This window comes from Agromyces mediolanus, from assembly GCF_014648575.1.
In the GTDB taxonomy this organism is placed as follows: Bacteria; Actinomycetota; Actinomycetes; order Actinomycetales; family Microbacteriaceae; genus Agromyces; species Agromyces mediolanus.
Genome location: NZ_BMRJ01000009.1, coordinates 12869 through 55497, shown reverse-complemented (window position 1 = coordinate 55497; position 42629 = coordinate 12869). Strand labels below are relative to the sequence as shown.

The 42629-nt window shown below is 72.7% G+C and carries 40 protein-coding genes and 1 tRNA gene; 24 read left to right on the top strand and 17 right to left on the bottom strand.

Features of this window, described 5'->3' with window-relative positions:
* The coding region (locus IEY71_RS18220; RefSeq protein ID WP_189086810.1) for an HNH endonuclease signature motif containing protein at nucleotides 1-622 on the top strand (622 nt) is incomplete at its 5' end.
* Nucleotides 623-1021: 399 nt separating this feature from the next.
* On the opposite strand, the gene serB is transcribed toward IEY71_RS18220, so the two are convergent.
* Together serB and glgC are read right to left on the bottom strand one after the other, a co-directional pair.
* Nucleotides 1022-1690: a phosphoserine phosphatase SerB gene (gene serB, locus IEY71_RS18215; RefSeq protein WP_189086809.1), complete on the bottom strand. Its 669-nt coding sequence runs from the start codon at nucleotides 1688-1690 to the stop codon at nucleotides 1022-1024.
* Nucleotides 1687-2934, bottom strand: a complete 1248-nt coding sequence (gene glgC, locus IEY71_RS18210) for a glucose-1-phosphate adenylyltransferase (protein ID WP_189086808.1) — start codon at nucleotides 2932-2934, stop codon at nucleotides 1687-1689. The genes serB and glgC overlap by 4 nt, the downstream gene beginning before the upstream one ends.
* A gap of 92 nt (nucleotides 2935-3026) precedes the next feature.
* Between glgC and glgA the strand changes: the two genes are divergently transcribed.
* The 3 genes from glgA to IEY71_RS18195 all read left to right on the top strand — a co-directional run bounded on the left by glgA (nucleotide 3027) and on the right by IEY71_RS18195 (nucleotide 5466).
* Nucleotides 3027-4214, top strand: coding sequence for a glycogen synthase (gene glgA / locus IEY71_RS18205; RefSeq protein ID WP_189086807.1), 1188 nt, complete (start codon nucleotides 3027-3029; stop codon nucleotides 4212-4214).
* A 65-nt stretch (nucleotides 4215-4279) separates the two neighbouring features.
* On the top strand, nucleotides 4280-5068 hold the full coding sequence (locus IEY71_RS18200) for an ABC transporter ATP-binding protein (protein WP_189086806.1): 789 nt from the start codon (nucleotides 4280-4282) through the stop codon (nucleotides 5066-5068).
* 143 nt (nucleotides 5069-5211) lie between these two features.
* The gene (locus tag IEY71_RS18195; RefSeq protein ID WP_189086805.1) at nucleotides 5212-5466 is read left to right on the top strand and encodes a type B 50S ribosomal protein L31; all 255 of its coding nucleotides are present in this window, start codon (nucleotides 5212-5214) and stop codon (nucleotides 5464-5466) included.
* Between the two features lie 127 nt (nucleotides 5467-5593).
* Here IEY71_RS18195 and IEY71_RS18190 read toward each other — a convergent pair whose 3' ends face one another.
* Complete coding sequence (locus tag IEY71_RS18190; protein WP_189086804.1) at nucleotides 5594-6292, bottom strand: exonuclease domain-containing protein; 699 nt, start codon at nucleotides 6290-6292, stop codon at nucleotides 5594-5596.
* 60 nt (nucleotides 6293-6352) lie between these two features.
* Between IEY71_RS18190 and IEY71_RS18185 the strand changes: the two genes are divergently transcribed.
* Both IEY71_RS18185 and IEY71_RS18180 read left to right on the top strand, forming a co-directional pair.
* The gene (locus tag IEY71_RS18185) at nucleotides 6353-7243 is read left to right on the top strand and encodes an alpha/beta fold hydrolase (RefSeq protein WP_189086803.1); all 891 of its coding nucleotides are present in this window, start codon (nucleotides 6353-6355) and stop codon (nucleotides 7241-7243) included.
* Nucleotides 7240-8340 carry a glycosyltransferase family 4 protein gene (locus IEY71_RS18180; RefSeq protein ID WP_189086802.1) on the top strand — a complete coding sequence of 367 codons (1101 nt, stop codon included), beginning with the start codon at nucleotides 7240-7242 and terminating at the stop codon, nucleotides 8338-8340. The genes IEY71_RS18185 and IEY71_RS18180 overlap by 4 nt, the downstream gene beginning before the upstream one ends.
* Before the next feature lie 7 nt (nucleotides 8341-8347).
* Here the strand turns inward: IEY71_RS18180 and IEY71_RS18175 are convergent, their stop codons facing one another.
* Both IEY71_RS18175 and IEY71_RS18170 read right to left on the bottom strand, forming a co-directional pair.
* Complete coding sequence (locus tag IEY71_RS18175; RefSeq protein ID WP_189086801.1) at nucleotides 8348-8956, bottom strand: histidine phosphatase family protein; 609 nt, start codon at nucleotides 8954-8956, stop codon at nucleotides 8348-8350.
* A 30-nt stretch (nucleotides 8957-8986) separates the two neighbouring features.
* Nucleotides 8987-9832, bottom strand: coding sequence for a Sir2 family NAD-dependent protein deacetylase (locus IEY71_RS18170; protein ID WP_189086800.1), 846 nt, complete (start codon nucleotides 9830-9832; stop codon nucleotides 8987-8989).
* A 103-nt stretch (nucleotides 9833-9935) separates the two neighbouring features.
* Here IEY71_RS18170 and IEY71_RS18165 point away from each other — a divergent pair, with 103 nt between their 5' ends.
* Entirely contained in the window at nucleotides 9936-10763 is an 828-nt protein-coding gene (locus IEY71_RS18165; protein WP_189086799.1) for a TrmH family RNA methyltransferase, read from the top strand.
* A gap of 11 nt (nucleotides 10764-10774) precedes the next feature.
* Entirely contained in the window at nucleotides 10775-12136 is a 1362-nt protein-coding gene (locus IEY71_RS18160; RefSeq protein WP_189086798.1) for a D-alanyl-D-alanine carboxypeptidase family protein, read from the top strand.
* A gap of 24 nt (nucleotides 12137-12160) precedes the next feature.
* Here the strand turns inward: IEY71_RS18160 and IEY71_RS18155 are convergent, their stop codons facing one another.
* The gene (locus IEY71_RS18155; protein WP_189086797.1) at nucleotides 12161-13003 is read right to left on the bottom strand and encodes an SGNH/GDSL hydrolase family protein; all 843 of its coding nucleotides are present in this window, start codon (nucleotides 13001-13003) and stop codon (nucleotides 12161-12163) included.
* Between the two features lie 113 nt (nucleotides 13004-13116).
* On the opposite strand from IEY71_RS18155, the gene IEY71_RS18150 reads away from it, so the two are divergent.
* Nucleotides 13117-14922, top strand: coding sequence for a DEAD/DEAH box helicase (locus IEY71_RS18150; RefSeq protein WP_189086796.1), 1806 nt, complete (start codon nucleotides 13117-13119; stop codon nucleotides 14920-14922).
* A gap of 12 nt (nucleotides 14923-14934) precedes the next feature.
* Here the strand turns inward: IEY71_RS18150 and IEY71_RS18145 are convergent, their stop codons facing one another.
* Nucleotides 14935-16170 (bottom strand): trans-sulfuration enzyme family protein, encoded by a 1236-nt coding sequence (locus IEY71_RS18145; RefSeq protein ID WP_189086795.1) that lies wholly within the window; start codon nucleotides 16168-16170, stop codon nucleotides 14935-14937.
* Nucleotides 16171-16279: 109 nt separating this feature from the next.
* Here IEY71_RS18145 and IEY71_RS18140 point away from each other — a divergent pair, with 109 nt between their 5' ends.
* The 3 genes from IEY71_RS18140 (at nucleotide 16280) to IEY71_RS18130 (ending at nucleotide 18874) form a co-directional block, all read left to right on the top strand.
* Nucleotides 16280-16756, top strand: coding sequence for an Lrp/AsnC family transcriptional regulator (locus IEY71_RS18140; RefSeq protein ID WP_189086794.1), 477 nt, complete (start codon nucleotides 16280-16282; stop codon nucleotides 16754-16756).
* Nucleotides 16757-16963: 207 nt separating this feature from the next.
* On the top strand, nucleotides 16964-18052 hold the full coding sequence (locus IEY71_RS18135; RefSeq protein WP_189086793.1) for a VIT1/CCC1 transporter family protein: 1089 nt from the start codon (nucleotides 16964-16966) through the stop codon (nucleotides 18050-18052).
* A gap of 75 nt (nucleotides 18053-18127) precedes the next feature.
* Nucleotides 18128-18874, top strand: a complete 747-nt coding sequence (locus IEY71_RS18130) for an SDR family oxidoreductase (protein WP_189086792.1) — start codon at nucleotides 18128-18130, stop codon at nucleotides 18872-18874.
* A gap of 30 nt (nucleotides 18875-18904) precedes the next feature.
* On the opposite strand, the gene IEY71_RS18125 is transcribed toward IEY71_RS18130, so the two are convergent.
* The 5 genes from IEY71_RS18125 to IEY71_RS18105 form a co-directional block, all read right to left on the bottom strand.
* Nucleotides 18905-19771: a DUF3097 domain-containing protein gene (locus IEY71_RS18125; protein WP_189086791.1), complete on the bottom strand. Its 867-nt coding sequence runs from the start codon at nucleotides 19769-19771 to the stop codon at nucleotides 18905-18907.
* Nucleotides 19772-19848: 77 nt separating this feature from the next.
* Nucleotides 19849-23280 carry an error-prone DNA polymerase gene (locus IEY71_RS18120; RefSeq protein WP_189086790.1) on the bottom strand — a complete coding sequence of 1144 codons (3432 nt, stop codon included), beginning with the start codon at nucleotides 23278-23280 and terminating at the stop codon, nucleotides 19849-19851.
* 13 nt (nucleotides 23281-23293) lie between these two features.
* On the bottom strand, nucleotides 23294-24832 hold the full coding sequence (locus tag IEY71_RS18115; protein WP_189086789.1) for a Y-family DNA polymerase: 1539 nt from the start codon (nucleotides 24830-24832) through the stop codon (nucleotides 23294-23296).
* On the bottom strand, nucleotides 24829-25530 hold the full coding sequence (imuA', locus tag IEY71_RS18110; RefSeq protein ID WP_189086788.1) for a DnaE2-dependent mutagenesis accessory factor ImuA': 702 nt from the start codon (nucleotides 25528-25530) through the stop codon (nucleotides 24829-24831). Before imuA' ends, IEY71_RS18115 begins: the two co-directional genes overlap by 4 nt.
* Before the next feature lie 130 nt (nucleotides 25531-25660).
* Nucleotides 25661-25745, bottom strand: a tRNA-Leu gene (locus tag IEY71_RS18105).
* A gap of 200 nt (nucleotides 25746-25945) precedes the next feature.
* Between IEY71_RS18105 and IEY71_RS18100 the strand changes: the two genes are divergently transcribed.
* Together IEY71_RS18100 and IEY71_RS18095 are read left to right on the top strand one after the other, a co-directional pair.
* Nucleotides 25946-27271 carry a M20/M25/M40 family metallo-hydrolase gene (locus IEY71_RS18100; RefSeq protein ID WP_189086787.1) on the top strand — a complete coding sequence of 442 codons (1326 nt, stop codon included), beginning with the start codon at nucleotides 25946-25948 and terminating at the stop codon, nucleotides 27269-27271.
* 70 nt (nucleotides 27272-27341) lie between these two features.
* Nucleotides 27342-28160, top strand: a complete 819-nt coding sequence (locus IEY71_RS18095) for an undecaprenyl-diphosphate phosphatase (protein ID WP_229781860.1) — start codon at nucleotides 27342-27344, stop codon at nucleotides 28158-28160.
* An 11-nt stretch (nucleotides 28161-28171) separates the two neighbouring features.
* Here the strand turns inward: IEY71_RS18095 and IEY71_RS18090 are convergent, their stop codons facing one another.
* The gene (locus tag IEY71_RS18090; RefSeq protein WP_189086786.1) at nucleotides 28172-29083 is read right to left on the bottom strand and encodes a PAC2 family protein; all 912 of its coding nucleotides are present in this window, start codon (nucleotides 29081-29083) and stop codon (nucleotides 28172-28174) included.
* A 77-nt stretch (nucleotides 29084-29160) separates the two neighbouring features.
* Between IEY71_RS18090 and IEY71_RS18085 the strand changes: the two genes are divergently transcribed.
* From IEY71_RS18085 to lnt, 9 genes are all read left to right on the top strand, one after another.
* A complete protein-coding gene (locus IEY71_RS18085) occupies nucleotides 29161-29868 on the top strand; it encodes an HAD family hydrolase (RefSeq protein WP_229781859.1) in 708 nt (235 codons plus the stop codon).
* Nucleotides 29865-30875, top strand: coding sequence for a tRNA (adenine-N1)-methyltransferase (locus IEY71_RS18080; RefSeq protein ID WP_189086785.1), 1011 nt, complete (start codon nucleotides 29865-29867; stop codon nucleotides 30873-30875). Before IEY71_RS18085 ends, IEY71_RS18080 begins: the two co-directional genes overlap by 4 nt.
* A gap of 61 nt (nucleotides 30876-30936) precedes the next feature.
* The gene (locus IEY71_RS18075; RefSeq protein WP_189086784.1) at nucleotides 30937-31911 is read left to right on the top strand and encodes an FKBP-type peptidyl-prolyl cis-trans isomerase; all 975 of its coding nucleotides are present in this window, start codon (nucleotides 30937-30939) and stop codon (nucleotides 31909-31911) included.
* Nucleotides 31912-31960: 49 nt separating this feature from the next.
* A complete protein-coding gene (locus IEY71_RS18070) occupies nucleotides 31961-32977 on the top strand; it encodes a helix-turn-helix transcriptional regulator (protein WP_229781858.1) in 1017 nt (338 codons plus the stop codon).
* On the top strand, nucleotides 32977-33987 hold the full coding sequence (locus IEY71_RS18065; RefSeq protein ID WP_189086782.1) for a helix-turn-helix transcriptional regulator: 1011 nt from the start codon (nucleotides 32977-32979) through the stop codon (nucleotides 33985-33987). Before IEY71_RS18070 ends, IEY71_RS18065 begins: the two co-directional genes overlap by 1 nt.
* 39 nt (nucleotides 33988-34026) lie before the next feature.
* On the top strand, nucleotides 34027-34257 hold the full coding sequence (tatA, locus tag IEY71_RS18060) for a twin-arginine translocase TatA/TatE family subunit (protein WP_189086781.1): 231 nt from the start codon (nucleotides 34027-34029) through the stop codon (nucleotides 34255-34257).
* Between the two features lie 51 nt (nucleotides 34258-34308).
* Nucleotides 34309-35061, top strand: coding sequence for a twin-arginine translocase subunit TatC (gene tatC / locus IEY71_RS18055; protein ID WP_189086813.1), 753 nt, complete (start codon nucleotides 34309-34311; stop codon nucleotides 35059-35061).
* A gap of 9 nt (nucleotides 35062-35070) precedes the next feature.
* Nucleotides 35071-37503: a DEAD/DEAH box helicase gene (locus IEY71_RS18050; protein ID WP_189086780.1), complete on the top strand. Its 2433-nt coding sequence runs from the start codon at nucleotides 35071-35073 to the stop codon at nucleotides 37501-37503.
* Nucleotides 37504-37562: 59 nt separating this feature from the next.
* Nucleotides 37563-39086 carry an apolipoprotein N-acyltransferase gene (lnt, locus tag IEY71_RS18045; RefSeq protein ID WP_229781857.1) on the top strand — a complete coding sequence of 508 codons (1524 nt, stop codon included), beginning with the start codon at nucleotides 37563-37565 and terminating at the stop codon, nucleotides 39084-39086.
* A gap of 69 nt (nucleotides 39087-39155) precedes the next feature.
* On the opposite strand, the gene IEY71_RS18040 is transcribed toward lnt, so the two are convergent.
* From IEY71_RS18040 to IEY71_RS18025, 4 genes are all read right to left on the bottom strand, one after another.
* A complete protein-coding gene (locus tag IEY71_RS18040) occupies nucleotides 39156-39521 on the bottom strand; it encodes an RNA polymerase-binding protein RbpA (RefSeq protein ID WP_189086779.1) in 366 nt (121 codons plus the stop codon).
* A gap of 85 nt (nucleotides 39522-39606) precedes the next feature.
* The gene (locus IEY71_RS18035; RefSeq protein WP_189086778.1) at nucleotides 39607-40371 is read right to left on the bottom strand and encodes a glycerophosphodiester phosphodiesterase family protein; all 765 of its coding nucleotides are present in this window, start codon (nucleotides 40369-40371) and stop codon (nucleotides 39607-39609) included.
* Nucleotides 40368-41291, bottom strand: a complete 924-nt coding sequence (locus IEY71_RS18030) for an SPFH domain-containing protein (protein WP_189086777.1) — start codon at nucleotides 41289-41291, stop codon at nucleotides 40368-40370. Before IEY71_RS18030 ends, IEY71_RS18035 begins: the two co-directional genes overlap by 4 nt.
* On the bottom strand, nucleotides 41288-41761 hold the full coding sequence (locus IEY71_RS18025) for an NfeD family protein (RefSeq protein WP_229781856.1): 474 nt from the start codon (nucleotides 41759-41761) through the stop codon (nucleotides 41288-41290). Before IEY71_RS18025 ends, IEY71_RS18030 begins: the two co-directional genes overlap by 4 nt.
* A 120-nt stretch (nucleotides 41762-41881) precedes the next feature.
* Here IEY71_RS18025 and IEY71_RS18020 point away from each other — a divergent pair.
* Nucleotides 41882-42629: SDR family oxidoreductase (locus IEY71_RS18020; protein ID WP_189086776.1), on the top strand; the 748-nt coding region annotated here is incomplete at its 3' end.

Genomic DNA, 42629 nt, shown 5'->3' with positions numbered 1-42629 from the left:
CGGAACCCCCACCGCCGTACGCACCGAGATCCTCATCACCATCCCCGCCCTCACCCTCACCCGCACCACCACCAGCGGCACCGGCACCACGGGTACCGACGCTGCGGGTGGGGTGGCGGTCGGGTACACCCCGGCCGAACTCGACGGCCACGGCCCCATCGACGACGACACCGCCCGCCACCTCTTCGCCCACGCCCCCACCTTCCTCCGCCTGATCACCGACCCCATCACCGCCGCCCCACTCACCCTGGACCGCACCCGATACCGCACCACCACCGCCCAACGCCGCTGGCTCACCCACCACTACGGCACCTGCACCAGACCCGGCTGCACCCGCCCCGCCCACCAAAGCGACCTCGACCACCTCACCCCCTGGACCGCAGGCGGCCCAACCAACACCACCAACCTCGCCCCCACCTGCCGCACCGACCACACCCTCAAACACCACACCCGCTTCCAGGTCACCAAAGCACCCAACGGCACCATCACCTGGCACACCCCCACCGGCCACACCGCCACCACCACACCCCAACACCTGCACCCACCCCAGCGCCCACCAAGCACGCCCGAAGCCCCGCCCCACCGCGAGTCAGCGCACTACCCAGAACCCGCACCATTCTGAGCACGGGCCACGCAGCGCTGCCGCTGCGAGCTGCATCACCGCGCGCACTGGACCGCCGTGAGCACTGCACCGCCGTGCGCGCGCTGCGGTACGGCAAGGTCAGACACAGCCACGCCCGGTCCTCGACCACCGCCTCGCGGCCACGCCAAAGTGTGGCGTCAGGCAGGCCTACCGGAGCACAGCGCCGCATCGGGGGAGCGCAGCGACGATCGGTCGGGAATCCGCGCCGCGAAGCTAGGCAGGAACTCGCTGCGAGCACGCAGTACCGGTCGGAGCAGCCCGCACCCGAGAACTGAGCCTCCCGGTCGCCGAGCCAGCTCGGCGCCCCTGCTCTGCCTGCCGGCGGAACCGCCGCAGAGGGCGTCCGTCCGAGCTCCGCGGCGCGGCGACGTCCGACCGCTACCCGGCGTCGGCGAGCCCGGCGAGGGGGAGGAGCTGCGAGAGGTCCGGGCGATCGATGACGACATCGGCGCGACTGCGCACGACCGGCTTCGCGCAGAACGCGACGCCGAGCGCTGCGGTCTCGAGCATGCGCAGGTCGTTCGCGCCATCGCCGGCCGCGATCGTCCGGGCGATCGGGATGCCGCCGGCCGCCGCCCATTCGGCGAGCGCGACCGCCTTCGCCTCCGCATCGATGATCGGACCGAGCACGCGCCCGGTGAACCGCCCGCCGTCGATCTCCAGCCGATTCGCCCGGCAGTGGTCGAGGCCGAGCTGTTCGGCGAGCGGATCGAGGAGCTCATGGAAGCCCCCGGAGACGACGCCGATTCGCCCGCCCGCCGCATGCACGCCCGCGATGAGGCGGTCGAGACCCGGCGTCGGGGTCATCCGCTCCCGCACGCGGGGGAGGATCGAGGCATCCAGTCCGGCGAGCGTCGCCACCCGCTCGCGCAGGCTCTCCGCGAAGTCGAGCTCGCCGCGCATCGCGCGCTCGGTGACGGCCGCGACGTGCGCGAGTGTTCCGGCCTCCTCGGCGAGCAGCTCGATCGCCTCCTCACGGATGAGGGTCGAGTCCGCGTCGAGCACGACGAGCGGGCCGCGCGAGGCGGCCGGGGCTGCGGCGCTCACGCGCGAGCCCGGATGCGCGAGCCCTTGCCCACGACGGTGATGCCGCTCTCGGTCACGATGAAGCCGCGCGCGAGATCCTGCTGCCGGTCGATGCCCACCTGGGCGCCCTCCTCGACGACGACCTCCTTGTCGAGGATGGCCCGGCGCACCGTGGCACCGCCCTCGATGCGGGCGCGGTCGAAGAGGATCGAGTCGGCCACGTGGGCGCCGGAGCCCACCATCGCCCACGGCCCGATGACACTGCGTTCGAGGTGCGCGCCGGAGATGACCGAACCGAGCGAGACGATCGAGTCGATGACGGTGCCGAGGGCGCCGCGGGCGTCCCTCGTGAACTTCGCCGGAGGCGAGTTGAGCTGCTGGCTGAAGATCGGCCACTCCCGGTTGTAGAGGTTGAACACGGGCAGCACCGAGATGAGGTCCTGGTGCGCCTCGAAGTACGAGTCGATGGTTCCGACGTCGCGCCAGTAGTAGCGGTCGCGGTCGGTGGCGCCGGGCACGTCGTTGCGCTGCAGGTCGTAGACGCCGGCGCGCCCTTCCTCGACGAACGCCGGGATGATGTCGCCGCCCATGTCGTGCCCGGAGTCGGCGCGGTCCCCGTCCCGCTTCACCGCGTCGATGAGCGCGTCGGCGTCGAACACGTAGTTGCCCATCGAGGCGAGCACCGATCCGGGCGCGTCGGGGAGGCCGACCGGGTGGGTCGGCTTCTCGAGGAAGCGCGAGATGCGGTCGGGCTGATCGGCGTCGACCTCGATGACGCCGAACTGGTCGGCGAGCGAGATCGGCTGGCGGATGGCGGCGACCGTGGCGGCGGCGCCGGACTCGACGTGGGCGTCGACCATCTGCGCGAAGTCCATGCGGTACACGTGATCGGCACCCACCACGACGATGAGATCGGGCCGCTCGTCGTGGATCAAGTTCAGGCTCTGCAGGATGGCGTCCGCGGATCCGGAGAACCAGCGCTTGCCGAGCCGCTGCTGCGCGGGCACCGAGGCGACGTACGAGTTCAGCAGCCCGCTCAGACGCCAGGTCTGCGAGACGTGGCGGTCGAGGCTGTGCGACTTGTACTGCGTGAGCACGACGATCTGGCGCAGCCCAGAGTTCAGCAGGTTGGAGAGCGCGAAGTCGATGAGCCGGTACTGCCCGCCGAAGGGCACGGCCGGCTTCGCACGGTCCTCGGTCAGGGGCATCAATCGCTTGCCCTCGCCGCCGGCGAGGACGATCGCGAAGACCTTGCGCGCAACCATGGTCCCCAGCGTAACGAGCGGCGGCCGGATTCGTCCCCTCCGAGTCGATCCGAGTCCAGCGAGGCCGCACCGCGCTGCGCTAGCGTGGCGGCATGCTGGTCGATCTGCTCACCAGGGAGTACCCGCCGGAGGTCTACGGAGGCGCCGGCGTGCACGTCGCCGAACTCGTCCGGGCGCTCCGTCGCGACCTCGAGGTCCGCGTCCGCTGCTTCGGCGCTCCGAGAGCGGAACCCGGCACCTTCGCGTACGCGCCGCCGGCCGAGTTCGACGGCCGCAACGCCGCGCTCGGCACGATGGGCGTCGACCTGCTCATGGCCGGCGACGTCTCCGGCGCCGAGCTCGTGCACTCGCACACCTGGTACGCGAACTTCGCCGGCTTCACCGCGAAGCGGCTGCACGGCATCCCGCACGTCGTCACCGCGCACAGCCTCGAGCCGCTGCGGCCGTGGAAGGCCGAGCAGCTCGGCGGGGGATACGCCCTGTCGTCGTGGGCGGAGCGCACCGCCTTCGAGGACGCCGACGCCGTGATCGCGGTGAGCGAGGGGATGCGTCGAGACATCCTCCGCGCGTACCCGGCGATCGACCCGGCCCGCGTCGAGGTCGTCTACAACGGCATCGACCTCGTGGACTGGGCGCCGAACGACGACGACGCGCTCGTGCGTGCGCTGGGCGTCGATCCCGACCGCCCCTCGGTCGTGTTCGTCGGGCGGATCACCAGGCAGAAGGGGCTGCCGTACCTGCTCCGCGCCGCGCGCCGGCTGCCCGCCGACGCCCAGCTCGTGCTCTGCGCGGGCGCGCCGGACACCCCGGAGATCATGGCCGAGGTCACGGCGCTCGTCGAGGAGCTCCGTCGCGAGCGCGACGGCGTGGTCTGGATCGACCGGCACCTGCCGCGGAGCGAACTGACGGCGCTGCTCACCGCGGCCACCGCGTTCGTCTGCCCCTCGATCTACGAGCCGCTCGGCATCGTCAACCTCGAGGCCATGGCGTGCGGGGCGGCTGTCGTCGGCACGGCCACCGGCGGCATCCCGGAGGTCGTCGAGGACGGGGTCACCGGTGTGCTCGTGCCGATCGAACAGGCCGATGACGGCACTGGCACGCCCCTCGATCCCGAGCGCTACGTCGCCGATCTCGCCGCCGCGCTGGAGCGGGTGCTCGCCGATCCTGACGGCGCCCGTCGGTTCGGCGCGGCCGGCCGTGTGCGGGCCGAGGCGCACTTCGGCTGGGCCGCCATCGCCGAGCGCACCCGCGAGGTGTACCGTGCGGCGCTCGCGCGCTGACGGGCCCGGCTCACGGGTTCGGGCGTGGGCCATCGAGGCCCCCGGCTGCCGATAGCATGGATCGCATGGCGAGCACGGTTCTGAAGTTCAGCGATGTGTCGGTGGTCCGCGATGGGAACACCATCCTCGACGGGATCGACTGGACGGTCAGGGCCGACGAGCGCTGGGTGGTGCTCGGCCCGAACGGCGCCGGCAAGACCACGCTGCTGCAGATCGCCGCGGCCGCGATGCACCCGACTTCGGGCGAAGCCGAGGTGCTGCTGGAGTCGCTCGGCAAGGTCGACGTCTTCGAGCTCCGCCCGATGATCGGCTTCGCCTCGTCCGCGATGGCCCGCAAGCTGCCGAAGTCCGAGACCGTGCTCGACGTCGTCCTCACCGCCGCCTATTCGGTCGCGGGCCGCTGGAACGAGGAGTACGAGGAGATCGACCTCCGTCGCGCGCAGCGCGTGCTCTCCGAGTGGGGCCTCGAGCGCTTCGCCGATCGCCGCTTCGGCAGCCTCTCCGACGGCGAGCAGAAGCGCGTGCAGATCGCCCGCGCCGTGATGACCGACCCCGAGCTGCTGCTGCTCGACGAGCCGGCCGCGAGCCTCGACCTCGGCGCCCGCGAGGAGCTCGTCGGACTCCTCGGCGGCTACGCGTCGTCGACGGCCTCGCCCGCCATCGTCATGGTCACCCACCACGTCGAGGAGATCCCGCAGGGCTTCACGCACGCCCTCCTGCTCAAGCAGGGCGAGGTCGTCGCGTCGGGCCCGTTCGCCGAGGCGCTCACCGCCGACACGCTGAGCGAGACCTTCGGCCTGCCGATCGAGCTGAGCGAGAACGACGGCCGCTTCGCCGCGCGGGCGACCGCCTGAGGGCGGCATCGCGCTGCGTCTGCTAAACTCGTGAGCTGGCCCGAGGGCCACCGAGCTTCCCTGCCGCCGTACTGCGCCAACCGAGCAGTCGGCCACGGCGGCGGAATCCCCATCCATCTCGATTACTGATCAAGGAAGTCTTCATGAAGACCGACATCCACCCCGAGTACAACGCCATCGTCTTCCGCGACCTGGCGTCGGGCGCCACGTTCCTCACGCGTTCGACCGCGACGAGCGACAAGACGATCGAGCTCGACGGTGCCACCTACCCGGTCATCGACGTCGAGATCTCGAGCGAGTCGCACCCGTTCTACACGGGCAAGCAGCGCATCATGGACTCGGCCGGCCGCGTCGAGAAGTTCAACCAGCGCTTCAAGGGCTTCGGCGGCTCCAACTAAGACCACCGCGACACGGGCGGGCGACCTTCGGGTCGCCCGCCCGTTCGTCGTTCTCGGACGGATGGCCGGGCGCGACGCCGCGCAGCGGCCGGGTTCCCGCGGCGGCCGGGCTACCGCAGCGGACGGGCTACCGCAGCGGCCAGGCGCCCACGGCGACGAACTCGGGCTCGCCGTTGCGCCGCCGCCAGTCCTGATAGCTCTCGGCCTGCAGGCGCGCCCAGTCGACCTGCCGTTCGTGCAGCTCGGCCGCGGCCAGCACCGCCACCTCGGGGTACCTGCGGGCGATCGCCTGCGCCACCCGGCCCGCCGCCGCGGCGTCGGCACCGGCGTCATGGGCATCGACGAGTTCGACCCCGTAGTGCGCCGCCGCAGCCGTCAGCGTGCGCTTGCCGCGCCGGTAGCGGTCGACCGCCTTGTCGATGACGAGCGGATCGACGACGGGCCCGGGGCCCGGCAGGGGAGCGACCCCGTAGCGCTCGGCCTCGCGCGACAGCACGGAGAGGTCGTACGCGGCGTTGTACGCGACGATCGGCAGCCCGCGCGCCGCGGCGTCGGCGAGGGCCGCGACGATCTCGGCGACGACGCGCGCCGCCGGCAGCCCCTCGGCCCGGGCGCGCTCCGTCGAGACACCGTGGATGAGGCTCGCGGCGGTGGGGATCTCCACCCCGGGGTCGGCCAGCCAGCTGCGCTGCTCGACGACCCGCCCGTCGCGGTCGAGCACGCCGACGTAGGCGGTGACGATACGACAGGTGTCGATGTCGATGCCCGTGGTCTCGAGGTCGAAGACGGCGAGGGTGTCGGCCCAGTCGGCGGTGGCATCGATCATGCCGTCACCCTACGTGCGGCCTCCGACAGCTCCGGGCTGCCGCGCCGTAGACTGGAATGGATGACCGCCTCGCCCTACGCCGCCCAGCTCGAGCGCATCCCCGTGCGCGAACACCGCACCACCGTGCTCGGCTCGACGACCGCCTGGTGGGAGTACGGCGAGCCGGGCGCGCCCGTGATCGTGCTCGTGCACGGCTTCCGCGGCGACCACCACGGGCTCGAGCCGATCGTGGCGAACCTCCCGGGCTTCCGCATCGTCTCGCCCGACCTTCCGGGCTTCGGCGAGTCCGCCCCGCTCGACGGCCCCCACGACATCGCCGGCTACGCCGCGTGGCTCGACGCCTTCGTCGCCTCGCTGGAGCTCGGCGGCGCCTACACACTGCTCGGGCATTCGTTCGGCTCGATCGTGGCGTCGGCAGCGGTCGCCGGCGGGCTCCGTCCCGAGCGCCTCGTGCTGGTGAACCCGATCGGGGCGCCCGCGCTCGAGGGCCCCCGGGGCATCATGACGCGGCTCGCCGTCGCCTACTACCGCGCCGCCGCGGCACTCCCGGAGCGGGCGGGCTTCGCGGTGCTGAAGAGCCGGGCGATCGTGCGCGTGATGAGCGTGACGATGGCGAAGACCCGGTCGCGGGAGCTGCGCCGCTTCATCCACGACCAGCACGACCGCTACTTCTCGGCGTTCAGCGATCGTGACAGCCTGCTCGAGGCGTTCCGGGCCTCGGTGAGCCACGACGTGCGCGAGTTCGCCCCGCGGATCGACGTGCCCGTGCTGCTCGTCGCCGCCGAGCGCGACGACATCACGCCGCTCTCGGCGCAGCACGTGCTCGTCGGACGCTTCCCGGACGCGCGCCTCGAGGTCATCCCCGAGGTCGGACACCTCATCCACTACGAGGCGCCGGGCGACGCCGCGCGCCGCATCCTCGGGTTCGTGCCGCACGGAGCGGCCGCGTGAGGATCGTCTTCGACTGCAGGTACACCCGCATCGGGCAGCACGACGGCATCAGCCGGTTCACCGCCGGCCTCGTCGGCGAGCTCGGCAAGCGCCATCCCGTCACGATGCTGATCAACGACCACCGCCAGCTCGAGCTGCTGCCCGAGCTGCCCTGGCAGCTCGTGAGCGGGCCCACGAGCCCGCTCGAGCCGTTCGTCGCCCTGCAGGTGAAGCGGCTGAAGCCCGATATCGTCTTCTCGCCGATGCAGACGATGGGCTCGCTCGGCCGCGACTACCGGCTGCTGCTCACCCTGCACGACCTGATCTACTACGAGAACCGGACCCCGCCGCGCAACCTGCCGTGGCCGGTGCGGCTGCTCTGGCGGCTCTACCACCTGGCGTGGTGGCCGCAGCGGGTGCTCCTGAACCGCGCCGACCGCGTCGTCACGGTCTCCGAGACCACGGCGGGGCTCATCGCCGAGCACCGGCTCACGAAGCGCGAGGTCACCGTCGTGCCGAACGCCTCGGACGAGCTCGGCCGGCCCGAGCTGCCGCGGCAGCGCCCGACTCGCGGCCGGCTCGTCTACATGGGCTCGTTCATGCCGTACAAGGGCGTCGACACGCTCGTGCGGGCGGCGGCGAAGCTGCCGGACCACGAGCTGCACCTGATGAGTCGGATCGGCGACGAGGAGCGCCGCCGGCTCACCCGGCTCGCCCCGGACGCGCGGATCGTGTTCCACGACGGCGCGAGCGACGAGGAGTACGCCGAGCTGCTCTCGAACGCGACCGCGCTCGTGCACGCCTCGCGCGCGGAGGGCTTCGGCATCCCGCTCGTCGAGGCGATGCGCCTCGGCACGCCGATCGTCGTCAGCGACATCCCGATCTTCCGGGAGATCGGCGGCGACGCCGCCCTCTACTTCGACCCGAACGATCCCGACGACCTCGTCCGCGCGGTGCGCGACCTCGAAGCCGGGGACCAGTGGACGCGGCGATCCGAGCTGGCCGTGGAGCGCGCGGCGGGCTACACCTGGGCGGCGTCCGCGGAACGGCTGCTCAAGCTCATGCAGCGCACGGTCGCCGAACAGGGCGGCCGGCGCACGCGACGACGACGCGCCTGAGCGCGCGTCAGTCGCCGGTGCCGGTCAGCCGCTCCGGTTCGACGAGCTCGAGCGTCCCGTCGACGACGCGCACGAGATGCACTGAACCGTTGTCGATGCGGTAGCCGGGGGCGGGCAGCGTCCAATCGCTGAGGTGCAGGATCAGCGAGTGGATGACCCCGCCGTGCGCGACTGCGAGCACGCGTCCGCCCGGGTGCCGCTCGGCGAGCGCGAGGAGCGCCGCCGAGCTGCGTTCGATGACGGCGGATCGGGGCTCCAGCCCCTCGATCGTCGCTGCGGATGCCTCGAGCGCGGCCCGGCCCTCTGGGTCGAGGCCCTCGAGCGCGCCGTGCCGCCGTTCGACGAGCTCGGGAACGTGCACGGGCTCCGCGAGGCCGAGCCCGGCCGCCATGATCGACGCCGTCTCGGCCGCACGCGAGAGCGGGCTCGCGTAGATCGCGTCCCACGACTCGTCGCGGAGCGCCTCGGCCGTCGCGGCCGCCTGCTGCCGGCCGGTGTCGTTCAGCGGGATGTCGGTGAGCCCCTGGATGCGCCGCTCACGGTTCCAGTCGGTCTCGCCGTGCCGGACGAGCGCGATCGTGACGGGCTGGAGCGGCATCCTGCTGAGCCCGGTCATCCGACCATGCTCGCAGACGCACCTGCGTGTTCACGACGCGAGGGCATCGGCGATCGCGGTCAGGGTCTCGGTGGTGCCGGCGTCGATCTTCACCGCGGCCCGGCCGTCGCCCTTCGTCTCGCCGCGGTTCACGACGACGATCGGCAGGCGCCGCCGCCGGGCGAGCTCGATGAGGCGGATGCCGGAGTTCACGACGAGCGAGCTGCCGGCGACGAGGAGCGAGTCGGCCGCCTCGACCACGCCGGCCGCGGATCGGAAGGTCTCGACCGGCACGAACTCGCCGAAGAAGACCACGTCGGGCTTCAGCATGCCCCCGCAGACGGAGCACTCGGGGATGCGCATGCCCGCGACGTCGTCGACCTCGACGTCGCCGTCCGGGTTCGTGCGCATGGCCCGTTCGAGCTCGGGCTCGAGCCCCGGGTTCAGCGCGGTGAGCCGCTCGGCGATCGCCTCGCGCGCGAAGAGCTGACCGCAGGCGAGGCAGATGACGCGGTCCATGCCGCCGTGCAGCTCCACGACGCGGCGGCTGCCCGCGCGGCGGTGCAGCCCGTCGACGTTCTGCGTGACGACGCCGCTCGCCACCCCGGACGCCTCGAGCCGCGCGAGCGCGCGGTGGCCGTCGTTCGGCTGCGCGGAGCCGAAGGAGCGCCAGCCGAGGTGGCTGCCCGCCCAGTAGCGCTTGCGCGCCGGCTCGGAGCCGACGAAGGTCTGGAACGTCATCGGGGAGCGCCGCGGGGCCCCCTCGCCGCGGTAGTCGGGGATGCCCGAGTCCGTGCTCACGCCGGCCCCGGTGAGGACGGCGACGGTGCCGGCGCCGAGCACGTCGATCGCGCGGTCCAGGCCCGCCACGGCGGGCTCTGCAGTGCTGGTGCTCACACGGCTCCAATCGACGGCGTTCACGGGACGAGTACCACGATGGTAAACACCGCGCTTTTCGAGTTTGTTTCCTGGGATGGCAGGCTTGGGGCCGGGAGGACCATTGCACGTCGAACGAGTGCGCGACGCGGCATCCGACGCCGTCGCCGATTATGCCGATCTCACGGACGTCGCGCTGCGCAGCGCGACCGAGCCGGAGCGCGGCATCTACCTGGCCGAGTCCGCCAAGGTCATCGCCCGCGCGCTCGCGGCCGGGCACCGGCCGCGCTCCGTGCTGATGGAGGAGAAGTGGCTCGCGGGGCTCGAGCCGCTGCTCGCCGCCTACGACGTGCCGGTGCACCTCGCCGACGCGGCCCAGCTCGAGCAGATCACGGGCTACCGCGTGCACCGCGGCGCCCTCGCCGCGTTCGAGCGGCCCGAGCTCCCCGCCCCGGCCGAACTGCTCCGCGACGCCCGGCGCGTCGTGGTGCTCGAGGACATCGTCGATCACACCAACGTCGGGGCGATCTTCCGCTCCGTCGCCGGCCTCGGTGCGGACGCGGTGCTCGTGAGCCCCCGCTGCGCCGACCCGCTCTACCGCCGGAGCGTCCGGGTCAGCATGGGCACCGTGTTCCAGGTGCCGTGGACGCGGCTGCCGGACTGGGACGAGGCCGCCCCGCTCCTCCACGAGCACGGCTTCGAGGTCGCCGCGCTCGCCCTCGCCGACGACGCCGTCTCGCTGCGCACGCTCGCGAAGGACCCGCCGGAACGGCTCGCGCTCGTCTTCGGGGCGGAGGGCGACGGCCTCAGCCGACGGGCGCTGTCCGCCGCCGACCGCATCGTGACGATCCCGATGCTGCACGAGGTCGACTCGCTGAACGTCGCCGCGGCCGCCGCGGTGGTCCTGTACGCGCTGACCGACCTCCAGCCCGAGCACGGGTCAGGCGGCTAGGCTCGCAGTCGATGACGACCGAAGCCCCCGGCCGCGAGGCCGAGCACGACGCCGCGCGCCCGCGCCGCGCCGGCACCGAGCCAGCCGAGTCCGCCAGCGATCCCGCCGCGGCCGCGCGGCAGGCCAGGGCGCAGGTGTACCGTCGCCGCCGGATCGTCGTGTTCGGCGCGCTCGCGATCGTCCTCGCCCTGCTCGTCTCGGGCGGCGTCTACGTCGGGCGGGCGCTCGGCGCGCCGATCCCCGCGGCCGCGGCGGTCGTCACCGCGCCGCAACCGGTCGCCCAGGCGGCGCAGCCGCTCGCATTGCCCGGCTTCGGCGGGTACGCGGTCGGCGCGGTCGGCTTCGACGGGCTCCTCGTCGGCGGCTCGGCGGATGCGCCGCTGCCGACGGCGAGCATCACCAAGATCATCACCGCGCTCGTCGTGCTCGACGCCAACCCCGTCGCCGCGGGGGAGAGTGGACCGGAGCTCGCCTACACGGAGGCCGACGTCGAGCTGTACTGGGACATGATCGCCCAGAACGGCTCCGTCGCCCCCGTGGAGCCCGGCATCTCGCTGAGCCTCGTGCAGAGCCTCGAGGCGATGCTGCTGCCGTCCGGCAACAACTACGCCATCTCCATCTCGAACTGGGCGTTCGGCTCGCAGGAGGCCTTCCTCGAGCGCGCCAGGACCTGGCTCGCCGACCACGGCTTCCAGCACACCGTGATCGCCGACTCCAGCGGCCTCTCCCTCGACAACACGAGCACGCCGGCCGAGCTCGTCCGGCTCGGCGAGCTCGCGCTCGAGAACCCCGTCGTCGCCTCGATCGTCGCGACCCAGCAGGTGGAGCTGCCGGAGCTCGGCGCGATCGAGAACTCGAACAAGCTGCTGGGCACGCACGGCGTCGACGGCATCAAGACCGGCACCACCGACGACGCGGCGAACCTGCTGTTCTCCGCCGACGTCCCGGTCGGCGACGAGTCGGTCACGATCGTCGGCGTCCTGCTCGACGCCCCCGACCACGCGAGCCTGCGCGAGGCGGTCGCGGCGCTCCTGGACAGCGTCGCGCCCGGCTTCCGCGAGGTCACCGTCTTCGACGAGGGCGCGGACCTCGCGAGCTACGCCACCCCGTGGGGCCAGACCGCGCACGCCGAGGCGAGCGAAGCCGCCCGGCTCGTCGTCTGGAGCGACACCCCGGTCGAGGTCGCCGTCGACGCGGCCTCGGTCACGACCGCCGCCGACGGCAGCGACGTCGGCACCGCGACCGTGACCGCCGGATCCCGCTCGATCGTGGTGCCGCTGCGGCTGGACGCCCCGCTCGAGGACCCGGGCGCCTGGTGGCGGCTCGGCAACCCCGGCGCCCTCGACGCCCCGGCGAGCGCCGGGCGCGGCTGAGCGCCCGCGCGGTCGTCCGCCCGGTCAGCCGCGCTCGGTTCCGCCCGGCACGGCGTACGGACCGGCATCCGGCCGCTTGGCGGTGACGAAGTCGCCCGAGGACTGGTGGCGGATGCGCCGTACCACCCAGGGCACGAGGTACTCCCGTGCCCAGGCGAGGTCGCCCACCCGCGCCTCGCGCCAGCTGCGGGCCGGGAGCGGCTCGGGCGTCGAGGGCTCGAGGTCGTTGTCGACGTTGAGCGTCGCGAGCACCATGCGGGCGACCGTGTGGTGTCCGAGCGGGTTCAGGTGCAGCCGGTCGGGCGCCCACATGCGCTGGTCCTGGATCTCGGTGAGCGCCCACTGATCGGCGACGAGCAGGTCGTGCTTCGCCGCGATCGCGCGGAGGTTCTCGTTGTAGATCGCGACCTTGCCGCGGATGCCGCGGAACACGGGGGAGAAGCCGACGTCGACGCCGGTGAACAGCACGATCGTGGCCCGGTCGCGGGAGAGCCGCTCGACGGCGTACTCGAAGCGGGCGGAGATCTCGTCCGGATCGGTGCCCGGACGGATGACGTCGTTGCCGCCGGCCGAGATCGTGATCAGGTCGGGGCGGAGCGCGAGCGCGGGCTCGATCTGCTCGTCGATGATCTGCTGGATGAGCCGGCCGCGGATGGCGAGGTTCGCGTAGGCGAAGTCGTCGTCGCCCTGCGCGAGCACTTCCGCGACACGGTCCGCCCAGCCGCGGTGCCCGCCCGGCACGGTCGGCTCCGGGTCGCCGATGCCCTCGGTGAAGGAGTCGCCCAGGGCGACGTAGCGCGACCACGGGTGGCGCGGCTCGAGGGGCGCCGCCTCGGCGGATTCATTGGACGTTGCTCCGACTGGCATTCCTCCATTCTGCACACGTCGCCGGAGCGCGCGGCTCGCTTCGACGGCGCGCCACGCCCGGTCGGCGATCCGGCTTCGCCAGGGTCGGATGGCTCGGGTAACCTCGTATCCTCATGAGCTCAGTGATTCCGAACGGCGCCCACCCGGGCACCTCGGCCGCCGAGCACCTCTCGCCGTCCTATCCCGAGCGCGCCGCCTGGGGCACCGCGTCCAAGCTCCGCGCCTGGCAGGCCGAAGCCCTCGAGCACTACCTCGGGGAGCTGCCCCGCGACTTCCTCGCGGCGGCCACGCCCGGCGCCGGCAAGACGACCTTCGCGCTCCGGCTCGCGGCCGAGCTGCGCGCGCGGCGCATCATCGATCGCATCACCGTCGTGGCGCCCACCGACCACCTGAAGCGGCAGTGGGCCGACGCCGCCGACCGCGTCGGCATCCGCCTCGACCCCGGCTTCCGCAACGCCCACGGCCGCTCCGCGCGGCACTTCCACGGCGTCGCCGTGACGTACGCGCAGGTCGCGATGCGGCCCGCCCTGCACCGCGAGCTCACGCTCTCGGGTCGCAGTCTCATCATCCTCGACGAGGTGCACCACGGCGGCGACACCCTGTCCTGGGGCGACGCCATCCGCGAGGCCTTCGAGCCCGCCACGAAGCGGCTCTCGCTCACCGGCACGCCCTTCCGCAGCGACACCGCGCCCATCCCGTTCGTCGAGTACGCCCCGGACGCGAAGGGCGTGCGCGTCTCCCGCACCGACTACGCCTACGGCTACGACCGGGCCCTCGCCGACGGCGTCGTCCGCCCCGTCATCTTCATGGTCTACGCCGGCCACATGCGCTGGCGCACGAAGGCCGGCGACGAGATGGAGGCCCGGCTCGGCGAGGACAACACGAAGGACATCACCTCCGCCGCCTGGCGCACCGCCCTCGAGCCGAGCGGGGAGTGGATCCCCGCCGTGCTGAACGCCGCCGACCGGCGCTTGAGCGAGGTGCGCCAATCGATCCCCGACGCCGGCGGACTCGTGCTCGCGACCGATCAGACCGTCGCCCGCGCGTACGCGCAGCAGCTCGAGCAGATCTGCGGCGAACGGGTCACCGTCGTGCTCTCCGACGACAAAGAGGCCTCGGCCAACATCGAGGCGTTCTCGGCGTCGACGAGCCGATGGATGGTCGCGGTGCGCATGGTGTCGGAGGGGGTCGACGTGCCGCGGCTCGCCGTCGGCGTGTACGCGACGAGCTCCTCGACGCCGCTGTTCTTCGCGCAGGCCATCGGCCGCTTCGTGCGCGCCCGGCGCCGCGGCGAGACGGCGTCCGTCTTCCTGCCGAATGTGCCGGTGCTGATGGCGCTCGCGAGCGAGCTGGAGCGGCAGCGCGACCATGCGCTCGACCGGCGCGACGGCGACGGGGGAGACGACCCCGGCCTGGAGGACGGCCTGCTCGAGGCGGCGAACCGCGAGGAGAAGGCGTCCGACGAGCTCTCCGCCGAGTTCACCTGGCAGGCGATCGCGTCCGACGCCACCTTCGACCGCGTCGTGTACGACGGCACCGAGTTCGGCACGCTCGCCGAGCCCGGCAGCGACGAGGAGTTCGACTTCATCGGCATCCCGGGCCTCCTCGAGCCCGAGCAGGTGTCCGAGCTGCTCCGCCATCGCCAGGCCCGGCAGGCGCGCCGCGCCGGCGAGCGCCGCAAGCACACCGTCGCCGACGCGGAACATGCCGAGCCCGTCGCCCTCTACCGCACCCTCAAGGAGCAGCGTGCGCTGCTGAACAGCCTCGTCGGACTCTGGGCACGGCAGACCGGCGAGCCGCACTCGCAGGTGCACTCCGAACTGCGGCGCATCTGCGGCGGCCCCGCGGTCGCGCAGGCGACGGTGACCCAGCTCCAGGCGCGCATCGAGTTCGTGCGCAAGCGGCTCGGCGCCCGCTGACGCAGCCGGCGCTCAGTCCGCGGCGGCCGCCGCGAACGTGCGCCGGTCCGAGGCCATCGGGGCCGCCGTGAGCGCGGCGACGTCGAGCGCCCGCAGCAGATCGTCGGCGAGGTCGTCGACGTGCTCGAGCCCGATCGAGAGCCGGACGACGCCCGCCGCGGGCTTCGCCTCGCCCGCGACCGGCCGATGGGTGAGCGACGCCGGATGCTGCACGAGCGAGTCCACCCCGCCGAGCGAGACGGCGTGCGTGACGAGCTCGCACGCCTCCACGAAGCGCTGCGCCGCCTCGAAGCCGCCGTCGAGATCGAGCGCGATGATCGAACCGGGTCCCGCCTGCTGGCGGCCGACGAGCCCCAGCGGGTCCTGGCCGGGCAGACCCGCATAGTGCACGCTCGAGACGGCGGGGTGCGCGGCGAGGCGCTGCGCGAGCTCGCCCGCGGTCGCCTGCTGCGCGCGCACCCGCACCGGCAGGGTGCGGAGTCCGCGGTGCAGGAGGTACGCCGCGAACGGATGCAGCAGACCGCCGGTGAGCGCGCGAACCTGCCGCAGACGTTCGACCCACTCGCGATCGCCCGCGACGACGCCGCCCATGACGTCGCCGTGCCCGCCCAGGTACTTCGTGGCGCTGTGCAGCACGAGCGCGGCGCCGTGCTCGATGGGGCGCTGCAGCACGGGCGTCGCGAAGGTGTTGTCGACGAGGAGCGGGACGGTGCCCGCCGCGCGCGCGAGCGCGGCGAGGTCGACGAGCTCGAGCGTCGGATTGGCCGGCGACTCGACGACGACGAGCCCGGTGTCGGCTCGGACCGCGTCGGCCACTTCATCGACGGTCGCCCAACTCACCTCGGTGCCGAGCAGCCCGGTGTCGAGCACGTGGTCGGTGCCGCCGTAGAGGGGGCGCACCGCCACGATGTGCGGACGCCCGGCGCTCGCCGTCGCGATGAGCAGGGCCGAGAGCGCCGCCATCCCGCTCGCGAAGGCGACCGCGCCGTCGGCCCCCTCGAGCTCCGCGAGGGCCGACTCGAAGCGGGCGACGCCCGGTTGCCAGAGCCGCTGATAGACCGCCGAGCGGTCGTCGCCGAGATCCTGGCCTCCGGCGAGCTCCTCGTAGGAGCGCCCGCCGAGCTCGACCGAGGGCAGCGGATTCGTCGTGGAGAGGTCGATGGGAGGAACATGGGAACCGAGTTCGCGAACGCCGTCCATCCCGGCGTGCACGGCGCGCGTCTCGAAGCGCGAGGTCGAAGTCTGCATTCCGCCAATGAAGCAGGATCTGCAGAGATCATCAAGATCTGTCGCAGCTTCCCGCGTACTGGTAGCATTTGTCGCAGATTCATCGAGGTACTTCCTGAAGGAGCGTGCGATGGCGCAGAAAGCCGAACTCGATCGCGTCGACCGGGCGTTGATCGCCGCCCTCTCGTCGAACGCCCGCGCCTCCGGCGCAGCCCTGGCCGCCGAGGTCGGGGTCGCGGAGTCCACGGTCTCGCTCCGCCTCCGCCGCCTGCAGAGCCTCGGCATCATCCGCAGCTTCCGCGTCGACGTCGACCTCGCCGCCCTCGGGGTCTCCCTGCAGGCGCTCATCGCCGTGCGCCTCGTGAAGCACGACCGCAGCGAGATCGATGCCTTCCGGCAGGCCGTGCCGCACCTGCCCGGCGTGCTCGCCGTCTTCCACATGGCGGGTGCCGAGGACTACCTGCTGCACGTCGCCGCGCGCGACGCCGAGGAGCTGCGGGAGTTCGTGCTCGCCCACCTCACCGGGCACCCCGCCGTCGCCCACACCGAGACGAACCTCATCTTCGAGTACGCCGCCGGCGACGGCTGGCAGCACCTCGTCGGCTGAGTCGCGCCGGTGGCGGCCGCCCGCCGCCACCGCCGCCCCAGGATGCTTCGGCGGACCGAAGGACGTTCGGGAATCCGAAATGCTGCGAATCCCGCCGTTTCAGGCCGTTTCGACCGGCCGCGCCGGTAGCTTGGCTGAGGCCGCGAGCGCGGCCCACGCGATGGCGCGGGCCGACGTCGTCGACGCGCGCCCGTGAGAAGGAGCAGCATGAGCACGCCGCAGGGCACCGCCGCAGATCGAGCCAGGTGGCGCCGCTACCTCGCCGACGAGCGCGCCGAAGCCGCCGTCTATCGCGAGCTGGCCGCCCGTCGTGAGGGGGAGGAGCGCGAGATCCTGCTCGCCCTCGCCGCGGCCGAGGGCCGTCACGAGGCGCACTGGCTGGGGCTGCTCGGCGGAGACGAGCGCGGTGTCCCGCGTGCGGACATCCGCACTCGCCTGCTCGGCGGGCTCGCCCGCCGCTTCGGCTCGATCTTCGTCCTCGCGCTCGCCCAGCGGGCGGAGGCCCGCTCGCCCTATGCGAGCGATCCCGACGCGACCGCGGCGATGGCCGCCGACGAGCGGATCCACGGGGAAGTCGTCCGAGGTCTGGCCGCGCGCGGTCGGCGGCGTCTCGCCGGGACCTTCCGCGCCGCCGTGTTCGGTGCCAACGACGGACTGGTCTCCAACCTCGCCCTCGTGCTCGGCATCGGCGCGACGGGCGTCCCGGCCCCCGTCGTGCTGTTCACCGGCATCGCCGGGCTCCTCGCCGGCGCGCTCTCGATGGGCGCGGGCGAGTACGTGTCCGTGCGATCGCAGCGCGAGCTGCTCGAGGCGTCCGCGCCCGACCCGACCGCCCGCGAGGCGCTGCCCGACCTCGACATCGACGCCAACGAGCTGGCGCTCGTCTACCGCGCCCGCGGGATGGATCCGGCGGAGGCCGCCGAGCACGCCGCCCTCGTCGTCGCGAGAGTGCACGCCGTCGAGCAGCAGCCGACCCCGACCGATGCCCTGGGCGTCGCCGAGCACGACGACGAGGCGGTGGGCACCGGGCTCGCCGCGGCGCTCTCGAGCTTCTGCTTCTTCGCCTCCGGCGCGCTCATCCCGGTGCTGCCGTACCTCTTCGGCATGACCGGGCTGCCCGCGGTGCTCCTCGCGACCGTGCTCGTCGGCATCGCGCTGCTCGCGACGGGCGCGACCGTCGGCCTGCTGTCCGGGGCCTCGCCGCTGAAGCGGGCACTGCGTCAGCTCGCGATCGGCCTCGGCGCCGCCGCCGTGACCTACGTGCTCGGCCTCGCCTTCGGCACCACGATCGGCTAGCGTGGCGACTCGTGCCGCCGGACGGGCGGCATGAGTCAGTCGAGCCGTGCGCCGCAGGCGCCGGGGAGGAGCCGCATGCCCGTCGCACTCGTCACCGGAGCCGGCCGCCGAAACGGGATCGCGCACGCGATCGCCGTCGCCCTCGCCGCCGACGGCTGGGACGTGGCCGTCACGAGCTCGGCCGAACGCGACCGGGAGCTGCCCTACGGCGGCGACCCCGATCGCGACCCGGCGTTGCTCGAGGCCGAGCTCGCCGCGCACGGTGTCCGCAGCCTGCGGCTCGACGCCGATCTCGCCGACCCCGCCGCGCCGGCACGGCTCCTCGCCGAGGTGGGCGCGGAGCTCGGCCCCGTCTCCGCGCTCGTGCTGTCGCACGCGTACAGCGTCGACTCCGGCCTGCTCGACACCACCCCCGAGAGCTTCGATCGGCACTTCGCGGTGAACACCCGGGCCGCCTGGCTGCTGATCCGCGCCTTCGCGGAGCAGGTCCCGGCCGGCGGCGGCAGCGTCGTCGCGCTCACGAGCGACCACACCGTCGGCAACCTGCCCTACGGGGCGAGCAAGGGCGCGCTCGACCGCATCGTCGTCGCCGCGGCCCGCGAGCTCGGCGGCCTCGGCATCCGATCGAACCTCGTGAACCCGGGCCCGGTCGACACCGGCTGGATGGACGAGGCGACCCGCACCGCCCTCGTCGCGGAGCAGCCGAGCGGGCGGCTCGGCACCCCGGAGGACGCCGCGCGCCTCGTCCGCTTCCTCGTCGCCGAGGAGGGGCGCTGGGTGACCGGTCAGCTGATCCACAGCGACGGCGGCTTCTCGGTCTGAGCCGGTACCGGGCGCCCGGGCGGGGACCGACTACGGCGCGGTCACGAAGTCGATCAGCTCCTCGACGCGCCCGAGCAGAGCGGGCTCGAGATCGCCGTAACCGCGCACCCGGCCGAGGATGTGCTGCCAGGCCCGGGCGATGTCGGCCTGCTCGGCGTGCGGCCAGCCGAAGGCCGCGCAGATGCCGTGCTTCCACTCGGTGCCGCGGGGGATGACCGGCCACGCCTCGACCCCGAGCCGCTGCGGCTTCACCGCCTGCCAGATGTCGATGTACGGGTGCCCGACGACGAGCACGTGCGCGCCGTGCGGCCCGCGGGCCACGGAATCCGCGATGCGCTGCTCCTTGGACCCCGGCACGAGGTGATCGACGAGCACGCCGACCTTGCGCTTCGGGCCGGGCCGGAAGTCGGCGAGCGTGTCGGCGAGCACGTCGACGCCCTCGAGATACTCCACGACGACGCCCTCGACGCGGAGGTCCGCGCCCCAGATCTTCTCCACGAGCTCGGCGTCGTGCCGTCCCTCGACGAAGATGCGGCTCGGCAGCGCCACCTTCGCGGGCGCCGCCTCGGCGACGAAGGAGCCCGAAGCGGTGCGCAGCCGACCGGCCGGCGCCTTCGGCTTGGGTGCGACGAGCCGCACGGCGCGCCCGTCGAGGAGGAAGCCGTGGCCGAGCGGGAACAGCCGGCGCCCGCCGAAGCGGTCCTCGAGCACGACATTGCCTTGCTCGATGCCGAGGATCGCACCGCAGAAGCCCGAGTCCGCGAGCTCCACGACGAGGTCCCGCTCGGCCGCGACCTCGGGGATCGTCGGGCGCCCCCTGGCCTTCCAGTCTCCGGCGAGCACATCGCTGCCGTAGCGGTCGTGGGGGTCGTGATCGAAGGGCGGGGTGGCGGGCACCGGTCGAGGCTAACCGACCCGCTCGGCCCTCGGGCGGAGACACGGCGATCGCGCGGGGAGTGGAGGGCCGGCCGGGCTCAGCGGAAGTCCCGCGAGCGATGCGGCGCCTGCACGGTGAGCCGCTCGAAGCGGTCGACCACGAGGTTCGTCACGCCCTCCGGCGAGCGCTCCAGGATGCCTCGGACGACCATCGCCGGCGCCTCCCGCGCGATCCGCCGGTACCGGTTCCAGACGCCGACCCCGGCGATCACGTTGAGGGTGCCCGACTCGTCCTCCAGGTTCAGGAAGGTGATGCCCGAAGCGGTCGCCGGGCGCTGCCGATGAGTGACGACCCCGCCGACCTCGACGCGCCGCCCCGATTCCACCGCCTGCAGGCGGTCGATCCGCACCGCGCCGCGCGCGTCGAGCTCCTCCCGCGCGTGCCGGATCGGATGGTCGTCGGGGGAGATGCCCGTCGCCCAGAGGTCGTACACCACCTGCTCGGCCTCGCTGAGGATGGGCAGCAGCGGCGGCTGCACCACCACGACCGAGCCCGGCAGGAACTCCGCCCGGTCCTGCGCGGCCTCGCCCGCGAGCCACAGCGCCTCGCGCGGGGCCAGCCCGAACGTCTCGAAGGCGCCGGCGGCGGCGAGCGCCTCGAGCTGCTCGGTGTCGAGTCCGGCCCGGCGCGCCGTGTCGGCCATGTCGCGGTAGGGGCCGCCCGACTCGCGCTCGGCCACGATGCGCTCGGCCACCGCCGTGCCGATCGAGGCGACGTCGGCGAGCCCGAGGCGCACGGCGAAGGCGCCGTCGCGGCGGTGCTCGGCCGAACGGTCGGGCGCCGTCCGGTCGAAGGCGCCGACCTCTGGCTGCTCCGCGTCGAGGCATCCGTCCGAGCCGCTCGGCGGCCGCCCGGGATCGCCGAGCGGACCGCGGACGTCGACCCGGTCGAGCGGCTCGAGCCCCGCGTGCACCGCGGAGCGGAGGATGTCGGGCCGGAGCATGCGCACCCCGTGCCGCCGGGCGTCGGCGGTCAGGGTGTGCGGCGAGTAGAAGCCCATCGGCTGCGCCCGCAGCAGCGCGGCGAGGAACGCCGCCGGATAGTGCAGCTTCAGCCACGAGCTCACGTAGACGAGCAGCGCGAACGCCAGGGCGTGGCTCTCGGCGAAGCCGAAGTTCGCGAAGGCCTCGATCTTGCCGTAGATCGCGTCGGCGTCCGCCTGGGAGAGCCCGTTGCGGGCCATCCCCGCGTAGAGCTTCTCCTGCAGCTCCGAGATCTTCTGCACCCCCCGCTTCGAGCCCATCGCCCGGCGCAGGAGGTCGGCGTCGGCCGCGGTGCAGTCGCCCACGGCGACGGCCATCTGCATGAGCTGCTCCTGGAACAGCGGCACCCCGAGGGTGCGCTTCAGCACCGGCTCGAGCTTCGGGTGCAGGTAGCTGACCGGTTCCTCGCCCGTGCGCCGTCGGATGTACGGGTGCACCGCGCCGCCCTGCACGGGGCCCGGCCGGATCAGCGCGATCTCGACCACGAGGTCGTAGAAGCAGCGCGGCTTCAGCCGGGGGAGCGTGCCCATCTGCGCCCGGCTCTCGACCTGGAACACGCCGATGGAGTCCGCGCGGCAGAGCATGTCGTACACGGCCGGCTCCTCCTTCGGGATGGAGTGCAGCTCCCAGTGCTCGCCGGTGCGGGCCTCGATCAGGTCGAAGGCGTACTGCAGCGCGGCGAGCATGCCGAGGCCGAGCAGGTCGAACTTCACGAGACCCATCCAGGCGCAGTCGTCCTTGTCCCATTGCAGCACCGTGCGCCCCGGCATGCGGGCGTGCTCGATCGGGCAAACCTCGCCGACCGGGCGGTCGGTGAGCACCATGCCGCCGGAGTGGATGCCGAGATGCCTCGGGAAGGTGAGCAGCTGCTCGGCGAGCTCGACCACGGGACCCGGGATGTCGTGGTCGTCGGTCTCGACGACGGCGCCCCAGCGCTCCACCTGCCGCGACCAGGCGTCCTGCTGACCGGTGCCGTAACCGAGCGCCTTCGCCATGTCGCGCACGGCCGCCTTCGGCCGGTAGCTGATCACGTTCGCGACCTGGGCCGCGTTCTGCCGGCCGTACTTCGCGTACACGTACTGGATGATCTCCTCGCGCCGGTCGGAGTCGAAGTCGACGTCGATGTCGGGCTCCTCGTCGCGCAGGGCGGAGAGGAAGCGCTCGAAGGGCAGGTCGAACTTGATCGAGTCCACCGCGGTGATCCGCAGCGCGTAGCAGACGGCCGAGTTCGCGGCGGAGCCGCGACCCTGGCAGAGGATGCCTCGCCGGCGCGCCTCGGCGACGAGATCGTGCACGATCAGGAAGTAGCCGGGGAAGTCCTTCTGCTCGATGACCGCGAGCTCGTGGTCGAGACGCCGCTGCACATGCTCGGGCACGCCGGGGTAGAGCTCCTCGGCGCCCTGCCGGACGAGCTCGCGCAGCCAGCTCATCGGGGTGTGCCCCGCCGGCACCTCCTGCCTCGGCAGCCGGGGCCGGGCGCTGCGGAGCGTGAAGCCGAGCTCCTCGGCGAGCACGACGGAGCGCTCGACCGCCCCCGGATACCGGGCGAAGCGCGCGAGCATCTCGGCGCCGCTGCGCAGGTGCTGCTCGTTCGAGGCCGGCAGCCAGCCGTCGAGCTCGTCGAGGCTGCGCCTGGCCCGCACCGCCGACAGGGCGTTCGCGAGGCGGTGCTCGCCCGGCGTCGCGTAGTGCACGGCGTTCGTGGCGAGCAGCGGCACCCCGGCACTCGCCGCGATCGTCGCGAGCCGGTCGTTCGCGCGCTGGTCGCCGGGATGTCCGTGGTCGAAGAGCTCCACCACCACCTGCTCCCGGCCGAACAGGCCGATCAGCCGGTCGAGCTCGCGCCGGGCCCCCTCGTCGCCCTCGGCCGCGAGGGCTCGGCGCACCGCGCTCTTGCGGCATCCCGTGGGTACGACCCACTCGCCCCCGGCCTGCTCGGCGAGCCGCTCGAGCTCGTAGACGGGGCGTCCCTTCTCGCCCCCGGCGAGCTGCGCCGCCGTGATCGCCGCCGCGAGCCGGTGGTAGCCGGCCTCGCCCCGGGCGAGGACGAGCAGATGCTCGCCCTCGGGGTCGGCGGCGCCCAGCTGCGGGGCGGAGAGACCGAGGGAGAGCTCGGCGCCGTAGACCGTGCGCAGCTCGGGGAAGCTCTCGGCCGCCTCGGCGAAGCGGACGATGCCGTAGAAGCCGTCGTGGTCGGTGATCGCGAGGCCGGAGAGCCCGAGCCGCCTGGCCTCCTCCACGAGCTGCTCGGGCTGGGAGGCGCCGTCGAGGAAGCTGTAGTTGGAATGCACGTGCAGCTCCGCGTAGGGCACGAGCGGCCCGCTCGGGGCGACGAGCCCCTCGCTCGGCCGGTACGGGGCGCGCTTGCGGCTGAAGGCCGGGCCGTCGCCACCGTCGGCGATGAGCTTCGACGGCGTCGGCCGGCGGCGGTCGGACAGCTTGCGCTCGAGCTCGGACCACGGGATCTCCGGATTGTTCCAGCCCATCAGCCGCGCCCCATCAGTCGTACCTCGCCTCGGCCCACCAGCCCTCGGCGTCGCGGAGCAGCAGCCAGGCGCAGCCGTCGTGGTCGACCAGCTGGAAGCGGTGCACCCGTCGTGCGCGCTCCGGATCCCACCAGCGTTCCACGACGGGCCACGGGCCGGCCCAGGCGCGCACCTCGGCGAGCTGCCGCCCGGCGAGGGCGAAGCCCACCGGCGGCGAGCCGATGGCCCCGCGCTCGTCGATCGTGACGGAGTCGCCGGCCGCATCGCGGACGAGCACCGGCACCGCTTCGTCGAAGACGCTCGCCGGCGCCCGCGCGGGCAGGGTGCCCGGCCACGGCCCGGGTCGGACCGCCGGGGCGCGGTCGCCCCAGGGCACGAGCACCTGCCGGTCGACGAGGAGCCGCCCGCCGCCGACGGCCGGAGTGGCGACGCCCTCGTGCCCGAGGAGCCCCTGCACGCGGGTCAGGGCGTGGTGTACCCGTTCGTCGGGCCCGCCGCCCCAGAGCCCGGGCTCGTGGTCTCCGGTCGAGTCGAGCCGTTCGGGGACGATGCGCACCCGGGTCACCGCCGCGGCGAGCCCGGCCTCGGCGCTGCCCGCGCCCTGCAGCTGCCAGCGCACCCGGTCGAGCACCTCCGAGGCGGTGAACCAGCGCGGGTGCAACCAGCTGCGCCCGGAGTGACCGCCGCGGTCGTCCTCCAGCTCGACCCGGAGCGCGGTGCAGACGAGCCGCGACTCGCGGATGCGGTCGATGAACCGTTCGGCCGAGACCCGGAACGCGAAGGCGAGCTGATCGATCCGGTCGATCGGCGGCTCGAAACGCTGCTCCACCTCGAACTCCGGCGGGGGCGTGCGGGCCGCCACCTCGGACTGCTCGCGTCCGGCGGCCCGTTCGTGCGCGAACGCCCCGGCCGGACCGAAACGACGACGCACGTCGGCGGCCGGCAGTGCCGCGAGCTCCCCGAGCGTGCGCACCCCGAGCCGCAGGAGCAGCGTGCGGGTGCGCTGATCGACGACGAGCGAGACGGGCAGCGGTGCCAGGAACTCGGCTGAGCCGCCCTCGGGGACGACGCCGACGGGGGAGCGCAGCGCGGTGCGGGCCGCCTGCTCGGCGGCGAATGGGCCGTCGGCGATGCCGATCTTCGCCCCGGGCACCCCGAGGGCGTCGACGGTGTCGAGCAGGGCGCTCGCCGCCTGCGCCTCGCCCCCGTAGTAGCGGACCGGGCCGCGGGCCCGCATCGCGAGCGTGCCGGGGCGCACCAGCTGCACGGCGGGCACCGCCTGCTCCACCCCGCGCACCACGGGCTCGAAGGCGCGATGGTCGAGCACGGGGTCGTAGGGGAGCACGAGGAGGTCGGGGGAGCGGTACTGCGCCTCCCGCAGGCGGAGGCCCCTGGCGACCCCGTCGCGGCGGGCCGCGGCCGAGCAGGAGTGCACGGCGCCGCCCTCGATGAGCGCGATCGGCCGTGCCGGGTCGATCCCGGCCTCGCGCGCCGCGGCGAGGACCGGCCAATCGGGGCACCAGAGCACGATGGTGCGGGTGTGCCGGATCATCCCGCCCGCCGTTCTGCGCCGAGCCGGCGGACCTCGGCCAGCGGCTGCACCGCAGCGAAGCCCCTCGCCTCCGCTGCGAGCCGCAGCCGCGCCCGTCGCCCGCTCGCGAAGCCGCCGCGACCGGAGGCGCGCACGAGCAGCTCGTGGTCGGCGAGCAGGCCGTGCCCGCGCTCGAGCCCGCTCCAGCCGCTCGACTCGACGCCGAGGCTCGCGTCGCTGCCGGGCCAGCCGCCGGCCACGAGGAGGGCGGCGCCGCGTTCGCGGAGCCTGGCCGCGAGCCTGGACGCCTCGGCCGGCTGCACCCGCCCGCCGGGGCGGACGGCGACGAGCGGGATGGCCTCGGCGAGCGTCGCGACGACGGTGAACCAGTGCCGGCCCGGCCGGGGCACGAGCGCGAGCCGATCGAGGTCGAGCCCGAAGCGCTCGGCCGCCTCGATCCCGAACTCGGGGATGCCGACGACCGCGCACCAGCGCCCGGCGGCGCTCGCCTCGGCGAGCAGGGCCATCAGCAGCGAGCCGGAACCGTGGACCTCGGTGACCGTTCCTTCGCGCAGCGCCCCGCCGGGGAGGAGTTCCGAGAACGCCGGATGCGTGGGCAGCGAGCGCCCCTCGAGCTTCGTCGCCTGCATGCCGTGGATGCGGCTCTGCAGCTCGGCGACCCGCTCGAGGCGGGTGCGCTGGGGAAGGGTCGAGGTCACCCATCAAGTTTCGAACAGAGATTCGAAAACGGCAAGTCCGTGATCGAACAGGTATTCGACTCTCCGCATGGGGATCGAACCCGGAAAACGCGAAAGGGCCGGATCTTTCGATCCGGCCCTTTCGACCACGTGCGCGAGGGGGGACTTGAACCCCCACGCCCTATACGGGCACTAGCACCTCAAGCTAGCGCGTCTGCCAATTCCGCCACCCGCGCGTGGTTTCCCGCTGATCACTCAGCGGGCCGTAGAAGACATTAGCACGGTTTCGGAGGGCCGTTTGACCACCACGGGCAGCCGCGGCATCCGCCCCTCCGAAAGCGCAGATCACACTGCTGAAACTCGTTCTCCGACCGCGCAGCGCCGGGGCGATCGGGGGAGTGGGGGAGAACGAGGCGGGCACGGTAGCGTGGAGCGCATGGCCGAGGCAGCGACGACCCCCGCGATCACCGACGAGCTCGACGAGACGGCGAGCATCGCGCAGGAGCTGATCCGCTTCGACACCACGAACTACGGCGAAGGCCGGGCGAACGGCGAACGCGAGGCCGCCGAGTACGTCGAGGCCAAGCTCTCCGCCCTCGGCCTCGCGCCGCAGCTGTTCGAGTCGGCCCCGCGCCGGGCGAGCGTCGTCGCGCGCGTGCCGGGCCGCGATCCCGAGAAGCCGGCGCTCGTGCTGCACGGCCACCTCGACGTGGTCCCCGCCGACCCTCGCAACTGGAGCGTCGACCCCTTCGCGGGCGAGGTGCGCGACGGCATGCTCTGGGGCCGCGGCGCGGTGGACATGAAGGACATGGACGCCATGATGCTCACCGCGCTCGGCGACATCCTGCGCAGCGGCCGCCAGCCGGAGCGCGAGCTCGTCGTCGCGTTCTTCGCCGACGAGGAGGCCGGCGGCGACTACGGCGCGCACTGGCTCGTCGAGCACCACCCCGAGCTCTTCGCCGGCGCCACCGAGGCCATCAGCGAGGTCGGCGGCTACTCCATCACCGTCGGCGGCACCCGGGCCTACCTCCTGCAGACGGGGGAGAAGTCCCTGCTCTGGGTGCGGCTCGTCGCCACCGGCACCGCCGCGCACGGCTCCCGCCTCATCCATGACAACGCCGTCACGAAGCTCGCCGAGGCGGTCGCACGGATCGGTCGCGCCGAGTGGCCGCTGCGCCTCACCGGCACCACCACGGAGCTCCTCGCCGCCGTCGCCGGCGTGCTCGGCGTCGACCCCCAGCAGGTCTCGCCCGACGAGCTCGCCCTCGCCACCGGCTCCGCCTCGGGCTTCATCACCGCGACGCTCCGCACGACGAGCAACCCGACCCTGCTCGAGGCCGGCTACAAGCACAACGTCATCCCCGACCGGGCCGAGGCGCTCGTCGACATCCGCACCCTCCCGGGCGAGGAGGATGAGGTGCTCGCCGCGATCCGCGAGCTCGCCGGCGAGGGCGTCGAGGTCGAGATCGTGCACCGCGACGTCGGCCTCGAGGCCTCCACGACCGGCCCGCTCGTCGACGCGGTCGCCGGGGCGATCGGCCGGCACGACCCGGGCGCCCCCGTGTTCCCGTACCTGCTCTCGGGCGGCACCGACAACAAGGCGCTCTCCAGGCTCGGCATCGCCGGCTACGGCTTCGCCCCGCTCCGCCTCCCGGAGGGCATCGACTTCCCGGCGATGTTCCACGGCGTCGACGAGCGCGTGCCGCTCGACGCGCTCTCCTTCGGGCACCGCGTGCTCCGCGACCTGCTGCTCGAATACTGAGCCCGCCCACGGAGGGGGCTTACGATCGTCTCCGTCGCCGCACGCCATCGACCGAACGGACACACGACACGTGATCGAAGCCCTCATCCTCGGGTTCGTCCAGGGACTGACCGAGTTCCTCCCCATCTCCTCGAGCGCGCACCTGCGCATCCTCGGGGAGCTCCTGCCGGGCGCGCAGGACCCGGGCGCGGCGTTCACCGCCATCACTCAGATCGGCACCGAGGCGGCGGTCGTCGTGTTCTTCTGGCGCGACATCGTGCGGATCATCTCGCACTGGTTCGGCTCGTTCACCGGCCGGGTGCCGCGGAACGATCCCGATGCCCGGATGGGCTGGCTCATCATCGTCGGCTCGATCCCGATCGTGGCGCTCGGCGTCCTCTTCCAGGACGAGATCGAGACGACCTTCCGCTCGCTCTGGATCGTCGCGACGATGCTCATCGTCTTCGGCATCATCCTCGGGCTCGCCGACTGGGCGGGACGCAAGACCCGCACGCTCCGGGAGCTGAACGTGCCGCACGGCATCCTGTTCGGCTTCGCGCAGGCGCTCGCGCTCATCCCCGGCGTCTCGCGCTCGGGCGGCACGATCTCGATGGGGCTCTTCCTCGGCTACGAGCGCGCCGCCGCCGCGCGCTACGCGTTCCTCCTGGCGATCCCCGCCGTCTTCGGCTCGGGCTTCTACCAGCTCTTCAAGAGCATCGGCGAACCGAGCGTCTACGGGCTCGTCGAGACGGGCGCGGCGACGCTCGTCGCCTTCGTCGTGGGGCTGCTCGTCATCGCGTTCTTCATGAACTACATCTCGAAGCGCAGCTTCCTGCCCTTCGTGATCTACCGGATCCTGCTCGGCGGACTGCTCCTCGTGCTGCTCGGCACGGGCGTGCTGAGCGCCTGAGCCGCCCGGGCTCAGCTCTCCCGGGGCCGCCAGGGCTCGTCGCCGGCCGGGCCGTCGCCGCGGCGGCGCAGGTACCGCTCGAACTCCTTGGCGATCGCCTCGCCGCTCGCCTCGGGGGCGTCGACCGCGTCGCGGGCCTCCTCGAGCTGGGCGATGTACGCGGCCATCTCGTCGTCCTCCGCGGCGAGGGCGTCGACGCCGGCCTCCCAGGCCTTCGACTCGATCTCGAGCGAGCCGCGGGGGATCGAGAGCCCCGTCAGCTCCTCGAGCTTGCCGAGCAGGGCCAGGACCGCCTTCGGCGAGGGCGCGTTGTGCACGTAGTGCGGCACCGAGGCCCACAGCGAGACGGTCGGGATGCCGGCACGCTCGGCCTGGTCGGCGATGACGCTGAGGATGCCCACGGGCCCCTCGTAGCTCGAACGCTCGACGCCGAGCGCGGTGCGCACCTCGGGGTTCTCGCTCGAGGCGAAGACCGCGAGCGGCCGGGTGTGCGGGGCGTCGGCGAGCATGGCGCCGAGCAGCACGATGCCGTCGATGTCCGCTGCGAGAGCGGCGTCGACGAGCTCGGCGGTGAACGCCTTCCAGCTGCGTGCCGGCTCGGCGCCGAGCAGCACGTGCAGCCCCTCCGCGCCGGGTCCGGTCAGCTGCTCGTCCGCCTCGTCGAGCTCCGGCTCGCCGCCGGGGCCGAGGATGGCCGCGCCCGGCCACTCGATCCGCCGCACGCCGTCGTCGCCGGAGACGATCGACGGGCGGGAGAACTGGAAGTCGAAGTACAGCTCGGGGTCGACCGCGGCGATCTCGACGAGCCCGAGCCGACGGACGAGCAGCTTCGCCGCGCCGGTCGCCGCCTCGCCCGCGTCGTTCCACCCCTCGAAGGCCACGACGAGGAGTCGTCCGCCGTCGAATCCGACCGGATGGTCCACTGGCGTCGCCCCGCTTCCTGCGCCCGGACGATCCGGGTTCGGTTCCACAATAGGCGGTGCCCGTAGACTTGCCCGTTGTGACCACTCGCCTTCCCGCCGCCGTCCTCTGGGACATGGACGGCACGCTCGTCGACACCGAACCGTACTGGATCCGCGCCGAGGCCGAGCTCGTCCGCTCGTACGGCGGCGTCTGGACCGAGGAGGACGGGCTGCAGCTCGTCGGATCCGGCCTCTGGGACTCCGCCGCCGTCTTCCAGCGGGCGGGCGTCGAGCTCTCCGCCGACGAGATCGTGCACCACCTCACCGGCCGCGTGCGCGAGCAGATCGTCGCCGAGGGCGCGCCCTGGCGGCCCGGCGCGCGCGAGCTCCTGCGGGACATCCGCGAGGCGGGCGTGCCGACCGGCCTCGTCACGATGTCGCTGCGCGCGATGGCGGAGGACATCGTCGCCGCCACCGGCTTCGAGGCGTTCGACGTGCTCGTCGCCGGCGACATGGTCGACCACCCGAAGCCGCACCCGGAGCCCTACCTGCGCGCCGCCGAGCGGCTCGGCGTCGACATCACCGCCTGCATCGCGCTCGAGGACTCGCCGCCCGGGGTCGCCTCCGCGGCCGCCTCCGGAGCGTTCGCCCTCGGCATCCCGCACATCGCCTCGCTGGACGGCAGCGACGCGCACCTGCTGTGGCCGACGCTCGAGGGCCGCACGAGCGCCCAGCTGTTCGCGGCCGCCGGCGCCCACCTCGCCGCGCGGCCCTTCGCCGACGAGCCCGAGGAGGCCAGCGCGTGAACGAGAGCCGCGGCGAGCGGAGCGGGCCTTTCCGGGTCGGCGACCGCGTCCAGCTCACCGGCCCGAAGGGCCGCATGCACACCATCACCCTGGAGCCCGGCAAGGTCTTCCACTCGCACAAGGGCGGCATCGCCCACGACGCCGTGATCGGGCTGCCCGACGGCTCGGTCGTCGCGAACGAGGTCGGCGTCGAGTACCTGGCGCTCCGGCCGCTGCTCAGCGACTTCGTGATGTCGATGCCGCGCGGCGCGGCGATCGTCTACCCGAAGGACGCGGCCCAGATCCTCGCCCAGGCCGATGTGTTCCCCGGCGCCACCGTCGTCGAGGCCGGCGTCGGCTCCGGCGCGCTCTCGCTGTGGCTGCTGCGGGCGATCGGCCCGGAGGGCCGCCTGCACTCCTTCGAACGGCGCGAGGAGTTCGCCGAGGTCGCCCGCGGCAACGTCGCGACCTTCCACGGCCGCGACCCGGAGAACTGGTCGATCACCCTCGGCGACCTCGCCGTCGCGCTGCCGGAGACCGTCGCCGACGGCTCGGTCGACCGCGTCGTGCTCGACATGCTCGCGCCCTGGGAGTGCATCGGCGCCGTATCCCGCGCCCTGAAGCCCGGCGGGGTCGTGCTCTGCTACGTCGCGACGGTCACCCAGCTCTCCCGGGTCGCCGAGGCCATCCGCGCGACGGGGGAGTACACCGACCCCGACGCGAACGAGACCATGGTGCGCGGCTGGCACGTGCAGGGCCTCGCGGTCCGCCCGGACCACCGCATGATCGCGCACACCGGCTTCCTCATCACCGCCCGCCGGCTCGCGCCGGACACCGTGCTGCCCGAGCTCAAGCGCCGCCCCTCGAAGACGGAGTTCAGCGACGAGGACGTCGAGGCGTGGACGCCCGGCGCCCTCGGCGAGCGCACGGTCAGCGACAAGGCGCTGCGCAAGCGCGTCCGCGCCGCCGACACCGCGGCCGGGCACGCCCGCGCCCCCATCGACGAGGCCCCCGGCGATGCCGGGTAGGCTTTCAACGCTCACCGCCGCCCAGGCGGCTTCCGTGACCGCATCCCAGAATCGAGGATCCGTGCGCTCGTCTCTCGCGCTCATCGCCGCCCTCGGCGTCGCCGTCGCCCTCTCCGCCTGCTCGACCGGCCCTGCGCCGGAGGCCGCCCCCGGCGCCTCCAGCGAGGCGGTCACCGTGACGGGCGACTTCGGCTCGGAGCCCAAGGTGGAGTTCCCCACGCCGCTCACCCCGGGCGAGACCCAGTGCGAGGTGCTGCAGGAGGGCGAAGGCGAGCCCATCGCCGAGGGCCAGCTCGTCGAGGTGGCGTACGTCGCGTACGACGGCGGCACCGGCGAGAAGCTCGGCGGCGGCGGTTTCGGCGACTCGGGGGGCCAGCTCCTCGTCCGCGGCGGCTCGGACTCGATCCCCGCCATGGACAAGGGACTGAGCTGCGCCAGCGAGGGGTCGCGGGTCGTGTTCGTCGCGGCCGACTACGACGCGAGCGGTGCCGGCGAGCCGACGCCGGGAGCCGATCCGAAGAACGGAGTGGTGTTCGTCCTCGACGTGCTCCGCGCCTTCCCGACGAAGGCCGAGGGCGCGCCGCAGCTCACCCGCGACGGCTTCCCCGCGGTCGTGCTTGCACCCGACGGCCGCCCCGGCATCACCGTGCCGAAGGCCGACCCGCCCGCCGACGCCACGGACACCACCGCGGTCGAGACGCTGAAGGGCGGCAACGGCCCGGTCGTGAAGGACGGCGACACCGTCGTCGTGCAGTTCACCGCGGTGAACTGGGACGACAACCAGGTCATCTCCCAGCTCTCCACCTGGGAGCAGGGCGCCCCCGCCCGCGTCGGCGCGACGAGCGACGCGAAGACCGCGATGCAGATGGGGCTGCCGGTCGGCCTGACCACGGCGCTCATCGGCCAGCAGGTGGGCTCGCAGCTCGGCCTCATCATCCCGGCCGGAGAGGCCTACGGCGAGCAGGGCGCCGGCAACGGGGTCATCGCCCCGAACGCCACCCTGTTCTTCGTCGTCGACATCCTGGGCGTCCTCTGATTCCCGCACGGCGGCGACCGGCCTCGGCCGGTTCAGTATGATCGCTGCTGTGGCGGAGAAGTCTCGGGGAACGCCCCGCATCCAGGTCGAGGACCGCCTCTTCAGCCTCGTGCTCGCGCTGCTCGCGACCGAGACCGGGCTGCTGAAGTCGGAGATCCTCTCGACCGTGCGCGGCTACGCCGAGCGCTACGACCCCTCGGGCGCGAACGCGAGCCTCGAGCGCCAGTTCGAGCGCGACAAGGACGAGGTGCGCGAGCTCGGCATCCCGCTCGAGACGATCGAGTCGCCCGACCGCCCCGGCGACAACCAGTCCCTTCGCTACCGCATCCCCAAGGGACGCTACGACCTGCCCGACGAGGTCACGTTCACCCCCGACGAGCTCGCCCTGCTCGGCCTCGCGGCCGAGGTGTGGCGCGAGGCATCCCTGTCCTCCGACTCGCAGCGCGCGCTCACGAAGCTCCGCGCCCTCGGCATCGAGCCCCGCGAGCCGGTCATCGGCTACGCGCCGCGCCTGCGCGTGCGCGACGCCGCCTTCGAGCCGCTGCGCCAGGCCCTCGACCGCCGGCAAGCGGTGTCCTTCCGCTACTTCAAGCCCGGCGAACCCGCTCCGCGCCTCCGCCGCGTCGAGCCGTACGCCGTCGTGCTGCACGAGGGCCGCTGGCATCTGCACGGCCGCGACCACGACGCCGACGGCCTGCGCACCTACCTGCTCTCCCGCATCGTCGGGCCGGTGGAGGTGCTGCCCGGGGTCTCCTTCGAGGCGCCGCCCGCCGATGTGCAGGACCGCATCCTCGGCGAGCTCGAGGCGCTCCGCCTGCAGAACACGGCCGATCTGGCCGTCACCGCGGGCAGCGACGCCGAGGTCCGCCTCGGCAAGCGGGCCGTACTCCGCGACGACGACCGCGGCGTGATCAGCCTGCACTACACCGACGCGGCCGTCTTCGCCGACGAGCTCGCCGCCTACGGCCCGGAGGTGCGCGTGATCTCGCCGGCCGAGCTCCGCGACGCGGTGCGGGCGCGCCTCGCGATCGTCGTGGCGGCGCACGACGAGGGAGGGCTCGACTGATGGCCGCACGCAAGCCGTTGCGCGCCTCCGACAAGCTCGTCTTCCTGCTCGCCTTCGTGCCGTACCTGCTCGAACGGCGGGTGGTCGACGTCTCCGAGGCGGCGGAGTACTTCGGGCTGGGCGAGGGCGAGATCCGGGACGCGGTCCGGCTGATCGCGACCTCGGGCCTGCCCGGCGAGACGGGCACCTACCAGCCGAACGACCTCTTCGACATCGACTGGGACTCCTTCGAGGACGACGACGTCATCGTCATCGTGCACCACGTGGCGATCGACGACGCCCCGCGACTGTCGGCGCGCGAGGCGAGCGCCCTCATCGCGGGCCTCCAGTACCTCTCCGCATCGCCGGAGAACGCCGGCAGCGCGAGGCTCGCCGCCCTGCTCGAGAAGCTCCGGCTCGGCACCACCGGCGCCCCCACCCAGCTCGCGGTGGCCGAGCTGGAGGCGGACGCCTCGCTCGCGCGCATCCGGGAGGCGGTCGCCGCGGGACGCCAGCTCGAGTTCGACTACCGCAACGCGCTGGGGGAGCAGGCCCGGCGTCGCGTCGACCCGCTGCGCATCGCCTCCCTCGGTGCGGACTGGTACCTCCAGGCCTACGACCACGGCCGGGAGGACATGCGCAACTTCCGCGTCGACCGGATGACCGGACTGCTCGTGAGCGAGCTGCCGATCGCCGACCACAGCGGACGCGAAGTGCCCGACACGCTCTTCCACGGCTCCGACACCGACCTCGACGTCGTGGTCGACGTGGCCGAGGAGACCCTGCCCCTCCTCGCCGACTACCTGGCCGACTCCAGCAGCGAGCCGGCGGGCGACCGGCTGCGGGTGACGCTGCGCGTCGCGCACTACCACGGCCTCAAGCGGCTCATCGCCGGGCTGCCGGGGCTCGTCACGGTCGTCGCCCCCGCCGAGGCCAGGGCGGCGGTCGCGGAGTGGGCGCGCGCGGGCCTCGCCGGCTACGAGACGCCGGACGTCCCGACCGGCGGCTCGGGCATTGGTCCGACCGGCTAGACTGTTCACCACGAGTTTCCGAACATTGGACGAGCCCCCATGTTTCAAGGTTTCACCGGTTGGCACGCGCTGATCATCCTTGTGGTCATCCTGCTGCTGTTCGGCGCGCCCAAGCTGCCGGCCCTCGCACGCAGCCTCGGCCAGTCGATGAAGATCCTGAAGAGCGAAGTCCGTTCCGACCAGTCCGGCGACGACGCCGCCGACGGCACGGCCAAGTCGAGCGAGGAGCAGCCCAAGGCCGGCAGCACGGACCCCGGCAAGAACGCCTGACCTCCCGTGACCGCGGTGAGAGAGCGCGGTGAGAAGAACCGCGAGAAGCGGATGTCGCTCGGAGCGCATCTGATCGAGCTGCGCAAGCGGCTCTTCATCTCCGCCATCGCGATCGTCGTCGGCGCCGTCGGCGGCTGGGTCCTCACCGACCTGTTCGTGTGGGACGCGATCCAGGAGCCGGTGCACCGGGTCGCCGAGGCGACCGGCAAGCAGGCCGAGATCGTCTTCCCGACGATCGGCAGCGCCTTCGACCTGCGCCTGCAGATCGCCTTCACGATCGGCATCGTGATCTCGAGCCCGGTGTGGCTGTACCAGATCTTCGCGTTCCTCGTCCCCGGGCTGAACACCCGGGAGCGCAAGTTCACGCTCGCGTTCTTCGCCTCCGCGATCCCGCTCTTCCTGCTCGGCTGCGCGGCCGGATGGTTCGTGCTGCCGAACATCGTCAAGGTGATGACGAGCTTCGTCCCCGACACCTCGCCGGCCTGGCTGACCGCGAAGGAGTACGTCGACTTCGTGCTGAAGCTCGTGCTCGCCATCGGCGTCGCCTTCGTCGTGCCCGTCTTCATCGTGCTGCTGAACTACGCGGGCGTCTTCAGCGCTGCGGCCATCCTCAAGGCCTGGCGCGTCGCCATCCTCGTCATCATCCTGTTCACGGCGATCGCGACCCCCTCGGCCGACGTCGTCTCGATGTTCCTGCTCGCGATCCCGATGATCCTGCTGTACTTCGTCGCCTGGTTCCTCTCGTTCCTGCACGATCGCCGTGTCGCGAAGCGGAATGCCGCCGAGTTCGGAGCGGCTGTCTAGGCTGGACGGGTGACGACCTCCTCTCCGTCGGAGCGGTACGCCCTCTCGCGGCAGCAACGCAGGCAGCCGCGGGTCGCGGAGTTCCAGGCGACCATCCGATTCGACCTCGACCCCTTCCAGCGGGCCGCGTGCAGCGCCCTCGACGAGGGGCGGAGCGTGCTCGTCGCCGCCCCGACGGGCGCCGGCAAGACGATCGTCGCGGAGTTCGCGGTGTTCCTCGCCATGCAGGAGCCCGGGACCAAGGTCTTCTACACGACCCCGATCAAGGCGCTGTCGAATCAGAAGTACCAGGAGCTCGTCGACGCCTGGGGCGCCGAGCAGGTGGGGCTGCTCACGGGCGACACGAACGTCAACTCGAGCGCGCGCATCGTCGTCATGACGACCGAGGTGCTGCGCAACATGCTCTACGCCGACTCGCCGCTCCTCGACCGCCTCGCGTACGTCGTCATGGACGAGGTGCACTACCTCGCCGACCGCTTCCGCGGCGCGGTCTGGGAGGAGGTCATCATCCATCTGCCCGAGGCCGTCCGCCTCGTCTCCCTGAGCGCGACCGTGTCGAACGCGGAGGAGTTCGGCGACTGGCTCCAGGCCGTGCGCGGCGACACCGACGTCATCGTCTCCGAGGAGCGGCCGGTGCCGCTCGAGCAGCACGTGCTCGTGCGCCAGAAGCTGCTCGACCTGTTCGACTCGTCCGGCCAAGCGGCGACGCACCGGGTGAACCCCGAGCTCAAGCAGCTCGCGCGCGCGAGCAGCCGCTCCCTCGGCGGTCGTTCGCAGCGCGGGCGGCGGGGGAGCGACCGGGGCGGCTACCATCGCGGGCAGCAGGGGAGCGGGCGGATGGACCGCCCGGAGCTCGTCGCCATGCTGCAGCAGAAGCACCTGCTGCCGGCGATCGTCTTCATCTTCTCGCGCGCCGGTTGCGACCAGGCCGTCCGGCAGCTGCTGCGCAGCGGCCTGCGGCTCACCGAGGCGCACGAACGCGATGAGATCCGCAAAATCGTCGAGGCGCGCGTGCGCACCTTCCGCGACGAGGACCTCGCGGTGCTCGGCTATTGGGAGTGGCTCGAAGGGCTGCAGCGCGGCGTCGCGGCGCACCACGCGGGCATGCTCCCGGCGTTCAAGGAGATCGTCGAGGAGCTCTTCCAGCAGAAGCTGCTCAAGGTCGTGTTCGCCACCGAGACGCTCGCGCTGGGCGTGAACATGCCGGCGCGCTCGGTCGTGCTCGAGAAGCTCGAGAAGTTCAACGGCGAGGCGCGGGTGCCGATCACGCCGGGGGAGTACACGCAGCTCACCGGGCGCGCGGGCCGCCGCGGCATCGACGTCGAGGGGCACTCGGTCATCCAGTGGGTGGAGGGGCTCGACCCCGAGGCGGTCGCCGCGCTCGCTTCGCGCCGCAGCTACCCGATGAACTCGAGCTTCAAGCCGACGTACAACATGGCCGTGAACCTGATCGACCAGTTCGGGCGGGAGCGCACCCGGCAAATCCTCGAGCTCTCCTTCGCCCAGTTCCAGGCCGACCGCGCGGTCGTCGACCTCGCTCGGACGCTCCGCAAGCAGGAGGAGTCGCTCTCCGGCTTCGAACAGGCCATGCGCTGCCACCTCGGCGACTTCGGCGAGTACGCGGGCATCCGGCGGAACATCGCCGAACTCGAACGCAAGCAGGCCAAGGGCAATCCCACGAACGCCCAGCGCGAGCGGATGCAGCGGGAGATCGCCGGCCTGCGCAAGGCGCTCCGCGCCCACCCCTGCCACGGCTGCGCCGAACGGGAGGCGCACGCGCGCTGGGCCGAGCGCTGGTGGCGGCTCCGCAAGGAGCACGACCAGCTGCAGTCCCAGATCCGCACCCGCACCGGCCAGGTCGCGAAACGCTTCGACCGGGTGACCGAGGTGCTCGAACGGCTCGGCTACCTCGAACGGGACCGCCACGGCGCCCTCGTCTCCACGCCGGACGGACGCATCCTCAAGCGCATCTACGGCGAACGCGACCTGCTGGTCGCCGAGTCGCTGCGCCGGGGGCTCTGGACCGAGCTCGACGCGCCCGGGCTCGCCGCCATGGCCGCGGCGCTCGTCTACGAGCCGCGCCGCGACGATCGCGGGGTCGAGTACCGGCTTCCGCGCGGCGGATTCCGGGAGGCCTTCGACCGCACGACCGACGTCTGGTCGGAACTCGACGACCTCGAGCGCGACCACCGCCTCAGCGGCCCCGAGCAGCCGTCTCCCGCGCTCGCGCAGGCGATGCACGCGTGGGCGCGCGGCGTGCCGCTGGGCGTCGTCCTGGAGGACATCGAACTCGCCGCCGGCGACTTCGTGCGCCTGACGAAGCAGGTCATCGACCTCCTCGACCAGATCTCGATCGTCGCAGACTCCGAGCTCGCCATCCGTGCTCGGGACGCGATCGACGGAGTGCGTCGCGGCGTCGTGATCGACACGGTCGTCGCGTGAGCGACGCGACGATCGCGAGCGCGGCCGACCCACAGCTTCCAGCGCCTAGGATTTCCCCCGTGCCAGAACGCCCTCGCCCGCTGCTGCCCTGGTGGGCGGCGCTCCCCGTCGCCGTCGGTGCCGCCTTCGTCTACGACCTGGGCTTCCCCGGCGCGAGCATCTGGCCGCTCGCCTTCGTCGGCATCGCGCTCGCGCTCCTGACGCTGATCGGGCGCAGCATCGGCGGAGCCCTGCTCATGGGCTACGTCTTCGGCGCCATCTTCTACCTCGTCGACGTCTCCTGGACGGGACGCTACCTCGGTCCGATCCCGTGGCTCGCGCTCTCGCTCTTCGAGGCGGTCTTCGTCGCGGTCGGCGCGCTCGCGATCGCGCTGGCGTACCGGTGGATGCCACGTGCCGCCCCGGGACGCTTCGGTCGGCTCGTCGCCCTGCCCGCGCTCGTCGCCGGCCTCTGGGTGCTCCGCGAGAACGTGGTGGGCTCGGTGCCGTACGGGGGATTCCCGTGGGCGAGGGCGGCGCTCAGCCAGTCCGAGAGCCCCTTCGCCCAGCTCGTCTCCTGGGTCGGCTCCTCGGGCCTCGGCTTCGTGATGGTCTTCCTCGTGGCGGCCATCATCGAATGGCTCCGCGCCCGCTCCTGGAACGACTGGCGCGGTGCGCTGCCCGTCGCCGCCACGCTCGTCGTCGCGCTCCTCCTGCCGGCCTGGCCCACTGCACCGAACGGCGAGCTCCGCGTCGCGAGTGCACAGGGAAACGGCCCGGCCGGGTACTTCGACGAGCGCGAGCCCGGTGAGGTCTTCCGCAGCCAGCTCGACGCGAGCGAACCGCTGTTCGACGCCGAAGACGTCGACGTGCTGCTCTGGCCCGAGGGCTCGGTCGACCTCGATCCGCTGGGGGATCCGAGCGCCGCGGCCGCGCTCGACCGGATCGCGGAGCGGGTCGACGCCCCGTTCATCATGAACGCCGTCAGCTACCGCGACGAGAAGTTCTACAACACCTCGATGCTCTGGCGCGCCGGCGAGGGAGCGACCGCCCTCTACGACAAGCGGAACCCCGTGCCGTTCGGCGAGTACATCCCCGATCGCGACTTCTACATGCTCTTCGCGCCGGACCTCATCTCCCTGGTGCAGCGCGGCTACTCGGCGGGCACGAATCCGCCGGTGTTCGACCTCGACGGCACCCTGGCCGGCCTCGCCATCTGCTTCGACGTCATCTACGACAACCTCATCTGGGAGGGCGCCCGCGACGGCGCCGAGGTCTACCTGCTGCAGACGAACAACGCCGACTTCCGCGGCACCGACGAGAACCTGCAGCAGCTCGCGATCGCGCGGCTCCGGGCGATCGAGACCGGGCGCTCCGTCGTGAACCTCTCGACCGTGGGCACGAGCCAGGTGATGGATCCCGCGGGTCGCACGATCGACGGCCTGAAGGCCGATGTGCCCGGCGCGATGCTGACCGACGTGGAGCTCCGCACCGGCCTCACTCCGGCGGTCTTCCTCGGGCCGTGGGTGCCCGGCGCGATCGGCGTGCTCTCGTTCGCGGGGCTCATCGCCGCGGGCATCGCGGCCCGTCGTCGACGGAGTTGAGCGGCCAGTCCGTCCGAGAAACGACGAACGCCCCGCTGTTGCGGGGCGTTTCGTCGTGTCGGAAGGTGCTCAGGCGCCGATCTTCTGCTGGCCGCGACGGGCGCGCAGGTAGTTGAGGCGCTCGGCGAGCAGCTCTTCGAGCTCGGGGATCGTGCGGCGCTCGAGCAGCATGTCCCAGTGGGTGCGCGCGGCCTTCTCGCCGGAGCGGTCGACCTCGACGGGCTTGGAGTCGACGAGCAGCGTCGCCTCCGCACCGCAGAAGCGGCACTCCCACACTTCGGGGAGCTCGGCCTCGGTGGAGAAGACCATGACGGTCTCGCGCTCGCACGTCGCGCAGCGGTAGGTGTACTCGGCGCGGTCGGCGAACACCACGCCGTCTTCACTCTGCAGGCTCTGCGAACCGATTCGCATGCCTCGAAGGCTCCGGTCGGCCATGGTGGGCTCCTCTCGATCGCTTACAGTTCTAAACGATCAAGCTGGGCGTTCCCTTGCCAGCGGCCGTGGAATTGTCGGGGAATTCTCAGTGTTGCGCGATCAGCTCGAGCGCGATGTCCGCCCGATCGGTCACGAGACCGTCGACGCCGAGGGCGAGCAGCCGGCGCATGTCGATCGGATCGTTCACCGTCCACACGTGGGTCTCCACGCCGAGCTCGTGCAGCGCCCGGAGGAAGCGCGGCGTGACCAGCCGGATGCCGTTCGCCCGCTCGGGGATCTGCAGCGCCCGCGCGCCCCGCAGTGCGCGGCGGAGGAGCGCCCGGTTGCCGCTCAGCGCCGCGGAGCGGGCCGCCAGGACGCCGCTGCCGCCCGCGGACGTCGCGACCCCGGGGATCGCCGTGGCGAGGCGCAGCCGGCGGCGCTCGGAGAAGCTCGTGAGCAGCACGCGGTCAGCGGAGCGAGTGCGCAGCACCGCCTCGATCGTGGGCGCCACCGCCCCCTCGGTCTTCACGTCGATGTTGAACCGGGTCTCGCCGAAGCCGTCGAGCGCCTCGGCCAGGCTCGCGAATCCCTGTCCCTCGCCGAGCTCGACGCGCCGGAGCTCGGGCATCGTGAGCTGGTCGACGCGGACCGGACGGTCGGCGACCCGCTCGAGGCTCGGGTCGTGCGCGATGACCGCGACGCCGTCGTGCGAGACGTGCACATCGGTCTCGACGTGGGTGACGCCGATCGCGACGGCCTTCGCGAAGGCGAGCAGGGTGTTCTCGGGAGCCTCGAGGGCGAGCCCCCGGTGCGCCAGTACGCGCGGGGGCTCGCCCTCGAAGTACGCCGTCGTGACGTCGTCGCTCACTGCGGAGGCTGGCCCTCCGTACGGGCGCCGGGCGCGCCGCCGGGGGTGAACGCCTTGCCGATGCCCTTCAGGGCCTCGGTGAGCTCGCTCGGCACGATCCAGAGCTTGTTGGCCTGGCCCTGCGCGAGCTGGGGGAGCGTCTGCAGGTACTGGTAGGCGAGCAGCTTCGGATCGGCGTCGCCCTCGTGGATGGCGCGGAAGACCGTCTGGATGGCTTCGGCCTCGCCCTGCGCGCGCAGCACGGCGGCCTTGGCGTCGCCCTCCGCGCGGAGGATCTCGGCCTGGCGGAGGCCCTCCGCCTCGAGGATGGCGGACTGCTTGGTGCCCTCGGCGGTGAGGATCGCGGCACGGCGGTCGCGCTCGGCGCGCATCTGCTTCTCCATCGAGTCCTGGATGGACACGGGCGGGTCGATCGCCTTCAGCTCGACGCGCGAGACGCGGATGCCCCACTTGCCGGTGGCCTCGTCGAGGACGATGCGGAGCTGCCCGTTGATGTTGTCGCGGCTGGTGAGCGCCTCCTCGAGGTTCAGCCCGCCGACCACGTTGCGGAGCGTGGTGGTCGTCAGCTGCTCGACGGCGCCGAGGTAGTTCGCGATCTCGTAGGTGGCCGCGCGCGCGTCGGTCACCTGGAAGTAGACGACCGTGTCGATCGAGACGACGAGGTTGTCCTCGGTGATCACGGGCTGCGGCGGGAACGAGACCACCTGCTCGCGCATGTCGACGAGCGGCCGCAGCCGATCGATGAACGGCACGAGCACGTTCAGCCCGGGCGTGAGCGTCTTGTGGTAGCGGCCGAGGCGCTCGACGACGCCGGAGTAGGCCTGGGGGATGATCCGGATCGAGCGGGCGAGGATCACGATCACGAAGATCGCGATCGCCACCACGACGACCGTCAGGATGATGGTGGGGACGTCGATCACGACGCGGCGCTCCTCTCTACCGGCACGACGACGGCCGTCGCACCGTCGATGCCGGTGACGAGGACCTTCTCGCCGACCGCGACATCGCGCTGTTCGGTGATGGGGGAGAGCCTGGCGGTCCAGGTCTCCCCGTTCTGCAGGCGGACCTGGCCGCCGGCCTGGGTGAGCGTGCTGACGACGGCGCCGTCTGCGCCGATCAGGGCGTCGATGTTGCTCCTGGCCGGATCGCCGCCGCGTCGCAGCCTCCGCAGGAGCGGCGGGCGGAGGGTGAAGATGAGCACGACGGCGACGATGGCGGCGACGAGGAACTGCGCCCACCAGGGGATGCCGAAGGCGCCCGAGACGAGTCCGGCGACGCTGCCGAGCGCGAGCATCAGGAAGGTCATCTCGAGCGTGAAGACCTCGATCGTCGCGAACGCGAGGATCAGCACGATCCACGCGATCCAGGCGTACTCGGTCAGTACATCCACTTTCCTTCTCCTTCGAACGCCCCACTCGAAACTAGCAGCCCGACCTCGGCATACGGGGATTGATATCCTCGGGTTCGGCGTCCGTTCGGGCGCCCGAACCGACCCCCGAGGAGTCCGCCAGTGACCAGCCCGCTCGCCCCCGCAACGCTCGACGGCAAGGTCGCGCTCGTGACCGGTTCGTCCCGGGGCATCGGCGCCGACACGGTGCGGTATCTCGCCGCCGCCGGCGCCTCGGTCGTCGTGAACTACCGCAGCAAGGCCCCGCGCGCCGAGAAGGTCGTCGCCGAGATCACCGAGGCCGGCGGCCGCGCCATCGCGGTCGGCGCCGACCTCACCGACGCGGCCTCCGTCACCGCGATGTTCGAGCGCACCGTCGCCGAGCTCGGCCGCGTCGACCTGCTCGTGCTGAACGCCTCCGGCGGCATGGAGTCCGGCATGGGCGAGGACTACGCCATGCGGCTGAACCGCGACGCGCAGCTCAACGTCGTCGAGCAGGCCATGCCGTTCCTCGCCGAGGGCGCGCGGATCGTCTTCGTGACGAGCCACCAGGCCCACTTCATCCGCACCACGCCGACGATGCCCGAGTACGAGCCGGTGGCGCTGTCGAAGCGCGCCGGAGAGGACGCGCTCCGCGCGAAGCTCCCCGAGTTCGACGCGGCGGGCATCGAGTTCGTGGTCGTCTCGGGCGACATGATCGAGGGCACCATCACCGCCACCCTGCTCGAGCGTGCGAACCCCGGCGCCATCGCCGCCCGCCGCGAGGACGCCGGCCGCCTCTACAACGTGTCCGAGTTCGCAGCCGAGGTCGCGCAGGCCGCCGTGGACCCCATCCCGGCCGAGCACACGCGCCTCGTCGGCGACGTCTCGG

Coding starts and splice junctions, on each gene's coding strand:
- IEY71_RS18115 (WP_189086789.1), bottom strand. CDS start 24,832: ATGATCCGGCACACCCGCACCATCGTGCTCTGGTGCCCCGATTGGCCG.
- IEY71_RS18150 (WP_189086796.1), top strand. CDS start 13,117: ATGAGCTCAGTGATTCCGAACGGCGCCCACCCGGGCACCTCGGCCGCC.
- tatC (WP_189086813.1), top strand. CDS start 34,309: ATGTCGCTCGGAGCGCATCTGATCGAGCTGCGCAAGCGGCTCTTCATC.
- IEY71_RS18175 (WP_189086801.1), bottom strand. CDS start 8,956: ATGACCGGGCTCAGCAGGATGCCGCTCCAGCCCGTCACGATCGCGCTC.
- IEY71_RS18140 (WP_189086794.1), top strand. CDS start 16,280: ATGGCGCAGAAAGCCGAACTCGATCGCGTCGACCGGGCGTTGATCGCC.
- IEY71_RS18185 (WP_189086803.1), top strand. CDS start 6,353: ATGACCGCCTCGCCCTACGCCGCCCAGCTCGAGCGCATCCCCGTGCGC.
- IEY71_RS18065 (WP_189086782.1), top strand. CDS start 32,977: ATGGCCGCACGCAAGCCGTTGCGCGCCTCCGACAAGCTCGTCTTCCTG.
- glgA (WP_189086807.1), top strand. CDS start 3,027: ATGCTGGTCGATCTGCTCACCAGGGAGTACCCGCCGGAGGTCTACGGA.
- tatA (WP_189086781.1), top strand. CDS start 34,027: ATGTTTCAAGGTTTCACCGGTTGGCACGCGCTGATCATCCTTGTGGTC.
- IEY71_RS18160 (WP_189086798.1), top strand. CDS start 10,775: ATGACGACCGAAGCCCCCGGCCGCGAGGCCGAGCACGACGCCGCGCGC.
- glgC (WP_189086808.1), bottom strand. CDS start 2,934: ATGGTTGCGCGCAAGGTCTTCGCGATCGTCCTCGCCGGCGGCGAGGGC.
- IEY71_RS18040 (WP_189086779.1), bottom strand. CDS start 39,521: ATGGCCGACCGGAGCCTTCGAGGCATGCGAATCGGTTCGCAGAGCCTG.
- IEY71_RS18200 (WP_189086806.1), top strand. CDS start 4,280: ATGGCGAGCACGGTTCTGAAGTTCAGCGATGTGTCGGTGGTCCGCGAT.
- IEY71_RS18100 (WP_189086787.1), top strand. CDS start 25,946: ATGGCCGAGGCAGCGACGACCCCCGCGATCACCGACGAGCTCGACGAG.
- IEY71_RS18195 (WP_189086805.1), top strand. CDS start 5,212: ATGAAGACCGACATCCACCCCGAGTACAACGCCATCGTCTTCCGCGAC.
- IEY71_RS18120 (WP_189086790.1), bottom strand. CDS start 23,280: ATGGGCTGGAACAATCCGGAGATCCCGTGGTCCGAGCTCGAGCGCAAG.
- IEY71_RS18135 (WP_189086793.1), top strand. CDS start 16,964: ATGAGCACGCCGCAGGGCACCGCCGCAGATCGAGCCAGGTGGCGCCGC.
- IEY71_RS18145 (WP_189086795.1), bottom strand. CDS start 16,170: ATGCAGACTTCGACCTCGCGCTTCGAGACGCGCGCCGTGCACGCCGGG.
- IEY71_RS18130 (WP_189086792.1), top strand. CDS start 18,128: ATGCCCGTCGCACTCGTCACCGGAGCCGGCCGCCGAAACGGGATCGCG.
- IEY71_RS18190 (WP_189086804.1), bottom strand. CDS start 6,292: ATGATCGATGCCACCGCCGACTGGGCCGACACCCTCGCCGTCTTCGAC.
- IEY71_RS18155 (WP_189086797.1), bottom strand. CDS start 13,003: ATGCCAGTCGGAGCAACGTCCAATGAATCCGCCGAGGCGGCGCCCCTC.